Origin of the sequence: Nocardioides sp. NPDC059952 (genome assembly GCF_042730435.1) — a bacterium.
Taxonomy (GTDB): Bacteria; Actinomycetota; Actinomycetes; order Propionibacteriales; family Nocardioidaceae; genus Nocardioides.
This window is the reverse complement of record NZ_JBHWLY010000006.1, coordinates 55,415-102,157: the sequence shown is the minus strand read 5'-3', so window position 1 is coordinate 102,157 and position 46,743 is coordinate 55,415. Positions and strand designations below refer to the sequence as shown.

Genomic DNA, 46,743 nt, shown 5'->3' with positions numbered 1-46,743 from the left:
TACACCACTGCTCTGGGGGGGCGTAGTTAATTCTTCCCGTCCCCCGCCCCTGTTGTTTTCCGTCTGCGTCCGTTTCCTACGGGAAGATGAACTTTGTTCGTATCTGGAACAGATGCCCGGCCAGACATTTACGTAGCCGATCTCCGCCACCTAAGGTTCCTGCCCGTGACGATCCCCTTGAGCCAGCCGCTTCGTGCGGCCTCGATCACCGAGGCGTACGCGCGGTTCTGGAAGAAGTACGCGACATTCTCGGGTCGCGCCAGCCGCACTGAGCTGCTCTGGCCGATGCTCGTGAACCTTCTGATGCTCATTGTCCTCGTGCTGGCGCGAAACGAGGTGGTGAGCCTCGTCGTCGGTATCTACGGGCTGGTGGCCTTCCTGCCGACCATCGCGCTCGGTGCGAGGCGGCTCCACGACATCAACCGCTCCGGGTGGTGGCAGCTGATCCTGGTCGTACCAGTGATCGGTGACATCGTCCTCGCGGTGCTCTGGTTGACCTTCCCGAGCCCTGAGGGTGTCAAGTACGACCTGGCCGCATGAGGCGTAAAATTCCCCTAGTTGTTCTCGGGGTTGTCCCCGAATGGCAGGCTATTGGCATGAAGTCCCTCGCAGGAGCCGCAGCGAAGCGGCTCGCCTACGAGACCGTTGGGTGGCTGCTCGTGGTCGCCGGTATCGCCGCGATGGTGTTGCCGGGGCCTGGGCTGCTGATGCTCTTCGGGGGGCTGGCGGTGCTCTCCCGCCAGTACGCCTGGGCTCGCCGCTATGTCGAGCCGGTCCGCCTCCGCGCCATGCGCGGTGTCGCCGAGGGCGTCGAGACCTGGCCGCGCATCGTGGCCTCGACCCTGGGGGCGCTCTCCATCGGTGCCGTCGGCGTCGTCTTCCTGATCAACCCGCCGGCGCCCCACTGGTGGCCCCTCGAGGCGTCCTTCTGGCTTCTGGGCGGCGACTGGACCGGTGTCACGCTGTTGGGGTCGTGCGTCATCGCCCTCGCCATCCTGGGCTACTCCTACCACCGCTTCCACGGCCACCCCGCTGCTCGTCGCCAGCTTGACGAGGACATCGAGCACACGGGTGAGATGAACAAGGTCGCCTGACGGCCCTCAGTCGGAGGACATCCGGAAGTCGTACGCAGGCGGTACCGGCTCGCCGGGACGGACGGCGAGCCAGAGCGTGTCCAGGGCGGTCTCGCCCTCGCGGAGGTTGTCCACCGTGATGCCCGCGTCGAGGAGCTGACGGACCCGGTCGAGGTCGCCCACGGCGAGCGCTGCTTGCGCGGTGCACAGTCGGATCCGACCGTGGTCACGGTCCGCGTCGGTGAGAGTGGCGATCACCTCGAGCGCCTCGGCGGGTCGATCGGCCGCGATCAGCGCCTGAAGCAGCTCGATAGTGAGCTCGCGCAGGTCGGGACGGAGGCGGTGGGCCTCGAGCAGGAGGTCCGCAGCAGGCGGGTCCGCCGGTTCTGCGAGGTGCGCGAGGGCGCGCAGGGCCCAGGGGTTGGGGTGGTCGGCGACCGACCGCTCCAGGACCTCGCGCGCTCCGCGGCGGTCGTCGTCGGCCAGCAGGAGCAGGCCGAGGTGGTACCACGCATGCCAGTCGTCGGCCGAGGCCTCCAGCAGCTCGCGCCAGTGCGCACCGAGGACCGGAGCCGCGGGCGGGTCGCTGACCGGCAGCCGACCGTGCTGCAGCAGATCGAGCCAGGGCTGCTGATCGTCGCCGCAGGCCCCGAACGGACGCAGCGGGTCCGCCGACACAGCGCCGGCCGCGACCTCGAGCGCGCCCCACCCGGACCCGCGGGCGAGCAGGTCCGCGGGCGGTGCGAAGCGTCCTGCCTCGCCGAGCGCGTCTTCCAGCTCGGCCCTCGGGACGAGTATCTCGACCGCCTCGTTCACCGCCGCCCGAGCCGATTCCCACGAGCCGTGCGCCCGCTCGGGGTCGACCTCGAGCAGGCCGAACGCCTCGGCCCACTCCCAGGTCTCGCCGCCGGGCAGCGCGAGGTGCTCGAGCTGCGTACGTGCCAGGCCGGCCTGGATCTCGATATAGGCAGCGTCCGGCCCGGACAGCCATTCCTGCCACCGCTGCCCGCCCGCACCGGTGCCCCACTGGAAGAGCTTGCGGCCGACGAGTCGGTCGGTGGATGTCTGGACGAGCCCGCGGCCGTCGCCGTCGAGCGCGGCGATCCAGCGGCGCTCGTCGCCCCGGACGTCCATGAAGAAGTCGGCCGCCTGCGGGAACCTCGCCGGATAGCTCTGGTCACCGCCAGCCGTCTGCGGGAAGTCGATCAGCCTCAGCTGCTCCGCGTAGTCGAAATGGAAGGCCCGCTCGGCCGGGGCGACGACACGTACGTCCGGGCCCTGGGGCACCGCGATGTTCGTCCACCAGTAGACGGGCGTCGGGTTCGGTGCCGGGTTGTGGAGCGAGACGTGCACCAGCAGCGCCGGGGATCCGGCGGGCAACCAGGCGTCGATCGTGACCACGACCCGCCGCATCCGCTCCAGCTCGTACATCCGCAGGACCGGGGTGCCGTCCGACGCGGTCAGGCTCACGGCGTGCAGCGGGGAGCAGGTGAGTGGCCAGTGCCCCGTGGCCCCGAGGTTCCACTCGACCCCGCCGGCCAGCCAGGCGTCGCGCAGCGCCAGGTTGGCGGGCTGCAAGATCGGGTTGCGGTGCAGCAGCTCGCGGCCCGACGGCCGGTGCACCAGCGACCACAGCCGCCCACCGTAGCCGGGCAGGAAGGTGGCAGAGAGCAGCTCGTTCTCCAGCACCAGGCTCGGCAGCTCACGCATCTTGCGTCGGCGGGTGTAGGAGTCCTGAGCCGTGTACGGCAGCAGCGTGCTCGGGCGGCCGTACTCGAGGTTGGTCGCCATGTCCGGATAGGGCGCGGCACCGGGTTCGAACCCCGGCCTGGGCACCCCGTGCAGCAACGGCAGCGGCCCATCGATCGGGTCCTCGGCGCCCTCGATCGAGAGCCGATCCGTCCTCAGCGTGGTCATCGCGACCATCCAACCAGGCTGAGGCCACTGCCACCCGGACAATGCGAACCGCCGGCCTCTTCCACGGTTGTGGCCGTGGAAGAGACCGGCGATTCAGCGAGCGCTGTTCCTACGAGGGCTTGCGGCCGTTCTTGTCGGTGTCGTCGCCCTGGGGCTGGTTGGGAGTCCAGCCGCGGGCCGCGTTGGGATCCAGGACGTCGCTCGCCGTCTCGGTCCAGTCGTCGCTGTAGTCGGCCTGCCAGTCCTGGTCCTGGCCGTTCCTCTTCTCGTCCTTCTTGCCGCCGCGGCCGCCGGCCCCGCCGGCTCCACCGCGTCCGCCACGGCTGCCCGCTCCCGTCGGCCCGCCTCGGCCGCCACGCCCACCGGCGCCACGCGCACCCGCTCCTGCGCCGGCGCCACGTGCGCCGGCCCCGCGTGCACCAGCGCCGGCCCCGGCACCCGCGCGGGCACCGGCAGCGCCGCCCCTGGCGGCCGCAGACCTCGACGTGGCGCTGGGTGTCGCTGCCTTCGCAGCCGACCCGGACGCGAACCGGTTGGCAAGCGCCTTCGCCACGCCAGCACTGAGCAGAGCCCCGCCACCAGCGATCGCCAGCGCGGCCATGCCGCCGCTTCCGCCGGCCATCGGCGCGAGGCCGTCAGCAGTCTCGACCATGGCGTACGACGTCGAGGGCGCGGGCGTGCCGTCCGCGTTGATCCACTGCGTGCCGTTCCACTCGGGCTTGTTCTCTGCCTCGTAGCCCGCGATGTTCGCCTTCTCCTGGGCGATCAGCTCGTGACCCCAGCCGTCGGGGTAGAGGGTGCCGGAGTTGTACTTCTCCATCCGGGCCTTGGATGCTGCGATCTGGCTGTAGGAACCGGGAGACGACGGGGCGGTCGGCGCGTCACCGCGCTCCGCGTTGGGGTCGTCGGTGATCTCGCGGACCGGCGGCTCGGCGTCGTAGTTGTCGTTGTCGACCACTCGGATCTGCTGTGCCGCGGCCGCTTCTGCATCCGCGATCGCCTGTTCTCGGGCGGCGTGCGCGGCGCGGTCTGCCTGAAGTGCCTTCTGATTCTGGACTGCCTGGGTGGAGTCAACTCCCGTTCCACTCTGCGCGTACTTCGGGTCCGATGGGTCAGGCGCCGGACCATGGTTGGCGGGGAGCGAAAGCTCGAGTTGGGCGTGCTTCTCCATGGCGGTGCGGGTCGTCTTCTGAGCCGAGCTCAAGGCCTTGACGGCTGCATCCAACTGGTCTGCCTTGTGACTCAGCCTCTTAGCCGAGTCTCTGAACGCCTTCTGCGCAGCCTCAGTGGTAAGCGACGTCTCTTCGAACGCACTCGGTAGGTTGTCGGCTGCAGCGAGGAGATCCTGAGCCGTGCGTCGCAGTGCTCTGCCGGCCTGCGCCCAGTCATCTAGACGGGTTTCAACATCGTCGGGGTTCGCCGTGGTGACATACTGCTTGAGGATCGCCATCATCCCGCCCTTGACTGCGGACATAGGTCAGCCCTCCTTGTTCTGGCCGTACTCGGAGCGAGAGGCGATCTCTTCCAGCGTTTCGCCGGATATTGGGAAGAACGGCAGCGGGAGATCAGGCAGGTTGAGGCGGTCGTCTTTCATCAGGTTCTCGAAGAACGGCTTGCTGATCAGATCGGCTGCGGTGTCCATCTTTCGAAACGCCCGATCCGCGTCTGTGTCTGCGTTCTTGACCGCCCGCACAGCGTCGTCGAGGCCGTCGACGAAGTTGACGAGCGCCTCGTTGGTCTCCGAGAGGGTCGAATTGATCCGATCGGTGGCGAGGTTCATCAACTTCTCCAGCCGGGTGGCGGTGGCGCTGCCCCCCAGGGAGTTGCCTGCTGGCTTGTCCACATGGACCTTGTAGATCTCGTCCTTCGACTCCATGAGGACGTCCTTGATCCTGGTGACCATGGCCTCATTGAGTCCCGTGGACTTTGGTCCTGTCATGTCGGCCTCCCCCGAGTGTCTTCAAGCGGTGGGCAAAGTCTAGACACCTTCCCGCGTATCGTCACGGTTAATGTCAACCGCCATGAGCCACTATCCTCATCGCCATGACTCGATCTCGGACGCATCTGACCCGACGCTTGGCGCTGACGGCAGTGTCGGCTTTGGCTGTATGTGTGCTCTGCTCGTGCGGTGGAACGGACGAGCCCTCCGGGCCTAAGACTGCGTCCGCACCAGCGAGCACGTCGGCTTCTGGGTCTCCGACTGCCCCGACGTCCGAAGGCGAGACGGCCGAGGTCGACGGCGCGCGGCTCACGGCGCCTGCCGGGTGGAACGTGCGGCCGGAGGACGGAAGCATGGTTCTTCGCGCGCCGAAGGACGCCGATGGGTACTCACCGGGCTCCGGGATCTTTGACGCTGACCTGACTCTGTCGGCCAACACGAATGAGCTAGCAACCTCGGCGCTCGAGATCCTCAAAGGCTCCATGCCCAACGCCAAGCGCCTTCCTGACGTCGAGTACGCCGGGGTCACCTTCTACCACCTGCGTAGCGAGGACGACGTCAACTCGTACGACGAGTATGGCGCTGTCATCGGGGAGTCTGAGGCCAGCGTGGCTTGGACGTTCATCAACGAGTTCGCCACCCGAGAGCAGATCGACGAACTGATCAACCAGGTGATGCCGTCGTTCAAGTTTGAGGGCTGAACTCGAGGGCTACTGGATCAGGCTGTAGAGCGTGATCGTCGCGTCGAATGTGTCCGTGTCCCTCGGTGTCGTGAAGAGATAGTTGCCCGAGAGGCCGACGTCGTTCTCGCGGGTTTCGAACGGTAGGGGCTCCCCGACCGGGTTCGAGGCGTCATCGAGAAAGGTCCACGGATCGAAGAAGTCGTAGGTCAAAGGGTGGTCGTTGACCACGACTGGCGACAGAAGGTGAGTCGCCGCATCGTAGTTCTGCCGAACGGGTGCGTCGGCCCCGTCGGCCAGCCAACCGATCTTGTCCTGGCCACGGCCACTGACGTCCCACACCACACCATCTCCGGCTGGGAAGATTCGGTCGACGCCGCGCCCACCTGCTGGAAGAGCCGGGCGCTCGTTCTTGGCAAAGCCGACCTTCTTTGCCCCCGTCCCGAGCGCGTACACGCCTTTGTTCGGATCGTTCTTCCTGGGGTCGTTGTCGTCCCGGTCGAACATCACCCACGCTGTGGAGACGCCGAAGAGATTCGTGCGCCACTTGGTCTGCCACATCGTCTTGCCGGTAGTCGCGTCCACAGCAGCGAACGGCGACCCGTTCTCCGCCGTGGCGTCGTCGGGCAGCGTACGGGCTAGGACGACTCCGTTCGAGACAGATACGGCGAACAGGTTCTTGCGCTCCCATGCGACCTCGCCGGTGGACGCGTCGAATGCCTGAGTCGTGCGGAACCGCGTGCGTTTGGGCTCACCGTCGAGGCTGCCACCGGTGTACTCCTCGATTGTCTGGATGATGAGGCCGTCGTGCGCGCCGACGAACTGCCGCTTGACCGTGATGCCTTCGCGATCTACGACCTGCTTGTATGGCTTCGCCCATCTGACATCCAGGGTGGATGGGTCGATGCTGGCTACCCCAGTGAGCGTGGCCGATGTTGCGTTGGTGTGGCCTCGGAAGCCGACCACCACTTTGCCGTCGGCGGCATACAGAGCGGGATCCGACGTATCGACGATCGCCTGGTACTTGCCGAGTTCAAGCACCGCGAAGAACCTGTCGACAGGCATCTCCCAGATGACCTCGCGGGTCGGTATGTCGACCGCTGCCAACCACTGGCTGTCGGCGTACTCGCCTGGCGGTATGCGGTCGGGCGCGTGCTCCTCAGCTGCTTCCGGAAGCAGGTCGGTACGGATGAGCGCGGTGTCCCCGACGATCTCGAACTGCGTGCTCACATCGATCTTGAAACCGAGATCGTTCAAGGTCCAGAGCGGCTGATAGTACGGAGGTTCGCCCGGCTCGAGAGTGGGTGGTACCGACGACTCGGCAGTGCTCGGACTCCTGCTGGGAGCGGATGATGTCGAAGTCGAAAGGCTGCACGCCGATAGCGTCAACGCGGCCACGATGATCCCGAGACGAATCTTCATGGCGCCAAATATCGTCGATGGCGTCCGTCTTCGGGAGACTGGACACGCTCAAGGCCTCGTGTTGAGCCCTGAGGATTCATGTCGGTGGGGCCCGATAGGTTGCGGTCTGTGGTCGTACATCTGCACCGCGCACCGCGGACCGATCTGCTCGCCGACTCGCTCGGTGAGCAGCTGTCGGTGCCGTTGGGGGACCCGTTCGCGACAGAGGTCGTGGTGGTGCCGGCGCGGGGGGTGGAGCGGTGGTTGTCGCAGCGGCTCTCGCATCGGCTCGGGGCAGCGGATGGGCGGTCCGACGGGATCTGTGCGGGGGTCGACTTCCGCACGCCTTGGTCGCTGTTTGCCGAGATCGAGGGAACGGGGGATGAGGATCCCTGGGCGCCGGAGTCGCTGACCTGGCCCGTGCTGGCGGCGATCGACGCAGCGCTGGACGAGTCCTGGGCCAGGCCGCTCGCGCTGCATCTGGGGCACGGGGATGCGACGGAGGAAGGCGTACGTCGGCGGGGAAGGCGGCTGGCGCTGGCAAGGAGGCTGGCGCGACTGTTCGCTGCGTACGCGGACCAGCGGCCGGCGGTGGTCGCGGACTGGAGTGCGGGGCGGGACACCGACGGGCTGGGCGCAGAGATCGCCGACGACCTCAGCTGGCAGCCGCCGCTGTGGCGGGCCGTCGCCGGGCTGGTCGGCGGGCCGTCGCCGGTGGAGCGGCAGGCCGCAACGGTCGCAAAGCTGAAGGAGGCGCCGGGGGAGTTCGCGCTGCCGGAGCGGGTCTCGTTGTTCGGCCACACCCGGCTGTCGGCGACCGACGTCGAGCTGGTCGCGGCGCTGGGGGAGCACCGGGAGGTGCACCTGTGGCTGCCGCATCCCTCCGAGGAACTGTGGGCGGCGCTCGCCGGGCTGGACGGGACGGTCGCGCGGACGGCGGACCGTTCGCACGATGCGGTCGGGCATCCGTTGCTGGCGACGCTGGGGCGCGATACCCGGGAGCTGCAGCGCTCCTTGACCGAGTTCTCGGGAGAGTCGATCGCCGATGGCGCGTTCGCGACCGACGGCAGGTTGCTCGGGTGGCTGCAGGGGGACATCCGCGGCAACACGGTCGGAGAAGCAGCCGGACGGGTGCTCGAGCCGGAGGATCGTTCGATCCAGGTGCATGCCTGCCACGGCGAGGCGCGGCAGGTGGAGGTGCTGCGCGAGGTGCTGCTGGGGCTGCTCGAGGAGGACCCGACGCTGGAGCCGCGGGACGTCCTGGTGATGTGCCCCGACATCGAGACCTTCGCGCCGCTGATCGAGGCCGGGTTCGGGCTGGGGGAGATGACCGGAGAGAACGGACACCCCGCCCACCGCCTGCGGGTGAAGCTGGCGGACCGGTCGCTGACGCGTACGAACCCGCTCCTGGACGTGGCCACCAGACTGCTCGACCTGGCCGGCGGGCGGGCGGGTGTGAGCGACGTACTCGATCTTGCTCACCTCGATCCGGTGCGGCGCCGGTTCGGGCTCAACGACGATGCCCTCGAGCAGCTCGAGGACTGGGCCAAGGACGCCGGGATCAGGTGGGGCTTCGACGCGGAGCACCGCGAGCCCTTCGGGCTGGAGACGTACGTCGCCAACACCTGGCGCTTCGGGATGGACCGGATCCTCACCGGGGTGGCCATGTCCGAGGACTCGGCGACCTGGCTGGACACGACGCTGCCGTTGGACGACGTGGGGAGCGGCAGCGTCGAGCTGGCGGGGAAGTTCGCCGAGCTCGTCGATCGGCTGGAGCAGGTGACCGACGAGCTGGCTGGCGTGCATCCGCTGAAGCACTGGCTCGAGGTGATCGAGGACGGTGTCGCCGCGCTGACGTCGGTCTCGACCAACGACGAGTGGCAGTCGGGCCAGGTGACCAGGGAGCTGTCCCGGGTGCGGGACGCCGCAGCGGGGCATGAGGTCGACGAGCTGCGACTCCCGGACGTGCGCGCGCTCCTAGGCGCGCGGTTGGCCGGGCGGGCGACGCGTGCCAACTTCCGCACCGGCACGCTGACCGTGTCCACGCTGGTGCCGATGCGCTCGGTGCCCCATCGTGTGGTCTGCCTGCTCGGCATGGACGACGGGGTGTTCCCCAGGGTCGGGATCACCGACGGCGACGACCTGCTGGCCCGCGACCCGCAGACCGGCGAGCGCGACCTGCGCAGCGAGGACCGGCAGCTCTTCCTCGACGCGCTGCTGGCGGCGACCGAGACGCTCGTGGTCACCTACACGGGCGCCAACGAGTACTCGGGCCAGCCGCGGCCGCCCGCGGTGCCGCTCGGCGAGCTGCTGGACGCGTTGGACGCGACCGCTGTCTCCGCCGACGGGAGGCCGGTCAAGGAGGTCGTGACGACCAGACACCCGCTGCAGCCGTTCGACCCGCGCAACCTGACGCCCGGGGCGCTGGTGGCCGGACACTCCTTCTCCTTCGACAGGGCCGCCGAGGCCGGCGCCCTTGCCGCGGTGTCGGACCGTGTCGAACCGCCGGAGTTCCTGCCCGCCCCGCTGGCGCCGGCCGCCGCCGGAGACCTGACGCTCGAGGAGCTGCTGGCCTTTTACCGCGCGCCGGTGCGTGCGTTCTTCCGCGACCGGCTGGACCTGGCGCTGCCGCGTGATGACGACCCGCTCTCCGACGGCCTGCCGGTCGAGCTCGATGGCCTGGGGCAGTGGTCGGTGGGCGACCGGTTGCTCCACGACCTGCTCGCCGGGATGTCGGAGGAGCAGGCGACCCAGCAGGAGTGGCGACGCGGCGTACTGCCTCCGAAGTGGCTCGGCTGGCGCATCCTCACCGACGTGATCACCAAGGCGAAGCCGATCGCGGCGGAGGCGCTGCGGGTGCGGCAGGCGGGCATCTCCACCGGACAGGCGCGGGCCGTCGACGTCGAGGTCGATCTCGGCGACGGTCGGCGCCTGACCGGCACCGTCCCACAGGTCTACGGCGATCGGCTCGCTCCGGTGACGTACTCCCGCCTGGGCGCCAAGCAGCGGATCGAGTCGTGGGTGCAGCTGGTCGCACTGGCCGCCTCCGACGAGGACCGCGCCTGGAGCGCCTGGACGCTGGGCCGTCCGGGCAACTCCCGGTCGCGTACGCCGTTCGGGCTCTCCCAGCTCGGGCCGCTCGACCACACCGCCGTCGATGTGCTCCGTGACCTGGTGCGGTTGCGCGACCGCGGGCTCGCCGCACCGCTGCCGCTGCCGCTGAAGACCTCGCTCGCCTACGCGCGCCAGCGACGGACCCAGGCCGGCGTCGACGACGCGCTCTACAAGGCCGGCTGGGAGTGGAAGGACGGGCGGTTCGAGGGCGAGGAGTCCGATGTGGAGCAGGTGCGGGCTTGGGGCAAGGGGGCCGGGATCCCTGGTCTGGATGACGCGCCTGAGGCCGGCGACGAGTTCGACGGGGAGACGTCCCGCTTCGGGGCGCTCGCGATGCGGGTCTGGTCGCCGTTGCTCACGGCCGAGCAGGGGAGCTGGTGAGCATGGACGGATTCGACCTGACCGGTCCTCTCCCGACCGGGACGACGCTGATCGAGGCCTCGGCAGGCACCGGGAAGACCTTCACGATCGGCGCGCTGGTCACCCGTTACGTCGTCGAGGGTGAGGCGACTCTCGACGAGATCCTGGCGATCACCTTCGGCCGCGCCGCCTCCCAGGAGCTGCGCGACCGGGTGCGCTCCCACTTGGTCGAGGCCGAGCGAGCCTTCGCGGCCGCCGTCGCCGGGCAGCGGCCGACCCCGCTCGACGCCCACCTCGAGCTGCTGCTGGACGTGTCCGACGATGAGATCCGGCTGCGCCACGAGCGCGTGCGTGACGCGCTCGCCTCCTTCGACGGGGCGACGATCGCGACCACCCACCAGTTCTGCCAGCTCGTGCTGCGGTCGCTGGGCGTGGCTGGTGACACCGATGCCGGCGCCGAGCTGGTCGAGTCGCTCGACGAGCTGGTCGTGGAGGTCGTCGACGACCTCTACCTGAAGTGGTTCGGCGAGGCCCGGGAGCGACCGCCGTTCGACCGCGACGACGCGCTGGGGCTGGCGCGCACCGCAGTCGAGGACCCGCAGTCGGTGCTGGCCCCGGCACCGGCCGAGGATCCGGTCGCAGGCGCGCGGGTGCGGTTCGCCGAGGCGGTCCGAGACGAGGTCGACCGGCGCAAGCAGATGCGCGGCGTGCTCTCCTACGACGACCTGCTCTCCCGGCTCGCGGTCGCGCTGGAGGACACGTCGGCGCCCGCACGGGCGCGGATGCGACAGCGCTGGCGGATCGTGCTGGTCGACGAGTTCCAGGACACCGACCCGGTGCAGTGGCAGGTGCTGTCGCGCGCCTTCGAGGGCCACGCCACCCTCGTGCTCATCGGTGACCCGAAGCAGGCGATCTACGCCTTCCGCGGCGGTGACGTCTTCACCTATCTGACGGCCGCCCGGGCGGCCGAGACGCAGGCGACGCTCGACACCAACTGGCGCAGCGACGAGCCGCTGGTCGAGCGGCTCCAGGTGGTCCTGCGAGGCGCGGCCCTGGGCTCCCCGGAGATCGTCGTCCACGACGTGAAGGCGCATCACGACGGCTCCCGGCTGGCGGGTGCCCCGCATCCGTCGCCGTTCCGGATCCGCCGGGTCGGCCGCGGCGGCTTCAAGCTCACCCGCGGCAAGATGATCACCGCCGGCGACGCGCGCACCCACATCGCCCGTGACCTCGCCGGCGACATCGCCGTGCTGCTCGGCTCGGCCGCCACGTGGTGCGATCGACCGGTCCAGGCAGGGGACGTCGCGGTCATCGTCGCGATCCGCTCCCACGGGCTGCTGGTCCAGCGCGTGCTGCAGGAGCACGGCATCCCGGCGGTGATGGCCGGCGGCGGTGACGTCTTCCTGACGCCCGCCGGCGAGGACTGGCTCGCGCTGCTGCAGGCGCTCGATTCGCCCCACCGGACGCCGCTGGTGCGCGCGGCGGGGCTGAGCGTGTTCTTCGGCTACACCGCGACCGAGCTCGACGCGGGCGGCGAGGCGCTGACCTCGCGCATCGCCGACACGCTGCGCGGCTGGGCGCTGCTGCTGCGTGGCCGCGGTGTCGCCGCCCTGATCGAGGCGGCGGAGGAGCGCGGGCTCACCGCGCGCGTCCTGCAGCGCACCGACGGGGACCGGCTGCTCACCGACGTACGTCATCTGGGGCAGCTGCTCCACGACATCTCCGTGCGCGACTCGCTCGGGCTGCCGGCGCTGTTGGCCTGGTTCCGCGACGAGCGGCGGCGTTCTGCCGCAGCCGAGCGGCCGCGGCGGCTCGACTCGGACGCCGCGGCGGTGCAGATCGTGACGGTGCACGGGTCGAAGGGCCTGCAGTACCCGATCGTCTACCTGCCCTTCGCCTACGACTTCTTCGTGCGCGACCCCGAGGTCGCCCGTTTCCATGACGCCGAGGGACAGCGGACGATCGATGTCACCCGGACCGGTGCGCAGTGGGCACAGCATCTGGCGCGCCACCAGGCCGAGGAGCTGGGGGAGGAGCTTCGAGATCTGTACGTCGCGCTGACCCGGGCGCAGTCCCAGGTCGTCGCGTGGTGGGCGCCGACCGCCAACACCGCCACCGGCGGCCTACACCGGCTGCTGTTCGGGCGCGGTCCTGGCCAAGCGGCGGTTCCTGACAATGTCGCTGTGCCGAGCGACGAGGACGCGGCGAGTCTGCTGAGCAACGTCGCGCGCCACGGCGGTCCGACAGCCGAGGAAGCGGTGCCGGTGACTGCAGCGCAGCCGGTGCGAGAAGCGCCGCCCGGCAGGCTCGCCGCGAGGCGGTTCACCCGCGAGGTGGACGCGGAGTGGCGGCGTACGTCCTACTCGGGGCTCATCCGGGTCGACGAGGGCGTCGCGGCGACCTCGGAGCCGGAGGTCGAGGGCACGGACGACGAGCCCATCGCCGAGGACGTCGATCTCGTCGAGACCCCCGTGGAGGAGGCGCAGCTCTCGCCGATGGCCGAGCTGCCCAAGGGCGCCGGCTTCGGATCGTTGGTCCACGCGGTCCTGGAGCACACCGACCCGCAGGCCCCTGACCTGGGCGAAGAGCTGCTGACGAGGACCCGCGAGCAGCTCCGCTGGTGGCCGGTGCCGGCCTCCGCCGAGGATCTCGCGACCGCGATCCTGCCGCTCAACCTGACCTCGCTCGGCCCGCTGGCCGACGGGCTGACGCTGGCCGAGATCCCGCTGCGCGACCGGTTGCGCGAGCTCGACTTCGAGATCCCGCTGGCCGGTGGCGACAACGCCGGCGGGCCCGACGTACGCCTGCGTGATCTCGCCCCGCTGCTGCGGGAGCATCTTCCGTCGGACGACCCGATGGTGACGTACGCCGACCGGCTCGAGGCTCCGCCGCTGGGTGACCAGTCGCTGCGGGGCTACCTGACCGGCTCGGTGGACGTGGTGCTGCGGCTGCCCAGCGGCCGGTTCGTCGTCGTGGACTACAAGACCAACTTCCTGGGCGTCGAGGCCATGGACTACACCCAGCCGAAGCTCGCCGAGGCCATGTTGCACTCCCACTACCCGCTGCAGGCGCTGCTCTACTCCGCGGTGGTGCACCGCTTCCTGCGCTGGCGTCTGCCCGGATACGACCCCGAGACCCATCTCGGCGGCGTGCTCTATCTCTACGTGCGCGGCATGCTCGGGCCGGACACCCCCGTCGTCGACGGCATCCCGACCGGCGTCTTCACCTGGCGGCCACCCGCGTCCCTGGCGGTGGCGCTGTCCGACCTGCTGGACGGAACTCTTCCGGATGGAGTGGCCTCATGATCGAGCGGTGGGAGTCCGAGGACCCCTTCGACGCACGCCTGGCCAGGTCCGCGACCGGCCTGCTCGCGTCGTTCAACCGCGAGGGCGTACTGACCGCGGCCGACGTACATGTCGCGACCCGCGCCGCCGCGCTCGCCGGAGAAGAGCGCGACGAGGTGCGGCTGGCGGTGGCGCTGGCGGTCCGCGCTGTCCGGCACGGGTCGGTCTGCGTCGACCTGGCCGCGCTGCGGGAGACCGAAGAGACACTGCCCTGGCCCAGCGAGGCCGGCTGGCTGGAGGCGGTCGCCGACAGCCCCCTGGCCGCGCAGTCCCTGGTGCAGGTCGCGGACGGCCTGCTCTACCTCGACCGTTATCACCGCGAGGAGGGCCAGGTACGCGACGACCTGCTCGCCCGCCTGGCCTCACCGCGACCTGTGGCCGATGAGGCCCTGCTGGAGGCGAGCGCGGCCCGGCTCTTCCCGGGCGAGGGCTACGCCGAGCAGCGGGCCGCCGCGCTCGCCGCCGCCCGACAGTCGACGACGGTGCTGACCGGCGGACCCGGGACCGGTAAGACGACGACCGTGGCCGGGCTGCTGGCGCTGCTCGCCGAGCAGTCCTCGGTCCCGCTGCGGGTCGCGCTGACCGCGCCGACCGGCAAAGCGGCCGCGCGGCTGCAGGAGGCGGTGGAGGGAGCGCAACGGGCGCCGCAGTTCACCGCCGCCGACCGTTCCCGGCTCGACGGACTGACCGCGTCGACCCTGCACCGGCTGCTCGGCTGGCGGCCCGGCTCCTCGACCCGGTTCAAGCACCACCGCACCAACCGGCTTCCGCATGACGTGATCGTCGTCGACGAGACGAGCATGGTGTCCTTGACGATGATGGCCCGGCTCCTCGAGGCGGTGCGCCCGGAGGCGCGGTTGATCCTCGTCGGTGACCCCGATCAGCTCGCCAGCGTCGAGGCCGGGGCGGTGCTCTCCGACCTCGTCGCAGGGCTCGCCGTGCGCTCGCCCGACGCCGTCGCCGCCCTCCGCACCACCCATCGCTTCGGCGGTGCGATCGGCGCCCTCGCCGAGGCGCTGCGAGTCGGCGACGCCGACGCGGCGCTCGACGTGCTGAAGTCGGGCGACGACGCTGTCGAGCTCATCGACCCCGCCGACGAGCCCGCGATGGCGAGCGTCGAGCGTGGCCTGGTCGCTCACGCCGCCGCTCTTCACGAGGCTGCGCTCGCGGGTGATGCGGAGCGCTGCGTACGGATGCTCGACGAGTCGCGCCTCCTCTGCGCCCACCGCGACGGGCCCTGGGGCGTCGCCCACTGGAACCGGCAGATCGAGCGCGGCCTCGCCGAGACCACCGGCGAGCCGCTCGGCATCGGCTGGGGTCACGAGTGGTACCCGGGCCGCCCGGTCCTCGTCACCGCCAACGACTACGGCCTGGGGCTCTTCAACGGCGATACGGGCGTCACCTATCAGGATGCCGCCGGCGACCTCCGCGTCGCGATCGCGGGTGGTGCGACGTACGCGCCCTCACGCCTCGGCGACATCGAGACCCTGCACGCGATGACCGTCCACAAGTCCCAGGGCAGCCAGGCCAGGTCCGTCACCGTCCTGCTCCCGCCCGACGACTCGCCGCTGCTCACCCGCGAGCTCTTCTACACCGCGGTCACCCGAGCCCAGGAGCGGGTACGCATCGTCGGCACCCCCGACGCCGTCACCGCCGCGATCACCCATCGCGCCCAGCGCGCCTCCGGCCTCCGCCAGCGGCTCGGCCACTGAGCTGCGTCAGGACCGCGCGATCGAGGTGGCGAGGGAGGCGAGATGGCCGAGGCGGGCCAGCTCGGAGTCGAGGAAGTCGGGGCCGCCACGGCGGCCGATGATCACGATCTCGTTGCCGTCGATGCGGGCGCCGGCGAACATGTTCTCGTCCTCGCCGTCGACCTCGATCCGCTCGGGGCGGTCGAGCTCGATGAACGGGACGTTCTCGGGCGAGCCGTCGGTGGCTCGGCTGATGCCCTTGACGCGGTGGACGCGGATGGCCCAGTCGGCACGGAAGGTCAAGGGAAGCACGTCCACGAGCCGGTCGAGCGCCTCGAGGGCGTTCTCGGTGAGGTCCTCGACGGCCTCGAGGTCGAGGAAGAGGTTGCCGCCGGCGGCGTAGCGGGAGATCCAGACGACGTGCACGCCGTCGAGCTCGTTGCACGCCGACACGATGGAGTCCGGCATCGTTCCCGGTTGGGTCTCGAGGAGCACATCGTCGACAGCTCTCCCGTCGACCTTGTTCTTCTCGACGATCTCGATCGCCTCGATGTCGCCACCGGCTTCACCGATGGCAGAGGCGAGGCGACCGAGTGAACCCGGGACATCGGGCAGCTCGACGCGTAGCAGGAACGGCATGGCCATAGACCCTAGCGTCGTGAACCGACAGTCGTGGCACTGTCCCGGTTACACACCGGTCAATTGGTGACCTATTTGTCGGCCGGCTCCAGCAGGAAGAGCGGGAAGATCCGGGACGTGTTGGGCTGGTATTCGCCGTACGTCGGCCAGGTCTTCACGGCGTAGTCCCACCACTCGTCGCGCTCGGACCCGGAGAGCTCGCGGACGACGTACGCCTTCTTGGTGTCGCCGTCCTGGAGGGCGACATCCGGGTACGCCCGGAAGTTGGCCACCCAGGCGGGGTTCTTGTCGCTGCCGCCCAGCGAGGCGACCGCGAGGTAACGGCCGTCGCGCTCGACGCGCATCAGCGGGGTCTTGCGGATCGCGCCGGTCTTCGCGCCGCGGTTGGTGATCAGGATGATCGGCTTGCCGTCGCGCTCGAGGACGTTGCCTTCGGCGCCGTTGGAGGCTTCGAACGCGGCAACCTGCTCGCGCACCCAGCCGGCCGTGCTCGGGACATATTCACCTTGCAGTTCGGTCATGCCCACTACAACACCACGAGGCGACGACTATTCCGAGTATTCCGAGCCGGCCGAATCAGGCGAGGGCCTTGTCGATCTCGCGGTCGAGATGCGATTTCGGCCGCGCGCCGACCATCTGGAGCACAGGCCTCCCACCCCGGAAGAGGAGCATCGTCGGCACCGCCATGACCCGGTAGTCGGCGGAGGTGGCCGGGTTCTCGTCCTGGTTGAGCTTCACCACCCGCAGGGTCCCGGCCCGCTCGGCGGCGATCTTCTCGAGGATCGGTGCGAGCTGCCGGCAGGGCGGGCACCATTCGGCCCAGATCTCCACGAGCACGGGCGTCTCGGACATGAGTACGTTTTCGACGAACTGGGCATCGGTGATGTCCTCGATCACGGCGGTCTGACTCATCGCTTGTCTCCTTCTGGGTTCGGTCGATAGGACTCGGCATCGTGCAGCAGTCCGGCGAGCTCGCCGCGCAGGGCGGTCAGCTCGGTGACTCGCCGGTCGATCTCGGCGATGCGCTGCCGATAGGCGTCGAGCGAGGCGGGGCACACGTCGGCACGGTCGTTGCCGGCGCGCAGGCAGTCGACGAACGGCAGCGTCTCCTCGGCGGTGAGGCCGAGCGACAGCAGGGCGCGGATCTCCCGTACGACCTGCACATCCACCTCGGCGTAGTCGCGATATCCGTTGCCCGCCCGTCGCGGCGCGAGCAGGCCGCGCGACTCGTAGTAGCGCACCGCCTTCACCGTCACGCCGGCTTGATCCGCGAGCTCCTTGATCTGCACGCGTACGACGGTAGACCTTGCCCCGGGGGGCAAGGTCAAGCCTGCGGCCACCGGGGCGGATAACCTCAGGCCCATGAGCGCCATCGAGGGAGTCTCCGACACGTTCGACCCGAGCCGCTGGGACGAGGTGAAGGGCTTCGAGGATCTGACCGACCTGACCTACCACCGGGCCAAGGAGCACGGCACCGTACGCATCGCCTTCGACCGCCCCGACGTCCTCAACGCCTTCCGCCCGCACACCGTCGACGAGCTCCTCCGTGTGCTGGAGCACGCCCGGACCTCAGCCGACGTCGGTTGCGTCCTGCTCACCGGCAACGGCCCCTCGGCCAAGAACGGCAAGCACTCCTTCTGCACCGGCGGTGACCAGCGCATCCGCGGCAAGGCCGGGTACCAGTACGAGGAGACCGAGGCGTACGCCGCCGGCCGGACCGGCGCGGAGGAGCCGACCCCGATCGACAAGGCCAAGCTCGCCCGGTTGCACATCCTGGAGTGCCAGCGACTGATCCGCTTCATGCCGAAGGTCGTCATCTGTGTCGTCCCGGGCTGGACCGCCGGTGGCGGCCACTCCCTCCACGTGGTCTGCGACCTGACGCTCGCGAGCGCCGAGCACGGGCGTTTCAAGCAGACCGACGCCGACGTCGGGAGCTTCGACGGCGGCTACGGCTCCGCCTACCTCGCCCGCCAGGTCGGCCAGAAGTTCGCCCGCGAGATCTTCTTCCTCGCCGAGGAGTACTCGGCCGAGGACGGCGTACGCATGGGCACCGTCAACCGCGCCGTCCCGCACGCCGAGCTCGAGGATGTCGCGCTCGAGTGGGGCCGCAAGATCAACGGCAAGTCGCCCACGGCCCAGCGGATGCTGAAGTACGCCTTCAACCTCCTCGACGACGGCCTCGTCGGCCAGCAGATGTTCGCCGGTGAGACCACCCGCCTGGCCTACATGACCGACGAGGCACAGGAGGGCCGCGACCAGTTCCTGGAGAAGCGCGAGCCCGACTGGTCGCCCTACCCCTGGTACTACTGACCGCGTGAACGGTTGAGACCGACGCCTGGAACCTTGCTGGATCGCCGAAGGCAGGGGCTAGCGGCCGCACTTCCGTCTAAAGTGGTGACAACCCCGCTGCGGGGTGCTGTCCGGAAGAATCTGCCGACGAATGTCATCGATGGGACGAGTGTCGATGGGAAGAATCCAGGATCGGGTGCGAGACATCTTGCGCTGGCCGCACCGGAAACGCACGGCTGCTGAGGACAAGCAGGAGAATCGCTGGGAAGGCGAAGGGGGTGCGCTGCACCCGAGCGATGAGCCCGATGCGGACCCATCGTCGGATCAGCGCTGACCGCACGCCCCCTGGACGGTGTGGCGGTGCAGGGTCCACAACCGAGGTAGCGTGAAAGCCGCGGCTGCGCGCAGGGTCATCGCCGTCTGATCCACCAGCCGCCAGACGCTGATTGCGCTCGCTGACGGCCGGTTGGTCGCGGAGCACGAGTCTCCGGGGGAGGCAACGCTGCACGTGCTGCGTGGGCGGGTCCGGCTGACCGCGGGCGCGGAGTCGTACGCGTCGCTCAATGAGGCAGCGCCGCGACGCGTCACACAGGCTGCGTGATGCCGATGGCGGGCGGGTGAGGTCACATGGAGCGATGAGCTCGATCGAGACCCAGGCACCTCGGCCCCACCACCTCACCCTGGCGGAGCGGGCTTCGGTGGGCCGACGGGCACGAGCGGAGGTCCCGCGTTCGGTGCACGGCGAGTGGCGACCGGCGCCCGACCGGGCCGACCCTGTCGCCCTCCTCGAGGAGCAGGGGAGCAGTCGGGTGCAAGAGCTCGTGCCGCTCCGCTACGGCCGGATGCTGGTGGACCCGTTCACGTTCTTCCGTGGTTCCGCCTACCTGATGGCGGCAGATCTGGCGGGTGCGCCGCGTACGGACCTGACGGTCCAGCTGTGCGGCGACGCGCACCTGTCGAACTTCGGGTCGTTCGCCGCACCGGACCGGCGCCTGGTCTTCGGCCTCAACGACTTCGACGAGACGTTGCCGGGCCCCTTCGAGTGGGACGTGAAGCGCATGGTGGCGAGCTTTGCGGTCGCCGGGCGTGACCGTGAGTTCGACGATGCCGCGCGCAGGGCCGTCACCATGGCTGCCGCATCGTCCTACCGAGAGGCGATGCGGGAGCTGGCGCGGATGCGCAAGCTCGACGTGTGGTACGCCCGCTTGGACATGGACGAGCTGGACGCTCTGGTGAGCTCGCAGGTCGAGAGCAAACAGCTCAAGCGCTTCCGCAAGAACGTGGCCAAGGCCCAGGCGAAGAACAGCTTGAAGGCCTTCTCGAAGCTCGTGGAGATCGTGGACGGACGTCCGCGCCTGATCCACGATCCTCCGATGATCGCAAGGATCCAGGAGCTGATGCCCGACAACGAGTTCCATGAGCTCGAAGACACGCTCCACGCCATCCTGCACATCTACCGCGGGACCCTGCAGGGGGACCATCGGCACCTCCTCGAGGGGTTTCGCTTCACCGACGCCGCACGCAAGGTGGTCGGGGTCGGCAGCGTCGGCACCCGCGCCTGGATCGTGCTGCTGATCGGTAACGATGACCGGGACCCGCTGTTCCTCCAGGCCAAGGAGGCCACGGCATCCGTCCTGGAACCCTTCCTCGGCAAGAGCGCGTACACCAGCCACGGTCAGCGGGTCGTCGAGGGGCAGCGACTGATGCAGTCCGCGAGCGATGTGATGCTCGGCTGGGTGAGGGCGAGCGGGCTCGACGGCGTCGAGCGAGACTTCTTCGTCCGGCAGCTGTGGGACGGCAAGGGTTCGGCGATCGTGGAGGCGATGAATCCCACTGCCATGACCGGGTACGCCCGGATGTGTGGGTGGACGCTGGCCAGGGCCCACGCACGCTCCGGTGACCCGGTCGCCATCGCGAGCTACCTCGGCTCCGGTGATCGGTTCGATCGGGCGGTCTCGACGTTCGCGGAGGCCTACGCCGACCAGAACGAGCGGGACTACGCAGCGCTGCGTCGTGCGGTCGATGAAGGGCGGGTCGTGGCTCAGCGGGGCTGAGGGTGCCCTCGACCAGCCGTGTCGTCAGTCGCCCCGTAAGCGTCGACCGAGCAACCCGGGATCGGTCGTGACCACCTGGCCCACGAGCGCGGTCGTGAGGAAGCAGAAGGCGGCAACGTAGAGCCAGGTCAGGTAGGTGAAGGCGACGCCGATGGATCCGTACCGGTCGGCGCTTGCCTCGAGTGCCCCGGGGAGCCATGCCTGGGTGGCGGGGCGGACCGTGATCATCAGGAGAGCGAACAGCAGCGCACCCGGCATCAGCATCCGGGCGCGAACGGCGCCGGCGAGCAGCGCCCAGGGGATGAACGCCGCGACCGCGACGTCCCAGGCGAACGAGACCACCCGTGGCCACAGCTCCCGAGGCGGGAGGGCGCCGAGGGGCTCACCGGCAGCTCGGACGAGGACCAGGGAGAGCGCGAAGACGAGGACGACGGCCAGCCACCGCCAGGCATAGCTCAGCCTGGTCGGTGGGCGCGGCACTGCCCAGATCGCAGCGAAGGCGCGGGCCAGCGCGCGAGACAGGCTCGTGGCCGAGACGAGCACGAAGACGGCGCCGACGATGCCGAACGCCGCACCGCCGCTGTCGACGGCTCCCTCCAGTACCTGCCGGGTCTGCTCCGGCATCTCGATCTCGTCGGCGAACCTGTCGCCGTTCGAACCCAGGGTGGCGAGCAGGATGAGTACCGGGAGTACGGAGGTGAAGAACTGGGCCGCGATGGTCATCGACCGGTCGAACACCTCGATCCGGCTGAGCCCTGCGACTGCCCGCAGGAGCATCCGTCCCAGCTGCCTGTCGAGCAGCCATCCCAGCCGCCGTTGCAACCCGGCCGGCAGACGTCCTAGGACGGCGTCGACGCGGGCCCGGACAGGATCGGCGGCCGGGCCGGTCTGGCTCTCCGGGGACGGAGTCCCGTCGTTCGAGTCCATGCCGATCTCATTCGGGCGTTCCCTCAGGCTGAAGCTCGGCAGGGGCGGCCCGCTCCGGCCCCGGTTCGGTGTCCGGCTTCCCTGAGATCAGAGGCAGGGCCCACCTGCCGCGCGGGTCGGCCTCGACCAGGAGGGCTTTGGTGAGCAGCGTGCACGGGACGGCGAGCAGCGCGCCGACCGGTCCGATCACCCAGGTCCAGAACACCAGCGAGAGGAACGTCAACGTCGCCGACAGACCGACCGAGTCGCCCACCACCCGAGGCTGGATGATGGATTGGATCACGAAGTTGATGACGCAATAGACGATGATGACGGTCACCATCAGGCCGACGCCGCCGTCGAGCAGGGCGATGAGGGCTGGCGGGATGACGCCGATGACGAAGCCGATGTTCGGGATGAAGTTGGTGACGAAGGCAAGCACCGCCCACACGAAGGCTCCGGGGACGTCCAGCAGGTACAGGGCGACCCCGTCGATGACCGCGACGATCAGCCCGAAGCCCGCCGAGACACCCATGTAGTTGCGGGTGCCGTGGGCGAAGTTGTCCAGCGCGGCGACCGGGTCGGGGAACCGGTCGCCCAACGTCTTCAGGCTGCGGCGCGTCGAGTCCGTGTCGAAGGCCACGAACAGCAGCACCGTGATCAGGAAGAACAGATCGGTGGCCACGCCGAGGGTGCCGGCGAGCACCGACATGGCCACGTCGATGATCTGACCCGGGTCGAACGCGTTCACCACCGCGTTGATCTGCTGCTGCTCGACCCCCGCGTCCCGCAAGGTGTTCCCCACGTTCGCGACACCCTCGGCGATCTGGTCGGCGTACGTGGGCACCAGAGCGGCCAGCTGCCCGACCGAGACCATCAGGGCCACCGCGAAGACCGAGAGCAGCAGGACTGCAGCGGCCAGCATCAGCGTCGAGATCGCCCACCCGGGAAGCCGTCCTCGTTCCAGCCACAGGCGGATCGGGTGCAACGTGATCGTGATGACCACGGCCATGAGGACCGGCCCGACGATGTCCGCGACGGATCTCACGCCGGCCAGCGCGAGCGTCAGCGCGGCGGCACCCAGCAACAATGTCCAGGCGAACGATCGGGGCCGAAGCTCGCTAGGCGCGGTGGTGGAGGCGTGCTTCATGAGGATCTCCTGTCCCGGCCGGGTGTTCCTGCTCGAGCGCGTCGGTGTCGTATCCGAGTGCCATCGCCAGTCGGGGAGCGGCTGCGACCACGCGTGCTGTACCGATGACGGGAAGGACGCCGATCAGCACGTCGACGACCTCAGCAGCGCTCGCGCCGGCGTCGACGGCCGCATCCGCAGCCGAACCGTAGGAGGGGACCTCGCCCCCGACCGCGACCAGCGCGGCCAGCCGGACCAGGGCCAGCGTTCGGGCATCCAACGTCGGTTCGCGCCACGCTTCGTCAGCCGCGTAGGTGGGGTCTTCGGACCACTCCGTCTGGTTGATGGCCAGGCGGTGGAGTCGATCGGCGTAGTGCACTCCGGCCCGTCCTTCCGGCTCGCTCTGAGTTCGACCGCGACCCTTCGATTCGCCGTCCGTACGCCTCATTCACCCCCACCACGGTTCGGTCCGCATCATGTAGATCTGGTGAAGCGCGATCGCCGGGGAGCCCGAGGCTCCGGTCGACGATGTTCACGTCTTCTGTGTGACGAAAGTGGACCCGTCCCCGCGAAGGATGGGTTCCATGAGGCTCATCCCCGCCGTTGTCCTGACGCTGGCGTTGGCCACACCGCTGACCGGGTGCGGCGAAGACCAACCTGCCGTGTGCAGCTCCGTCGACGACCTCCAGACATCGGTCGACGAGGTGCGGGACATCGACGTGACGTCCTCGGGCGCGTTGGCCGACCTGGAGAGCGGACTCGAGGCCATCGGGGCGGACCTGTCCGACGTCGAGTCCGACGCGAAGACAGAGTTCTCCAGCCAGATCGACGCCGTCCAAGCCAGCTACGACGCGCTCGCGGCGAGCCTCGACGCGGCCAAGGAGAGTGCTTCCGCCGCCACTCTGAGTGCCGCGGCGACCGCGCTTTCCACTTTTGGCAGCGACGTACGGACTCTCATCACCGACGTCCAGGAAACCTGCTGAGCCCCCGCCCTGGTTCGGCCGCGGCGTCGGTCTTCACGCATCTTGGGTGAGGACGCGTGGCCGGGCGAGCACCAGACTTCCGACCATGGCCCCATGGATCGTCGCTTCCCTCTACCTGATCGACCTCGCGTTGAAGATCGTCGCGTTGGGCGTGGTGCCCAAGAACCGGCGGCCGTCCAGCGGCATGGCCTGGCTGCTCCTGATCCTGGTCGTGCCGCTCTTCGGGTGGGTGATCTTCCTCGTCCTGGGGCGAACCAAGCTCGGGCGCCGTCGTAACGAACAGCAGGCCGAGGTCAACGCGCTCGTGGCGGAGCGAGCGGCGCACGTGCCCACACTCGAGAGAGACTTCCCCGGACCGGCGTACGTACGTTCGGTGGCGACGCTGAGCCGCAACCTGGGAGCGCAGCCGGTGACGCCCGGCAACAAGATCGACCTCTTCCCGGTCTATGCCGAGTCCATCGCGGCGATGACCGCCGAGGTCGACAAGGCCTCCGCCTGGGTGCACGTCGAGTTCTACATCACCGCGTGGGACAACGTGACCGGCCCCTTCTACGAGGCGCTGGCGCGGGCCGTCGATCGAGGGGTGAAGGTACGTCTGCTCTTCGACCACCTCGGATCCAAGGGCATCCCGGGGTACAAGGAGTTCACTGCCCGGCTGGACGCATCCGGCATCGAGTGGCACCCGATGCTGCCGATCGCACCGTTCAAGCGCCGCCCGGACCTGCGCAACCACCGCAAGATCCTGGTGATCGACGGGATGGTGGCCTTCACCGGCTCGCAGAACCTGATCGAGCCCGGCTACAACAAGCCCGCGAACCACAAGCTGGGCCGTGAGTGGACGGAGCTGGTGGCCCGCGTCGAAGGACCCGCGGTCAGCGCTCTCAACCTGCTCTTCTGCACCGACTGGTACAGCGAGACGGAGGTCAAGCTGACCGACGAGCTCGGCACGGTGCCGACCCCGGCCGGCGACATCGAGGGCCAGGTGATCCCGAGCGGGCCGGGCTTCTCGACGGAGAACAACCTGCGCGCATTCACGCTCCTGCTGTACTCGGCGCAACGCCGGCTCTCGATCACCAGCCCCTACTTCGTGCCGGACGAGTCGCTGCTGTACGCCATCACCACGGCCGCGCAGCGGGGAGTCGAGGTCGAGCTGTTCGTGAGCGAGGCCGGAGATCAGTTCATGGTCTACCACGCCCAGTGCTCCTACTACGAGGCGCTGCTGCGCGCGGGGGTGCGGATCTACCTGTATCCGGCGCCCGCGATCCTGCACTCGAAATTCTTCAGCGTCGATGACGATGTCGCGGTCCTGGGATCGAGCAATATGGACATGCGTTCGTTCGTGCTGAACTACGAGGTCTCGTTGATGCTTCTCGGACCCGAGGTCGTCGCCGAGATGCGCAAGGTCGAGGACAACTATCGGTCGATCTCCAAGGAGCTGCTCCTCGAGGACTGGCTGACACGGTCTCGCGGCGCGGCCTACCTGGACAACGTCATGAGGCTGACCGCGGCGCTGCAGTAGTCCGCGTCGAGCCTCCGGTCACCACTTCAGTTCGATCTCGACCTCGCGCTCGTCGTCCCCGATCTCGACCTCCAGCTTGAAGTCGACCTCGTCGGGGACGCGCACCTTGAAGCGCAGTCCTTCTTTTTCGAACTCGACCTCGTTGTTGCTGGCGAGCGCGTCGGCGAGGGCACGCAGGCGAGCCGCGGCGTCCTCGCGACGCAGCCGTGCCCGTTCAGTGACTTCCATCAGTTCCATTCCGACTCCTTGTCTGACGTTGAGGTGCGCCCGGCAGATGACACGCCTGCAACCTACCCCGCCGACATGGAGACCGTGGTCGTACAGAACGCGTGATTCCCGCTCGCCCCGTGAAAGCCCACGGTCACACCGAGCGGAGCATGGGAGCGGCGCGCAGGTGCCGACCGTCCTGCACGGCGTCCAGCAGCGCTTCGGCCAGATCGCCGGTCGTCACATGGTCTCGTGGACCCATCCTGAGCGTTCCGACCTCGGTCCGACCGGTCCTGGCCCCGGCACGGACGATCGGGGTTCGCACCATCGTCCAGTCGAGGTCGACGCACGCCTGCAGCATGAGTCCCAGGCGCCGCTGGCTCCGAACGTGGCCGGGGCTGCGCAGACGTACGACCGTGTCGATGAGGATCGCGCCGGCGTTGCGTGGGTCTCCGGGGAAGGGGATGTTGAAGCCCTCCATGAAGACGATCCGCGTGATCCCCTCCTCGCGCATGGCAGCAAGCACGTGACGGGCGCCGAGGTCGATCGAATCGTTGTCACCCCACCCGCCGAGGGTCGACACGACGGCTTCGCAGCCTGCCACCGTTCGCGCAGCCGCCTCGGGGTCGAGTACGTCGCCCGTCACGACGTCGACGCCCGCGGGAGTGTCCCGGTTCGAGGACCTCATCAGCGCTCGGACGTCGTGTCCGCGCTCGGCAGCCAAGGCGAGCGCCGGGGCACCGACGAACCCGCTGCCCCCGAACATCGCGAGCTTCATGACGGCACCACCGGGGCAAAGGTCGCGAGGAGCTCCTCGAGAGCCCGCTGGTCGGGCATGGCGAACGACGGTGCCTGGGGCGCCTGGCTGATGGTGTCGAACATGGTGTCCGTCTGCGCCAGCACGGGAGGTAGGTGGGTGCTGAAGATGGCGGACGGTTCGGGCGATCGGAGCGGCTCGATCGTCCGGCGGTAGCGAGCCTCGTCGACGTTGGCCACCCACGGACTGTCCATCGTCGCCCAGAGCAGCTGCCCCTCGCGTACGTCCCCGACCTCGCGTACGTCCGCGCACGTGGCCAGCTCGGCGGTCGGCACCGGTGAGCCGAAGCAGTCGGAGGTGAAGATCGCGCCGGTGCTCTCGTCGACGAATCCGGTCGTGACCGGGCTGTCGAACAGGGGCGGGCGGAAGGCTCGGATGGTCCGGTCGCCCACCTCGAGCGCCTGGCCCGGGTTGAGCAGGTAGACCCGCTCGAGCGGGACCTCCCACTCGCAGCCGAGGATTCCGACGCCGCCGAAGGTGGTGATCAGGCGCGCGTTCGGAACCGCGTCGAGCAACGCCCGGACCCCTCCGGTGTGGTCGCGGTCGGGGTGGGTGATCCAGACCCACCGCACCTCGGCGGGGTCGATGACCGCGGCGAGGTCGTCCAGAAAGTGCTTGTCGGGAGTGCTGAGCCCGGTGTCGACCACGACCGGCTCCTGCGCATGCAGCACGAAGGCGTTCACGGGCAGATATCCCAGCCCGGGAACCAGCGCACAGTCGGCCAGCTGGCTGACGTCGTGCGAGAGCTTGTGAATGTCCATGCTGTCGACGCTAGGCACCGATGTGGCGACGGGATATACCAGCAATCTGGCATTCAGGTGACCCCGTGCGGGGAGTAGTTTCGATCAGGTGGACCAGCGCACCCGTCAGCGGTCGCAGGACAGGATCGAGCGCCTGAGCAGGCAGGGGCTCGATCTGGTCACGCTGTGGCGGGAGTGTCGCGAGCCGATCGCCGACGCGATCCCGCACTACTGGGCGCCGTGCTTCTACACGCTCGATCCCGCGTCGCTGCTGATCACCAGCCACTTCGACGAGCTGCTGCCGGTGCTCCCGGCCGACTTCCTCGACAACGAGTACCGCGCCGACGGGGTGCACAAGCTCAGCGACGTCGCCAAGTCGGACCAAGGCGTCTCGACGCTCTACGAGATCACCGACGGCGACCCGTCGGGGACGCCGCGGTGGAAGGCGAACATGGAGCTCGGCGGCGACCAGGAGATCATCGCCTCGTTGCGGACCCGCGCCGGCGTCGTCTGGGGTTCGCTGGCTCTCTACCGCGAGCCTGACCGGCCGATGTTCGGCGCCGCCGACAAGGCGTTCCTCAAGGCGATCGCGCCCAGCCTGGCGGAGGCGGCGCGCAACGCGCTCCTGCTGGGTGAGGCCTCCGACCCCGACTCCTCCGGGGCTCCTGGCCTGGTCGTACTGAACTCGGCGCTGGGCATCGACTCGGCCACCGAAGGCGTCGAGCGATGGCTCGCGGATCTCCCTCGTCCCGCGTCGGGGGCCGTGCCGGTCGCGGTGGCCGCTGTCGCGGCGCGAGCGCTGCGCTCGGTCGACTCGCCGGGAGAGTCGGGTGAGGTGGCGACCTCGCGCGTCCTCAGCGAGTCGGGCACCTGGATCGTGCTGCACGGCGCCGTTCTCGCGACGCGACCGGACCCACAGGTGGCGGTCATCGTCGAGCCCGCTCATCCCGCGCGGATCGCAACACTCCTGATGTCTGCGTACGGAATGACGGACCGCGAGAAGGAGCTCACCCAGCTCGTGCTGAAGGGACTGTCGACGGTCGAGATCGCCCAGGCACTGGTCATCTCGCCGCACACGGTCCAGCAGCACCTCAAGCACGTGTTCGAGAAGACAGGCGTACGCAGCCGCCGCGACCTGGTCGCCAAGGTGTTCTTCAGCCACTACGAGGGGCGGTTGCGTGACAACGAGCAGCGCGCCGCGACCCAGCTCCCCCTGCGCGGCGGTCCGATGCCGGGACCCGTCGACGATCAGGTGACTCGCAGGGCCGGCCCTGACCACTGACCGCTCGCGGAACCCGGAGGATGTTGAAGTACGCATTCAGCATCCTCGATGAATGTCTCGTCGGCCAGCAGATGTTCGCTGGTGAGAACCCCGCTTGGCCTACGTGGCCGACGATGCCCAGGAGGGCGGCGACCAGTTCCTGGAGAAGCGCGAGCCGGACTGGTCGCACTAGCCCTGGTACTTCTGATCTGACGCGTCTGAGCAGGTCAGAATGGGTGGCGTGCTGAAATCTTGCGTCTGGTCCCCAACAGTCTCTTATGAATCCGGCCGGAATTGCGGGCTATCAGCGGCGGCCGACCCGGATCCGCTGGCTTAGGCGGGCACGAATCAACGAGTAGAGATCAATGTCGGTTCGGGTCTCGTCGGCGATCTCGACCGCGAGCGCGTAACTCTGAGTGTCGTATGCCCTGCGCTGGCTCTCTGACCATGGACTTTGGTCGTGTCGAACAACCAGTACATAGTCGTTGTGGTCCGGGTCCCAGGCGCCATCGACGAAGTCTCGCCGGATCATCGTGTTAGACGAGAGCGCCGATGTGCCAGGCGTTAGAGGAGGCCGGTTGTCGCTGTCGGGAAGCTCCATTCGCGTCAATTTGGGGTCGGCATCCACTTGGGCCCTCGTGGGCTGACGTGAATAGATTTCCTGAACGCGCTCGAACGAAATGCCCCGGACAAGCTCCACGCTCATGCTGCCTGCGATGTACTCGCGTCGCTGACGTCGAACTGGAGGGTCGAAGGCCAGAGCCACCCGGAAGACCTTGCGGCTTCTCCCGTCGGCGAACGCTGGTGGAATCGGGAGGCGGTGAAGGGTGATACGTCCGGTGTTCGTGTCGCCCTCGAACGTCAGAAAAACGCGCTGAGCGGTGCTTTCTAGGACGCGGTCGGCGTCGGGCTGACCGTACGCTGCGACCCTCCTGTCGAGCACGGCACCGCGGCCGTTGGCGACCGTCGTCGCAGATAGAGCAGCGAGGGCGCGCAGAAGGTTCGCACTGGCGTCTGGGTAACGCTCTCCGATGCGAGCAATCTCGCGAGCCACTTTCGGAGCGGCGAAGCTCGTTCCGTTGTTAGGGCCGACGATTCGGCCGGACCTAGGCGGAATCGTGACGACAGAACTCGTGCCGGGGTTTAGCGGGTCGAGCCAGTGGTTCTTCGGATCAATCGCCCAGTTTCCTCCGTGATCTGCGAACTCTGGCTTCATCGACCCTGTGGCTCCACGCCCCCGCACGGGGCCCGTTCGGGTGAATGGTGAGGGGTCGTTGGCGCCGGCGATTCCGATCCGAGGATCACCATAGCGATCGGCCGCCGTTGACCGCTTCGCGATGGACCCAACTGTGACCATGATGGCGCCGTCGCCGGGTGACGCAACCCCGGCGTCAGAGTCGTAGACATAGCTCGGGTACCCGCCGAGCCAGCCCGTCGCGGGCTCGATGGTGCGATTGCCGGCGGCCACGACGATCACGACGTCCAGTTCGCGGGCGAGCTGGTCGACCGTCAGCGTGAGTTCGTTCCGCAGCGCAGTCTTGGCTGGTTCGGGGTGAGCGATCGACATGCAGATGACGCGTACGCCGTGCTCAACGACAAGCCAGCGAATGGCTTCTTCGATTGTCTGGTGGGCGATGCCTACGACCTGTACCCGCATGTCGCCTGAGGGGCCTGGGCGGGGTTCGAGGACCCGGGCACTGACGATGGGGAACGGTTCAGGTAGGTCGCGGGCAATTGCGACATCGAGATCGCCCCAGATTGCACACCCGCCGACATAGGTGCCGTGGTCGTCCGCACCAGTGAAGACGTGGCCCGTCGGGAACGAGCTGGTGGCAATTACGTACGGTTCGATCATCGGATTGGTCGTGACGACGACGCCGTCGACGAGTCCGATCGCGGTGTCGGCGGCTTCGGGTAGTCGTGCGGGTGCCGTGAACCTTGTCAGCTGTTCTTGGCTGATGGCCGCCTGAAGGGGTGCACGAACTCGCTCGACGTCGGCGTGGTCGAGCAACTTTTCCAGAGAGCCTTCGTCTACTGAGACCCTCACCACGGTTCGGTCGGGACGTGGATCTATAGCGAGCACGCCGTCTCCGTTGGCCCCCGTGGGGTGTCCGTCCAGCAATGCCCGAACAGAGGCGATCCGCTGATCGGTTGTTGCTTGGCGGCCGGATGGCCAGAGGAGTACATCGACGACCGTAGTTGGATCAAACGCTAGGTCAGCCAAGCTTACGTCGGCGCGGTCCTCACGGCCGTAGAGTTCAACCCCTTCGAGGTTGTCGAGAAGACCGGCCCAAGACTTCGGGTGGTCCCAGTCGACGTCCGTCTCTGCGCCATCTGGCAAGTTGCCGTACTCAGCGATCAGCGCTTGGAGTGCGAGCCGTGACTCACGTGATGACAGAACGTAGTAGGTCCATTCTTCGTCCTCGCCAAGAGGGACAAACCGTAGTCGCGAGAGCGGACCGGTGCTGATCCTGCTGCCGGCACGAAACTTCAGAACGGCGCGTGCGTCCTCGTCGTCAACCTCGAGATCTGCGGGAAGTTGACTTTCAAGGTTAGAGAGAGCGGTAGTCAGCAACCTTGAGCGGCCGATCCGGTTCACGTTGGGTGCTCCGATCGGGTTTCCGCGCGCTCGGGATGTGCTGAGTTCTACTCCGGTCGTTAAGCGCAGGTGGTCGGCCATGGGCCTACTTCACCAGATCGTGCCGACATGCGGTGTTGATTCGGCGGGTTAACGTGAGCGCGTCAAGAGCCCTAGGCCCAGCGTCGTGACGTTACTGCGGCGACTGCTGCCGTCAGGTCTGCTTGTGAAACGGACATGCGACCTGCGGCCACCGCGGTTCGCAAGGCAGTATGTACCGTGCGCTCTACTGCGGCATGGGGCAGGCCATCGAGTGACGTCACTGCGTCCGCGAGGTCCAGGGCCCGCACTGATCTTCCGCTCAGCGATCTGGCTAGAAGCTCGTAGCGCTGTTCGGTCGTCGGCGGCGCGACCTCAAGGACTTCATCGAAGCGCCGCCACATGGCGTTGTCCAAGACCTCGCCGTGATTGGTGGCGGCTATGATCATGGATGGACCTTGGTAGCGGTCGATGAGTTGCAGGACGGCATTCACGATGCGGCGCAACTCGCCGTGGTCGGATGGGTCATCCCTGTCCTTCGCGAGGCTGTCGAACTCGTCGAATAGGACGACATAGGGTCCCTCGGATGCGAACTCGAAAAGTCGTCTGAGGTTCGATGCGGTCTCGCCGAGGAAGCTCGAGATCACTGACTCAACCCGGATGGTGACGAGTACGCGGCCCAATTCGCTGGCCATCGCCTCGGCGATGCTGGTCTTGCCGCATCCGGGTGGCCCATACAGCAGAACACGATTTCGTCGTGGTATGCCGAGTGTGTCCAGGGTTTCCCAGTTGCTCACTTCGGTCAGCAACTGGGAAAGCTGGAGTTTGAGCTCGGGATCAAGCGTGAGGTCATCCAGTTGGCGATCCGACATATGCATGTCGGCCAGCGGCAGCGCGCTGTCACGGTCCTTCGGGGGTTCGGGGAGGGGGACGTCGATGTCTGAGAAGCTCATCGTTCCTGCCCCGCCGCCAGATGCCATCAGTCGGCGCAGGTCTCGTGCGAGGGCTGTATGCCGCTTCGCCTCTTCCTCTTCGATCAACGCGGTCGCAGCCCGCCTGAACGCGAGGTCGTCACGGTCTCGGTGTGCAAGAAGTAGCGCCTTGAGGTGACGTCCGGCCATGTGGGAACTGTACCGCTTGGAGGGAACGATCGCTACTTTAATAGCGCTACTTATATAGTACTCTTGCGGAGTGCCGAACCGTCCTAAGCGAAGCGAGAGCCGCTATGCAGACGAGGCGGGGAGGTTGGCAGAGATCATTCGGAGGGCGCGCCAAGAACGCCGGATGAGTCAGCAGGAGTTGGCGACGCGCGCCGGAATCTCCGTCGGCACCGTCCGGGCGTTGGAGAGCAAACGGACGGTCGAGCCGGGTTACTTCACCGTTCAGGTCTTGGCTGAGGTCCTGAGGATTTCTGCTGCTGAGCTGCCAGTGGCACGGCCGGCTGACGAGTTGTGAGCGGTTGCCGGAGAAGTCTCGTCGGTGCTGTTCAGGTTTGTGCTCCAGACCTGCTAGCGGCCGATCCATCGATGGGAGTTCCCGGTGGTGAAGCCCGTGCTTCGGCTCGGCGGTGACGGTGCCAGATGAGATCGCTGACGGGCTTGCCCGCGAGCCTGGTTCAAAGCTGGGGTCGAGACATCCGTTCAACGCCGTTGAGACGGGCCTCCCCACTTCAAATCGCTCCACGGGTCCGTTGTGCGCGAGTTGTTATCCTCGTCGACAAGTCAGGTGACTTCGGCCCCTTCGAGAAGGCCAGCGTGCATGGATGGCTGTTTGTCGCCAAATAAGAGACATATGGACAACCTCGGGCACGCGTCTTTGCAGGCTCTAGCCGCTCCCGCGATGCTCAGTGGGGAAGCGCGGCGAGCTCGCTCAGCTCACGCTGGTAGGCGCCGTATGTCTCTCGCAGGTTGGCTGCCGGCCAGTCCGCAGGGCGGAGCTCGACGGGGAGGAGCGGGTCGTCGCTGAGGTGGCGCACGATCGCGGCGGCGGTGGCGAGCCGGAGTGCGGGCTCGGGCGTCGAGGTCAGCCGCTCGAGCAGGTGCTCGGCCTCGCGCGTCCAGCCGGCGAGGTCCCACAGATAGGCGGCGAGCTCGGCCGGGTCCTGTCCCGGGACTGCGTCGAAGTCCTGCAGGACCGGATCCGAGAAGCGCGGACGCTGGAGGTTGGCCGGCCGGGTCCAGACCCCTTCGCGAAGCTCGGCGAGCCGGTGCGCCTTCAGGGCATCGCGCAGTACGGCGCGTTCGGGGCCCGGCCGACCGGTGGTGACCACGATGGCCATCTCCCAGGAGCCGTCCCACGGCTTGTCCGCCGTGTGCACCGCCTCGTCCTGATGAGCCTGGCGCTGGACGAGGCGCTCACCGAGCCGGTAGCCGGCCCCGCTCCGGACCAGATCTCCGTCATTGACCGCGCGAGTGGCCGCCACCCGCACGGTCGCCGGCGCGATGCCGAAGAACTGGCCGGCGCGGGCGAGGTCGGCGGGGGTCAGCGGGTTCGGATGCGCGCCGAGCATCAGGCTCAGGATGGTGGAGCGAGCGGAGAGCGGAGCCAGTTCATCGCGCACGGTAACCACCTGGGCATCCTCTCATGCAACATTCATAGACACGACTGTTTGGAATTATGTAACATCGTGATCATGACCAGCACGCACGAGACCCACCCCACCCACGTGGTCACCAACCAGGTCCCGCCGTTGGTGGGTCACAACACGGCCGGTGACCCGGTCCTGCGGGAAGGCCTCGAGCGGGAGGGCGCCGCATGGGCGCTTCCGGAGATCGATGAGCTGGGCCGTCTCGCCGGCACGGCGGAGGCGCAGGAGTGGGGCCGCCTCGCCGAGCGGGTGCCCCCGCGTCTACACACCCATGATCGCTACGGTCATCGGGTCGACGAGGTCGAGTACGTCCCGGCGTACCACCAGCTGATGGGCGTCGCGGTGGAGCACGGTCTCCATGCTGCTCCCTGGGCCGACGACCGTCCCGGCGCCCACGTCGCGCGCGCCGCGAAGTTCTACGCCTGGAACGTCGACGCGGGCCACGGCTGCCCGATCTCGATGACCTACGCGGTCGTCCCCGCGCTGCGGACCAACCCGGAGCTCGCCGCCCGGTTCGAGCCGCTGCTGACCAACCGGGAGTACGACTTCGGACTGCGCGACCCCGAGACCAAGCGTGGTCTGATCGCGGGGATGTCGATGACCGAGAAGCAGGGCGGCTCCGACGTACGCGCCAACACGACCACGGCGACCGAGCAGCCCGACGGCAGCTACGTCCTGCGCGGCCACAAGTGGTTCACCAGCGCCCCGATGAGCGACCTGTTCCTCACCCTGGCCCAGACCCCAGAAGGCGTCTCCTGCTTCCTCGTGCCGCGCGTCCTGCCCGGTGGCGAGCGCAACGCGATGCGCTTCATGCGGCTCAAGGACAAACTCGGCAACAGGTCGAACGCCTCCTCCGAGATCGAGTACGACGCGGCGACCGGCTGGCTCGTCGGCGAGGAGGGCCGCGGGGTCCGCACCATCGTCGAGATGGTCAACATGACCCGCCTCGACTGCGTGATCGGCTCCTCGGCCGGAATGCGCACCGCGCTGACCATGGCGGCACACCACGCCCGGCATCGCTCGGCCTTCGGCAAGCCGCTGATCGAGCAGCCGGCGATGCGCAACGTGCTCGCCGACCTGCAGGTCGAGTCCGAGGCGGCGACGACGGCGATGCTGCGCCTGGCAGGCGCCAACGATCGGGCGATCCGCGGGGACGAGTCCGAGGCCGCGCTGCGCCGGATCGCGCTCGCGGTCACCAAGTACTACGTCTGCAAGCGGGCGCCGTTCATGGTCAACGAGGCCCTGGAGTGCCTGGGTGGCAACGGCTACATCGAGGACTTCGACGTCGCCCGCATCTATCGCGAGATGCCGCTCCTCTCGATCTGGGAGGGATCGGGCAACGTGGCGGCGCTCGACGCGCTGCGAGCGCTGGCGAAGGAGCCGCACACCTTGGACGCGTTCCTGGCGGAGGCGGAGCTCGCCACCGGCGCCGACGCCAGGTACGACGCCGCGCTGGACCGACTGAAGAAGGAGTTCACCTCCTTCGACGACCTCGAGTTCCGGGCCCGGCGGATCGTGGAGCAGTTGGCGCTGGTCTTCCAGGGCTCGCAGGTCCTCCGGCACGCGCCGGCTCCGGTCGCCGATGCGTTCTGCTCCTCGCGCCTCGGCCGGGACTGGGGAGGCGCGTTCGGCACGCTGTCGCCACGCGGCGACGTCACCGCGATCCTCGAGCGGGCGCTTCCGGCATGACCGTCGACGTCACCAAGGACGGCCCGGTCACGACGATCGGGATCAACCGGCCGGACGTACGCAACGCCGTCGATCGGGCGACGGCGGAGGCCCTGGTGGCCGCGTTCGAGGAGTTCGACGCCGATCCCGACGCCGCCGTGGCGGTGCTGCACGGTGAGGGCGGCACCTTCTGCGCCGGGGCCGACCTGAAGGCGGTCGCAGGTGGGGACCCCAACCGGTTCGAGCCCGACGGCGACGGTCCGATGGGTCCGACCCGGATGCGGTTGGGCAAGCCCGTCATCGCCGCGGTCGCCGGTCACGCCGTCGCCGGCGGCCTGGAGCTGGCGATCTGGGCCGACCTGCGCGTGATGGAGGAGGACGCGGTCTTCGGTGTGTTCTGTCGACGCTGGGGCGTACCGCTCATCGACGGCGGCACCGTCCGCCTGCCTCGGCTGATCGGCACGAGCAACGCGATGGACCTGATCCTCACCGGTCGTCCCGTCGGCGCCGAGGAGGCCCTGCGGATGGGACTGGCCAACCGGGTCGTCCCAGCCGGTCAGGCCCTCGCGGCGGCGCAGGAACTGGCGCGACAGCTCGCGGCGTTCCCGCAGACCTGCATGCGGCACGACCGGCTCTCCGTGCTGGAGCAGGAGGGTCTCGGCGAGGTGGATGCCTTGGTCGCGGAGTATCGCCACGGGGTCGTCTCGGTCACCACCGACACCGTCGCCGGCGCGACCCGGTTCGCCGACGGAGCCGGACGCCACGGATCCTTCGACGCCACTGACTGAGCTTCTTCGCAGGTCAGGCGGATCCCGACGTACGGAAGAGGTCGACGCTGCCGTCGTCACGGGTCTCGAGGCTCTCGAGGAGCACGTCGCGGCCCTGGAGGATGTGCTCGGTCATCAGGTTCGCGGCGCGGTCGGCGTCGCGCCGCGCGATCGCGTCGCGGATCATCCGGTGGAACAGGTCCGAGCGCGCCGCCTGATCGTGGTCGAACCGGCGGAACGACTGGAAGATCAGGGGTACGTCGACCGTGCGGGCCAGGAGGGTTCCGAGCCGCCGGTGCCGGGCGCTCGCCACGACCGCCGCGTGGATCTGCTCGTTGGCGTCGTGGACCTCGCGGACCGAGGCGAGCTCGTCGGTGTGCATGACCGCGATGGCCGACCCGAACCGCTCGATCCCGGCGTCGATCTTCTCCAGATCGGAGTCCTGCGCGCGCTGGGCGGCGAGCCCGGCGCCGTACGACTCGAGCTGGGCGCGCAGGCCGTAGATGTCGTGGATCTCGTCGACGGTGACCGAGCGAACCATCGCGCCGCGGTTGGGCTCGCTGCGGACCAGGCCCTCGGCCTCGAGCCGGCGCATGGCCTCGCGGACGGGCGTACGCGACAGCCCCAGCTCGACGGCGATGCGCTGCTCGATCAGCCGCTGAGCGGGCTGGTACTCGCCCTCCATGATCTTGCGGCGGATGCCCTCGTAGGCGAGCAGCGCGTTGACCTTGCCGGGGGCCTCTCCTGCCACGCTCATCGGGCGAGTGTATGCCGTCCGCACATCTCCACGCCTTTCACTCCCATGCCACGTTGCCGGACGACAGGCGTCGTGGATCGCTGACCCGCAGCTTGTCGGCGACCAGCTCGACGACCAGCTCCAGCGCCCGGTCGTAGCCCAGCTCGCCCGTGCGGATGGCGCGCGCGAGGGTGGCGTCGTCGGCGCTGCCCGCGGCGGCGAGGCGGTCGCGGTGACGGGCGGCGAGCAGCGCGCCGAGCCGGAGCTCGCGCTCGGTGATGGCCAGGGCGCGCAGCGACACCCGGGTGAGGTAGCCGGTGCGGCCGGTGAGCTCGGGAAGGACTGCCTCGGCCAGGTGCTCGCGGACGGCCTCGAGCAGGCCGGCGGCGTCGGGCGCGTCGTGGGGTCCGGCGGTGCCCTCCGGGATCTCCTCGTCGAAGGGCAACGGATCGGGGGCGCAGATCAGGTCGAGAAGGTCGCGTTCGACCGAGGCGGTCCGGCGGCCGAGCACCGCCAGCTCGACGGAGCGCTCTGATCCGTTGCGGTGGGCGGCCGCCTGCATGATGCAGATGACGGCCCACTTGAAGGTGCCGAAGACCTCCCACCAGCGGACCCTCTCCGCGGTCACCTCGGATCGGCCGCCGGCCGCGCGATAGGACCCGAGCACCTCGGCCACCGACGCGACCCCGCCCGCGCGGCCCGGCCCGCCGAAGCGCCAGGACGGTACGCACAGCCAGCCGAGGTCCTCCGCCGGGTCGCCGACGTGCGTGATCTCCCAGTCGAGTACGCCGCAGAGCCCGGTCTCGTCGTACATCAGGTTGCCGACCCGGAAGTCGCCGTGCACGAGCGCCGGCGTCGCCACCGGTGCGGGTCGGTGCGCGACCAGCCACGCGAGCGCCACCTCCAGCGCGGGATGCGGCTCGCCGAGCTCGTCCAGCAGGTCGCGGTAGAACTCGAGCGGATCGGTCGCGGGAACTCCTGACAGGTGCTCGGTCCCGATGGTGTGCAACCTGGCCAGCAGCTCGCCGACCTGCGCCGCGAACCGCTCGCGCGCGCCGGCGAAGCGCTCCTCGGTGAGCAGCGGTGCCGGGTCCGAACCGCCGGGGAGCCCCTCGACCAGGACGAACTCGCCGAGGCCCGCCGGTGCGCCCTCGTCGATGCTGCTGGCGACCACGACGGGGGCCGCGACCCCCGCCGCCCGGGCCGCGCGGATGGCGGCGATCTCCGCCACCTGCCCGGACTGGCCCGGGACACCGCCGGGGCGCTCCTGCTGGAGGAACAGCGTCGGTCGGGAACCCGCGCCCGGCAGCAGCCACGTCGTACGCGACGCTCCGCTGCTCAGCCGAACGGGCACCAGGTCGTCAAGCGCGCCGTAGCGCGTCTCGAGGACCGCCTGCAGGCCCGGGAGCAGGTCCTCGGCGGGAGATGTCGTGGTGGTCATGGCTACCTCGCTTTCGGCTCAATAGTATGCAATCAGAGCAAAAACTTCGATAGATCTGGCTTTTGCGACGGTGATTGTGCACAATCGTCGTCATGACAAGTGACGCACGCCACGGTGCCGGCCCTCTCGCCGGGATTCGTGTCCTCGAGCTCGGCAGCTTCATCGCCGGCCCTTTCGCCGGACAGCTCCTCGGTGACTACGGCGCCGAGGTGGTGAAGGTCGAGGCGCCCGTCGGCGGCGACCCGATGCGCACCTGGGGGGTCGTCCACGAGGGCGAGAGCCTGTGGTGGCCGAGCCTGGCGCGGAACAAGGCATCCGTGGCGATCGACCTGCGCACCGACGAGGGTCGCGCCCTGGTCCGCCGGATCGCTGCCGAGGTCGACGTCGTGCTGGAGAACTTCCGACCGGGCACGCTGGCGCGCTGGGGCCTCGACTACGAGAGCCTGGCCGAGGTCAACCCCAAGCTGGTCGTCGTCCACGTCTCCGGCTTCGGCCAGACCGGCCCCCGTGCGGCCGACGCCGGCTTCGGCAGCATCGGCGAGGCGATGGGCGGCATCCGCCACACCACCGGCGAGCCGGACCGTGCACCGTCGCGGGCCGGGATCAGCCTCGGTGACTCGCTGGCCGCGATGTTCGCCGTGATCGGCACCATGGGCGCCCTGGTCGAGCGGGCCCGCAGCGGCCGCGGCCAGGAGGTCGACGTCGCCATCTACGAGGCGGTGGCCGCGCTGATGGAGTCGACCATGGCCGACCACGAGCTCGGTGGCCGCACTCGAGGGCGTACCGGCTCGGTCCTTCCTGGGGTCGCGCCGTCCAACGCCTATCCGACCCGCGACGGCAGCGAGGTGCTGATCGCCGCGAACGCCGACACCGTGTTCGGTCGGCTGTGCAAGGCGATGGACAAGGTGGAGCTCGCGACCGACGAGCGCTACGCCAGCCATGCCGCGCGCGGCGCGAACATGGTCGAGCTCGACGATCTGATCGGCGCCTGGACCACCGGACTCGACGCCGAGGCGCTGCTCGCGCTCCTCGAGGAGCACGGTGTTCCCGCCGGCCGGGTCTACACGGCCCCCGACATGCTGGCCGACCCCCATTACCGAGCTCGCGACATGGTCCTCCGGCTGGCGACGGCGGCCGGGGGAGAGGTGCCCGCGGCCGGCGTGGTCCCCAAGTTCTCCCGCACCCCGGGCGGCGTACGTGCCTCCGGACCGCGCATCGGCGAGCACAGCCGACAGCTGCTGGCCGAGCTTGCGGGCGTCGACGACGCCGAGTGGTCGCAGCTGGCGGACGCGGGAGTGGTGCGCTGATGAGCTTCGAGGTCCCCGACCACGTACGACCGGTCCGCGACCGGGTGCGCCGGTTCATCACCGAGCGGGTCGAGCCGGTGGAGCAGCAGCTCTACGCAGGTGGCCCCGATGCCGCGGCGCTGATGGCCGGGCTCCAGGCCGAGGCGAAGAGCCAGGGGCTGTGGGCGCTCGGTCACCCCACCTCGATCGGGGGCGGCGGGATGCCGTTCCTCGACTACGTGTTCGTCAACGAGGTGCAGGGCCGCAGCGAGTTCGGCCAGGTCGCTCTCGGCACCCTGACCCTGCAGGACTCGATCATGCTGGACCGGCATGCGGACCCAGCGCTGCGCGAGACCTACCTGCTTCCCCTGGTCAGGGGCGAGATCAACCCCAGCTTCGGGATGACCGAGCCCGAGGTCGCGAGCTCGGACCCGACCCAGCTGCAGACCACCGCGGTGCTCGACGGCGACGAGTGGGTCGTCTCCGGACGCAAGTGGTTCACCACCGGCGCCGCCCAGGCCGCCTACACGACCGTCATGTGCCGCACCGAGCCGGAGGCCGCCCCCCATCAGGCCTTCAGCATGATCATCGTCCCGACCGACACCCCCGGCTACCGCCTCGTGCGGGAGACCCCGGTGCTGGGGATGGAGGCGGGGCACTACGAGGTCGCGTACGACGAGGTGAGGGTCCCCGCCGGGAACCTCCTGGGCGAGCGGGGCAAGGGATTCGTGATCGCCCAGGAGCGGCTCGGCCCCGGGCGGATCTTCCACGTGATGCGTTGGCTCGGCCAGGCGCAGCGGGCCTTCGACCTGATGTGCGAGCGCCTCAACGGCCGGGTCGCGTTCGGCGAGCCGCTGGCCCGCAAGCAGCTGATGCAGGAGCACGTCTTCGAGTCCTTCGCCGAGATCCAGGCGACCCGGCTGCTGACACTGCGCGCCGCCGAGAAGATCGACCGCGGCGAGCAGGCCCGCGAGGAGATCGGCGTCATCAAGGTCGTCGGTGCCCGGATGCTGCACAACGTGGTCGACCGGGCCCTGCAGGTGCACGGCGCGCTCGGCCTGACCGACGACACCCCGATCAGCCGGATGTACCGCAACGCCCGCCTCGGCCGGATCTACGACGGCCCCGACGAGGTCCACATCCACACCGTCTCCCGACGGATCCTCGGTCGCTACGACCGCGGCGAGAGCTGGGAGTTCGGACTCTCATGACCGGCGCAGAGATCGAGATCGTCGAGGTCAGCCCGCGGGACGGCCTGCAGAACGAGGCCGTCACCCTCGACACCCGCCACAAGATCGCCCTCGTCGAGCAGACGGTCGCCGCCGGCGCCCGGCGCGTCGAGGTCACCAGCTTCGTACGCCCCGATCGCGTGCCCCAGATGGCCGACGCCGAGGCGGTGCTCGCGGGCATCACCCGGGTTCCCGGCGTCAGCTATGCCGGGCTGGTGCTGAACCGACGGGGTACGGAGCGCGCGGTCGACGCCGGCGTGGACGAGCTGAACTACGTCGTCCCGGCCACCGACGTCTTCGGCCGCCGCAACCAGGGGGTGACCGTCGCCGAGGCGGTCCGCGCGCTCGAGGGCGTCGCGGCGGTCGCCGACACCGCCCGGTTGCCCCTCACCGTCACCGTCGCGGTCGCGTTCGGCTGCCCCTACCAGGGCGAGGTGAGCACCGAGGAGGTGGCCGCGGTGGTCCGCGACGTGCTGCGGGTCGGCCCGCTGGCCGAGGTCGCGCTCGCGGACACGATCGGCGCCGGCGTACCCGCCGAGGTGCACGACCGCTTCGCCGCCGTCCGGGTCCTCACCGACCTCCCCCTGCGCGCCCATTTCCACGACACCCGCAAGACCGGGCTCGCCAACGCGCTCGCCGCCGTCGCCGAGGGCGTACGCACCCTCGACTCCAGCGCGGCCGGCCTCGGCGGCTGCCCGTTCGCCCCCGGCGCCGCCGGGAACGTCGCCACCGAAGACCTGGCCTGGCTGCTCGAGCGGAGCGGCCTCACGACCGGCCTGGACATCGCTGCCATCGCCGCCGCCGGCGCCGAGGTCTGCGGTCATCTCGGGACCCGAGTCCGCTCCGGAGTCGGCTCTGCCGGCCCGTTCCCCGTCCCATCTGACCAACCCTGATCCGAGGAGGCAACGATGCTCATCCACGACCTGCTGAGACGCACGGCCCGTGATCATCCAGATCGCACCGCCCTGCTGCTGACCACCGGTGGCGACTCCCGCACCTATGCGGAGCTGCTCGAGCGGACCCACCGGCTGGCCAACGCGATCGCCGACCTCGCCGAGCCCGGCGACCGGGTCGCGATCCTCTCCGACAACAGCATCCCGTACGTCGAGGCCTACTACGGCGTCCCGGCCGCGGGCGTCGCGCTGACGACGCTCAACACCCGGCTGCACCCGAAGGAGTGGGCGTGGATCCTGGAGAACGCCGAGGCGAGCGTGCTGCTGGTCCAGGAGCAGTACCTGCCGGCGATCCGGGAGCACCTGGCCGGGCTGAAGGCGCTGCGCCACGTGGTCGTGATCGGTGAGCCCGTCGATGACCTGCCGGCGTACGAGGACCTGCTGGCCGCGGCCTCACCGGAGCCGTCGACGCGGGTGGTGTCGGCGGACGACGTCGCCTGGGTGATGTACACCAGCGGCACCACGGGCTTCCCGAAGGGCGCCCAGCTCAGCCACCGCAACCTGGTGACATCGATCCTGCAGTCCGTGCTGGAGTACGAGCCGAGCCGGGAGACCCGGTTCCTCAACGCGATGCCGCTGTGCCATGTCGCAGGCTACCTGACCCCCGTCAACCTGTTCCGCGGCGGCACCGTGCTGATGATGCCCGGCTGGGAGCCCGAGGCGTGGATGCAGGTCGTCCAGGAGCACCGGATCACCAGCGGCGGCTTCGCGCCGACGATGATGGCGATCCTGCTGGCCCACCCGCGCATCGACGACTACGACCTGTCCAGCCTGGAGTGGATGGGCTACGGCGCCTCGAAGATCCCCGCCGAGCTGCTCCGTCGCACCCTCGACCGCTTCGGGCCGATCGTGTACGCCGGCATGGGGATGACCGAGCTGGCCGGCAACATCCTCACCCTGGACCGGGAGGCCCACCGGCGCGCGGCCGCGGGCGAGGAGCACCTGCTCGACGCCGTCGGCCGGCCGATGCAGCTGGTCGACCTGCGCATCGTGGACGCGGACGGCAACGACTGCGCCGTCGGCGAGATCGGCGAGATCTGGGTCCGTGGGGACCAGGTGACGGTCGGCTACCTCGGCAACCCGAAGGCGACCGCCGCCTCCTTCACGGGCGACTGGTTCCACACCGGTGACCTCGCCCGCCGCGACGAGGAGGGCTTCCTCTCGATCGTCGACCGCGCCAAGGACATGATCATCTCGGGCGGCGAGAACGTCTACTCCGCCGAGGTCGAGAACGTCCTCCACGAGCTCCCCAACGTCGCCGAGGCCGCCGTGATCGGTCTCCCGCACGAGGTCTGGGGCGAGCAGGTCGTCGCCGTCCTCGTCCGCCGCCCGGGGGCCGAGGTCACCGACGACGAGGTCATCGCCCGGGTCGGGGACCGGTTGGCCGCGTACAAGCGCCCCAAGCAGGTCGTCTTCCTCGACGAGCTCCCACGCACGGCGACCGGAAAGGTCCGCAAGCACGACCTGCGTACCGCCCTCGGTGCGGAGGTGACGGCGCGATGACGAACCGCCCGACCCCGCGCGAGACCTCCCGATTCACCGCCCGCCGCCGATCGCTCCTCGGCGCCGCCGGCGCTGCGGTCCTCGGCGCTCTCGGCACCACCGCCGTCGCCCGCCCGGCCGACGCCCACCCCGTCTCACGAAAGCGCAGGAAGAAGATGAAGTTCTCCGTCGTCGCGACCGGACTGCAGTTCCCCGAGGGCCCGGTCGCCCTCCCCAACGGCGACGTCCTCGTCGTCGAGGTCATCGCAGGCAACCTCACCCGGATCAGCCCGGACGGGACCAAGACCGTCGTGGCCGAGGTCGGCGGCGGCCCCAACGGCGCCGCGATCGGCCCCGACGGGCGCGTCTACATCGCCAACAACGGTGGCCTGAACGCGTTCCCCGTCGGCGGCTACGTCTTCGCCGGCGGCATCCCCGCCGACTACACCGGCGGCAGCATTCAGGCCGTCGACCTCGAGACGGGTGCGGTCGAGACGATCTACACCGAGTGCGACGGCCAGCAGCTGCGCGGGCCCAACGACCTGGTCTTCGACGAGCACGGCGGCCTCTACTTCACCGACTACGGCAAGAGCGACGGCGTCACCGCCGACCGTGGCCGGCTCTACTACGCCCTGCCCGACGGCTCCGCGATCACCCAGATCGCCGGCGGCATGGAGGGACCGAACGGGATCGGCCTCTCGCCCGACGGCAGCCGCCTCTACGTCTCGGAGACCTACACCGCCCGCGTGTGGTGGTGGGGCGTGACCGGCCCCGGCCAGATCAAGGGCGGCCAGTCGCTCGGCGGGTCCGGCAACGGCAACTTCCTCTACACCGCCTCCGACTACACCAACTTCGACTCCCTCGGCATCGACGCGGCCGGCAACGTGTGCGTGGCCTCGCTCCTCACCCACGGCATCTCGGTGGTGAGCCCCGAGGGTGACCTGGTCGAGTTCCTCGACATCGACACCGACGGCGACCCCGGCATCACCAACATCTGCTGGGGCGGCCCCGGCCAGCGCACCGCGTACGTGACGGCCTCCAGCACCGGCAAGCTGCTCAAGCTGGACTGGCCGCGCCGAGGCCTCCGGCTGCCGTTCGCTGACCGGGTGAGCGGCAGGTGAGCGTCGAGGCCGTCGTCGACCGCTTCTTCGCCGCCGTCGAGGCGGGCGACACCACGTCGCTCACCGAGATCTACAGCCCCGACGCGGGGGTGTGGCACAACTACGACGACGTGACGCAGACCCGCGAGGAGAGCCTGCGGACGCTCGGCTACCTCCATCACGTCGCCGGCCCGATGCGCTACACCGACGTCCGCCGTGAGCTGCTGCCGGACGGTGTCGTGCAGCAGCACGTCGTCGAGCTCTCCGGCCGCGCGGCCGGGCTGCGCATGCCCGCCATGCTCCGCATCGTCGTCGACGGCGACCACGTCGTGCGCATCGAGGAGTACGTCGACCCCACGCCGCTCAACGCGCGGCTCACCCAGACCGGAACCGACAAGAACGGGAGCAACTGAACCGATGGAGTCCTTCATCCAGCTCCGCAAGGGGACCACGCCCCGGCGCATGCACGCCGACCTCGAGGGCCTCAAGGACGACGAGCTCGGCAGGGCCGGGTTCGTCGGGCGTACCGCTCATCTCTACCACCGCCACGACCCGACCGACTTCCGCGCGGAGGGCAGGCTCGGCGGCGTCGACCTGATGACGACCGGCCTCGAGCCGACCGATCTCACCGACCCCGCCGGCACCCCGGTGCTGATGTTCAGCAACCAGGACTGCCGGATCTCGCTGAGCCGCCGGGCCGAGGCGCACCCGTTCTACGTACGCAACATCGACTCGGACGAGCTGCACTTCGTCCACGAGGGCACCGGCCGATTCGTGACCGAGTTCGGTCCGCTGACCTACCGGCCGGGCGACTACGTCTACCTCCCCAAGGCCACGACCTACCGGATCGAGCCCGACGGCGAGCCGGGATGTCGCCTGGTCATCGAGGCCACCGAGGAGCTCCGGGTTCCCGAGGCCGGTGCGCTCGGCCGGCACTTCCCCTTCGACCCGGCCCTGATCACGGTCCCCGAACCGGAGCCGGTCGAGGACGACGGCCGCGAGGAATACGAGGTCCGCCTCTACCACTCGGGCGAGACCACCTCGCTGTTCTACCCGCACGACCCGTGCGACGTGGAGGGCTGGCGGGGCGACAACTTCCCCTTCACCTTCAACATCGAGGACCACGACGTGCTCAGCTCGGAGAGCATGCACCTGCCGCCGACGGTCCACCTGTTCCTGCAGGCCACCGGCGTCTACGTGATGCACTTCCTTCCCCGCCGGGCGGAGTCGCGGCCCGGCACGGAGCGGTTCCCCTGGTATCACCGCAACGTCGACTTCGACGAGATCGCCTTCTACCACGGCGGCAACGTCTTCGGTCAGAAGATGCCGCCGGGCCTGATCTCGCACGCGCCGCAGGGCGTTCACCACGGTGCCCCCGAGAAGGCCCGCGAACGCGCCCGGCGCCGGTTCGACGAGTTCGACCGCGTCGAGTGGAAGATCATCGCCGTCGACACCCGGCGCCGGCTCACGCCGAGCCCCGAGGTGCTGGCGGCCGCCATCCAGCCCGACCCGGAGGTAGCCCTGTGAGCACCACGAGCAGCACCGACTTCGCGACCCACACCTACGACCGGGTGCCCTACCTGGTCGTCTTCGAGGACACCTCGGCCTACCGCGACACCTACGGTGGCGAGGGCGACATCGTGGCGCTGGAGAGCTACAACCTGCGTCCTCACGGTGTCGAGGCCGACACCGTCATCATGTTCATGCACCCGATCGGCGGCGGCGCGTACCTGCCGATGATGAACGCGCTGGCCAAGGCCGGACACCACGTCATCTACTGCGGCAGCCGCTACCGGGGCGTCGACTCCGCGCTGCTCATGGAGAAGGTCGTCCAGGACCTCGGCGCCGCGATCCGCGACGCCAAGGAGCGCCTCGGCTACACCAAGGTCGTCCTGGCCGGGTGGAGCGGCGGCGGCTCGCTGTCGCTCTACTACCAGCAGCAGGCGCAGAAGCCGACGGTCACCTCGAGCCCGTCGGGCGACGGGCCGGACCTCACCCGGCTCGACCTGATCCCCGCGGACGCGCTGATGCTGCTCGCCGCCCACGTCAGCCGCCACGGCACCATGACCGAGTGGATGGACGCCTCCATCCTCGACGAGACCAACCCCGAGATCCGCGATCCCGAGCTGGATCTCTACAACCCCGACAACCCCAACCAGCCGCCCTACACGGAGGAGTTCCTCGCCCGCTACCGCGAGGCGCAGATCGCCCGGAACCGGCGGATCACCGCATGGGTCAAGGCCCAGCTGGCGCACCTGCGGGCGACCGGCCGGGAGCGTGAGGAGCGGGCCTTCGTCGTCCACGGCACCATGGCCGACCCGCGCTGGCTCGACCCGGCGGTCGACCCCAACGACCGCAAGCCCGGCGTCTGCTACCTCGGCGACCCCGAGATCGTGAACAACAGCCCCGTCGGTCTCGCCCGGTTCACCACGCTGCGCAGCTGGCTGTCGCAGTGGAGCTACGACGACGCCCACGGCGACGGGGTCGAGTGCGCCGCCGACCTGGAGATCCCCACGCTCGTGATCGGCAACGGCGCCGACGACGCCTGCACGCCCAGCCACACCCAGCGGCTCTACGACGCGGTCGGGCACCCCGACAAGGCACTGCACGTGGTGAAGGGCGCCACCCACTACTACGGCGGCAAGGACCAGCGCGGACCGCTGGGCGAGGCGGTCACGACCATCACCGCCTGGCTGGCCGAGCGCGGCTTCGCGACCCGCTGACCGACGTACCCGAAGACACAAGGAGAAACCCCATGACCGAGGCCGTCATCGTCGAGGCCGTACGCACCCCCATCGGCAAGCGGTTCGGCTC

At 69.2% G+C, this 46,743-nt stretch carries 42 protein-coding genes and 1 pseudogene (1 of these 43 running past the window's edge); 24 read left to right on the top strand and 19 right to left on the bottom strand.

Features of this window, described 5'->3' with window-relative positions:
* Positions 1-165: 165 nt before the first annotated feature.
* Both ACFV9G_RS04650 and ACFV9G_RS04645 read left to right on the top strand, forming a co-directional pair.
* Complete coding sequence (locus tag ACFV9G_RS04650; protein WP_378725308.1) at positions 166-540, top strand: DUF805 domain-containing protein; 375 nt, start codon at positions 166-168, stop codon at positions 538-540.
* A gap of 56 nt (positions 541-596) precedes the next feature.
* Positions 597-1,094, top strand: coding sequence for a PGPGW domain-containing protein (locus ACFV9G_RS04645; protein ID WP_378725306.1), 498 nt, complete (start codon positions 597-599; stop codon positions 1,092-1,094).
* A gap of 6 nt (positions 1,095-1,100) precedes the next feature.
* Here the strand turns inward: ACFV9G_RS04645 and ACFV9G_RS04640 are convergent, their stop codons facing one another.
* The 3 genes from ACFV9G_RS04640 to ACFV9G_RS04630 form a co-directional block, all read right to left on the bottom strand.
* Positions 1,101-2,990, bottom strand: coding sequence for a DUF5107 domain-containing protein (locus ACFV9G_RS04640; protein WP_378725304.1), 1,890 nt, complete (start codon positions 2,988-2,990; stop codon positions 1,101-1,103).
* A gap of 109 nt (positions 2,991-3,099) precedes the next feature.
* The gene (locus tag ACFV9G_RS04635; protein WP_378725302.1) at positions 3,100-3,948 is read right to left on the bottom strand and encodes a hypothetical protein; all 849 of its coding nucleotides are present in this window, start codon (positions 3,946-3,948) and stop codon (positions 3,100-3,102) included.
* A 519-nt stretch (positions 3,949-4,467) separates the two neighbouring features.
* Positions 4,468-4,866 carry a hypothetical protein gene (locus tag ACFV9G_RS04630; protein WP_378725301.1) on the bottom strand — a complete coding sequence of 133 codons (399 nt, stop codon included), beginning with the start codon at positions 4,864-4,866 and terminating at the stop codon, positions 4,468-4,470.
* Between the two features lie 416 nt (positions 4,867-5,282).
* Here ACFV9G_RS04630 and ACFV9G_RS04625 point away from each other — a divergent pair, with 416 nt between their 5' ends.
* Positions 5,283-5,630, top strand: coding sequence for a hypothetical protein (locus ACFV9G_RS04625; protein ID WP_378725299.1), 348 nt, complete (start codon positions 5,283-5,285; stop codon positions 5,628-5,630).
* 9 nt (positions 5,631-5,639) lie between these two features.
* Here ACFV9G_RS04625 and ACFV9G_RS04620 read toward each other — a convergent pair whose 3' ends face one another.
* On the bottom strand, positions 5,640-7,031 hold the full coding sequence (locus ACFV9G_RS04620) for a hypothetical protein (protein ID WP_378725297.1): 1,392 nt from the start codon (positions 7,029-7,031) through the stop codon (positions 5,640-5,642).
* 108 nt (positions 7,032-7,139) lie between these two features.
* Here ACFV9G_RS04620 and recC point away from each other — a divergent pair, with 108 nt between their 5' ends.
* Genes recC through recD form a run of 3 tightly spaced genes read left to right on the top strand, consistent with a single transcriptional unit; the run spans position 7,140 to position 15,540 of the window.
* A complete protein-coding gene (gene recC, locus ACFV9G_RS04615) occupies positions 7,140-10,505 on the top strand; it encodes an exodeoxyribonuclease V subunit gamma (protein WP_378725296.1) in 3,366 nt (1,121 codons plus the stop codon).
* A gap of 2 nt (positions 10,506-10,507) precedes the next feature.
* Positions 10,508-13,789 (top strand): UvrD-helicase domain-containing protein, encoded by a 3,282-nt coding sequence (locus tag ACFV9G_RS04610; protein WP_378725371.1) that lies wholly within the window; start codon positions 10,508-10,510, stop codon positions 13,787-13,789.
* Positions 13,786-15,540 carry an exodeoxyribonuclease V subunit alpha gene (gene recD / locus ACFV9G_RS04605; protein ID WP_378725294.1) on the top strand — a complete coding sequence of 585 codons (1,755 nt, stop codon included), beginning with the start codon at positions 13,786-13,788 and terminating at the stop codon, positions 15,538-15,540. The genes ACFV9G_RS04610 and recD overlap by 4 nt, the downstream gene beginning before the upstream one ends.
* Positions 15,541-15,546: 6 nt before the next feature.
* Here recD and ACFV9G_RS04600 read toward each other — a convergent pair whose 3' ends face one another.
* From ACFV9G_RS04600 to ACFV9G_RS04585, 4 genes are all read right to left on the bottom strand, one after another.
* Complete coding sequence (locus tag ACFV9G_RS04600) at positions 15,547-16,149, bottom strand: ACT domain-containing protein (protein ID WP_378725369.1); 603 nt, start codon at positions 16,147-16,149, stop codon at positions 15,547-15,549.
* A gap of 80 nt (positions 16,150-16,229) precedes the next feature.
* Entirely contained in the window at positions 16,230-16,679 is a 450-nt protein-coding gene (locus ACFV9G_RS04595; protein WP_378725292.1) for a nitroreductase family deazaflavin-dependent oxidoreductase, read from the bottom strand.
* A gap of 55 nt (positions 16,680-16,734) precedes the next feature.
* Entirely contained in the window at positions 16,735-17,070 is a 336-nt protein-coding gene (trxA, locus tag ACFV9G_RS04590) for a thioredoxin (RefSeq protein ID WP_378725290.1), read from the bottom strand.
* On the bottom strand, positions 17,067-17,447 hold the full coding sequence (locus ACFV9G_RS04585) for a MerR family transcriptional regulator (RefSeq protein ID WP_378725288.1): 381 nt from the start codon (positions 17,445-17,447) through the stop codon (positions 17,067-17,069). Before ACFV9G_RS04585 ends, trxA begins: the two co-directional genes overlap by 4 nt.
* A gap of 73 nt (positions 17,448-17,520) precedes the next feature.
* Between ACFV9G_RS04585 and ACFV9G_RS04580 the strand changes: the two genes are divergently transcribed.
* Positions 17,521-18,468: a 1,4-dihydroxy-2-naphthoyl-CoA synthase gene (locus ACFV9G_RS04580; RefSeq protein ID WP_091045109.1), complete on the top strand. Its 948-nt coding sequence runs from the start codon at positions 17,521-17,523 to the stop codon at positions 18,466-18,468.
* A 614-nt stretch (positions 18,469-19,082) separates the two neighbouring features.
* A complete protein-coding gene (locus ACFV9G_RS04575) occupies positions 19,083-20,501 on the top strand; it encodes a DUF2252 domain-containing protein (protein WP_378725286.1) in 1,419 nt (472 codons plus the stop codon).
* Positions 20,502-20,525: 24 nt separating this feature from the next.
* Here ACFV9G_RS04575 and ACFV9G_RS04570 read toward each other — a convergent pair whose 3' ends face one another.
* The 3 genes from ACFV9G_RS04570 to ACFV9G_RS04560 are packed head-to-tail and all read right to left on the bottom strand — an operon-like array spanning position 20,526 to position 22,915.
* A complete protein-coding gene (locus tag ACFV9G_RS04570; protein WP_378725284.1) occupies positions 20,526-21,428 on the bottom strand; it encodes a YhjD/YihY/BrkB family envelope integrity protein in 903 nt (300 codons plus the stop codon).
* 7 nt (positions 21,429-21,435) lie between these two features.
* On the bottom strand, positions 21,436-22,557 hold the full coding sequence (locus tag ACFV9G_RS04565) for an AI-2E family transporter (RefSeq protein ID WP_378725282.1): 1,122 nt from the start codon (positions 22,555-22,557) through the stop codon (positions 21,436-21,438).
* Positions 22,529-22,915, bottom strand: a complete 387-nt coding sequence (locus ACFV9G_RS04560) for a carboxymuconolactone decarboxylase family protein (RefSeq protein ID WP_378725280.1) — start codon at positions 22,913-22,915, stop codon at positions 22,529-22,531. Before ACFV9G_RS04560 ends, ACFV9G_RS04565 begins: the two co-directional genes overlap by 29 nt.
* A 205-nt stretch (positions 22,916-23,120) precedes the next feature.
* Here ACFV9G_RS04560 and ACFV9G_RS04555 point away from each other — a divergent pair, with 205 nt between their 5' ends.
* Positions 23,121-23,519, top strand: coding sequence for a hypothetical protein (locus tag ACFV9G_RS04555; protein WP_378725278.1), 399 nt, complete (start codon positions 23,121-23,123; stop codon positions 23,517-23,519).
* 85 nt (positions 23,520-23,604) lie between these two features.
* Positions 23,605-25,038: a cardiolipin synthase gene (gene cls, locus ACFV9G_RS04550; protein ID WP_378725276.1), complete on the top strand. Its 1,434-nt coding sequence runs from the start codon at positions 23,605-23,607 to the stop codon at positions 25,036-25,038.
* An 18-nt stretch (positions 25,039-25,056) separates the two neighbouring features.
* On the opposite strand, the gene ACFV9G_RS04545 is transcribed toward cls, so the two are convergent.
* The 3 genes from ACFV9G_RS04545 to ACFV9G_RS04535 all read right to left on the bottom strand — a co-directional run bounded on the left by ACFV9G_RS04545 (position 25,057) and on the right by ACFV9G_RS04535 (position 26,823).
* Complete coding sequence (locus ACFV9G_RS04545; RefSeq protein ID WP_378725274.1) at positions 25,057-25,266, bottom strand: amphi-Trp domain-containing protein; 210 nt, start codon at positions 25,264-25,266, stop codon at positions 25,057-25,059.
* Between the two features lie 133 nt (positions 25,267-25,399).
* The gene (locus ACFV9G_RS04540; RefSeq protein ID WP_378725272.1) at positions 25,400-26,023 is read right to left on the bottom strand and encodes an NAD(P)H-binding protein; all 624 of its coding nucleotides are present in this window, start codon (positions 26,021-26,023) and stop codon (positions 25,400-25,402) included.
* Positions 26,020-26,823: an MBL fold metallo-hydrolase gene (locus tag ACFV9G_RS04535; RefSeq protein ID WP_378725270.1), complete on the bottom strand. Its 804-nt coding sequence runs from the start codon at positions 26,821-26,823 to the stop codon at positions 26,020-26,022. The genes ACFV9G_RS04540 and ACFV9G_RS04535 overlap by 4 nt, the downstream gene beginning before the upstream one ends.
* An 88-nt stretch (positions 26,824-26,911) precedes the next feature.
* Here ACFV9G_RS04535 and ACFV9G_RS04530 point away from each other — a divergent pair, with 88 nt between their 5' ends.
* A complete protein-coding gene (locus ACFV9G_RS04530) occupies positions 26,912-28,084 on the top strand; it encodes a LuxR C-terminal-related transcriptional regulator (RefSeq protein WP_378725269.1) in 1,173 nt (390 codons plus the stop codon).
* A 14-nt stretch (positions 28,085-28,098) separates the two neighbouring features.
* Positions 28,099-28,256 (top strand): annotated as a pseudogene (locus ACFV9G_RS04525) (1,4-dihydroxy-2-naphthoyl-CoA synthase); the annotation flags it as partial.
* 111 nt (positions 28,257-28,367) lie between these two features.
* Here the strand turns inward: ACFV9G_RS04525 and ACFV9G_RS04520 are convergent.
* Positions 28,368-30,662, bottom strand: coding sequence for a S8 family serine peptidase (locus ACFV9G_RS04520; protein WP_378725267.1), 2,295 nt, complete (start codon positions 30,660-30,662; stop codon positions 28,368-28,370).
* A 152-nt stretch (positions 30,663-30,814) separates the two neighbouring features.
* Complete coding sequence (locus tag ACFV9G_RS04515) at positions 30,815-31,801, bottom strand: AAA family ATPase (RefSeq protein ID WP_378725266.1); 987 nt, start codon at positions 31,799-31,801, stop codon at positions 30,815-30,817.
* 70 nt (positions 31,802-31,871) lie between these two features.
* Here ACFV9G_RS04515 and ACFV9G_RS04510 point away from each other — a divergent pair, with 70 nt between their 5' ends.
* On the top strand, positions 31,872-32,135 hold the full coding sequence (locus ACFV9G_RS04510) for a multiprotein-bridging factor 1 family protein (protein WP_378725265.1): 264 nt from the start codon (positions 31,872-31,874) through the stop codon (positions 32,133-32,135).
* Positions 32,136-32,523: 388 nt separating this feature from the next.
* Here ACFV9G_RS04510 and ACFV9G_RS04505 read toward each other — a convergent pair whose 3' ends face one another.
* Entirely contained in the window at positions 32,524-33,240 is a 717-nt protein-coding gene (locus ACFV9G_RS04505; protein ID WP_378725263.1) for a PaaX domain-containing protein, C- domain protein, read from the bottom strand.
* A 72-nt stretch (positions 33,241-33,312) separates the two neighbouring features.
* On the opposite strand from ACFV9G_RS04505, the gene ACFV9G_RS04500 reads away from it, so the two are divergent.
* Both ACFV9G_RS04500 and ACFV9G_RS04495 read left to right on the top strand, forming a co-directional pair.
* Positions 33,313-34,956 carry an acyl-CoA dehydrogenase family protein gene (locus tag ACFV9G_RS04500; RefSeq protein WP_378725261.1) on the top strand — a complete coding sequence of 548 codons (1,644 nt, stop codon included), beginning with the start codon at positions 33,313-33,315 and terminating at the stop codon, positions 34,954-34,956.
* The gene (locus ACFV9G_RS04495; RefSeq protein WP_378725259.1) at positions 34,953-35,723 is read left to right on the top strand and encodes a crotonase/enoyl-CoA hydratase family protein; all 771 of its coding nucleotides are present in this window, start codon (positions 34,953-34,955) and stop codon (positions 35,721-35,723) included. The genes ACFV9G_RS04500 and ACFV9G_RS04495 overlap by 4 nt, the downstream gene beginning before the upstream one ends.
* Before the next feature lie 13 nt (positions 35,724-35,736).
* Here ACFV9G_RS04495 and ACFV9G_RS04490 read toward each other — a convergent pair whose 3' ends face one another.
* Both ACFV9G_RS04490 and ACFV9G_RS04485 read right to left on the bottom strand, forming a co-directional pair.
* Positions 35,737-36,459 (bottom strand): GntR family transcriptional regulator, encoded by a 723-nt coding sequence (locus ACFV9G_RS04490; protein WP_378725256.1) that lies wholly within the window; start codon positions 36,457-36,459, stop codon positions 35,737-35,739.
* 37 nt (positions 36,460-36,496) lie between these two features.
* Positions 36,497-37,879, bottom strand: coding sequence for a phosphotransferase family protein (locus ACFV9G_RS04485; protein ID WP_378725254.1), 1,383 nt, complete (start codon positions 37,877-37,879; stop codon positions 36,497-36,499).
* A 92-nt stretch (positions 37,880-37,971) separates the two neighbouring features.
* Between ACFV9G_RS04485 and ACFV9G_RS04480 the strand changes: the two genes are divergently transcribed.
* The 9 genes in view from ACFV9G_RS04480 to ACFV9G_RS04440 are tightly spaced (at most 32 nt apart) and all read left to right on the top strand, a layout consistent with a single transcriptional unit that may run on beyond the window.
* Complete coding sequence (locus ACFV9G_RS04480) at positions 37,972-39,186, top strand: CaiB/BaiF CoA transferase family protein (protein ID WP_378725253.1); 1,215 nt, start codon at positions 37,972-37,974, stop codon at positions 39,184-39,186.
* A complete protein-coding gene (locus tag ACFV9G_RS04475; protein WP_378725251.1) occupies positions 39,186-40,376 on the top strand; it encodes an acyl-CoA dehydrogenase family protein in 1,191 nt (396 codons plus the stop codon). Before ACFV9G_RS04480 ends, ACFV9G_RS04475 begins: the two co-directional genes overlap by 1 nt.
* Complete coding sequence (locus ACFV9G_RS04470; protein ID WP_378725249.1) at positions 40,373-41,287, top strand: hydroxymethylglutaryl-CoA lyase; 915 nt, start codon at positions 40,373-40,375, stop codon at positions 41,285-41,287. Before ACFV9G_RS04475 ends, ACFV9G_RS04470 begins: the two co-directional genes overlap by 4 nt.
* Before the next feature lie 15 nt (positions 41,288-41,302).
* Positions 41,303-42,850 (top strand): long-chain fatty acid--CoA ligase, encoded by a 1,548-nt coding sequence (locus ACFV9G_RS04465; protein WP_378725247.1) that lies wholly within the window; start codon positions 41,303-41,305, stop codon positions 42,848-42,850.
* A complete protein-coding gene (locus ACFV9G_RS04460; protein ID WP_378725245.1) occupies positions 42,847-43,950 on the top strand; it encodes an SMP-30/gluconolactonase/LRE family protein in 1,104 nt (367 codons plus the stop codon). Before ACFV9G_RS04465 ends, ACFV9G_RS04460 begins: the two co-directional genes overlap by 4 nt.
* Positions 43,947-44,342 (top strand): nuclear transport factor 2 family protein, encoded by a 396-nt coding sequence (locus tag ACFV9G_RS04455; protein ID WP_378725244.1) that lies wholly within the window; start codon positions 43,947-43,949, stop codon positions 44,340-44,342. The genes ACFV9G_RS04460 and ACFV9G_RS04455 overlap by 4 nt, the downstream gene beginning before the upstream one ends.
* A 4-nt stretch (positions 44,343-44,346) precedes the next feature.
* A complete protein-coding gene (locus tag ACFV9G_RS04450; protein WP_378725243.1) occupies positions 44,347-45,456 on the top strand; it encodes a homogentisate 1,2-dioxygenase in 1,110 nt (369 codons plus the stop codon).
* Positions 45,453-46,652, top strand: coding sequence for a hypothetical protein (locus tag ACFV9G_RS04445; protein WP_378725242.1), 1,200 nt, complete (start codon positions 45,453-45,455; stop codon positions 46,650-46,652). Before ACFV9G_RS04450 ends, ACFV9G_RS04445 begins: the two co-directional genes overlap by 4 nt.
* A gap of 32 nt (positions 46,653-46,684) precedes the next feature.
* Positions 46,685-46,743: the 5' end (the start) of a thiolase family protein gene (locus tag ACFV9G_RS04440; protein WP_378725241.1), read on the top strand. 1,153 nt of this gene lie beyond the right edge of the window; the window shows 59 of its 1,212 coding nt (coding positions 1-59); its start codon is at positions 46,685-46,687; its stop codon lies off the right edge, out of view.

Coding starts and splice junctions, on each gene's coding strand:
- ACFV9G_RS04645 (WP_378725306.1), top strand. CDS start 597: ATGAAGTCCCTCGCAGGAGCCGCAGCGAAGCGGCTCGCCTACGAGACC.
- ACFV9G_RS04640 (WP_378725304.1), bottom strand. CDS start 2,990: ATGACCACGCTGAGGACGGATCGGCTCTCGATCGAGGGCGCCGAGGAC.
- ACFV9G_RS04630 (WP_378725301.1), bottom strand. CDS start 4,866: ATGGAGTCGAAGGACGAGATCTACAAGGTCCATGTGGACAAGCCAGCA.
- ACFV9G_RS04625 (WP_378725299.1), top strand. CDS start 5,283: ATGGTTCTTCGCGCGCCGAAGGACGCCGATGGGTACTCACCGGGCTCC.
- ACFV9G_RS04620 (WP_378725297.1), bottom strand. CDS start 7,031: ATGAAGATTCGTCTCGGGATCATCGTGGCCGCGTTGACGCTATCGGCG.
- ACFV9G_RS04610 (WP_378725371.1), top strand. CDS start 10,508: ATGGACGGATTCGACCTGACCGGTCCTCTCCCGACCGGGACGACGCTG.
- recD (WP_378725294.1), top strand. CDS start 13,786: ATGATCGAGCGGTGGGAGTCCGAGGACCCCTTCGACGCACGCCTGGCC.
- ACFV9G_RS04595 (WP_378725292.1), bottom strand. CDS start 16,679: ATGACCGAACTGCAAGGTGAATATGTCCCGAGCACGGCCGGCTGGGTG.
- trxA (WP_378725290.1), bottom strand. CDS start 17,070: ATGAGTCAGACCGCCGTGATCGAGGACATCACCGATGCCCAGTTCGTC.
- ACFV9G_RS04580 (WP_091045109.1), top strand. CDS start 17,521: ATGAGCGCCATCGAGGGAGTCTCCGACACGTTCGACCCGAGCCGCTGG.
- ACFV9G_RS04575 (WP_378725286.1), top strand. CDS start 19,083: ATGAGCTCGATCGAGACCCAGGCACCTCGGCCCCACCACCTCACCCTG.
- ACFV9G_RS04570 (WP_378725284.1), bottom strand. CDS start 21,428: ATGGACTCGAACGACGGGACTCCGTCCCCGGAGAGCCAGACCGGCCCG.
- ACFV9G_RS04565 (WP_378725282.1), bottom strand. CDS start 22,557: ATGAAGCACGCCTCCACCACCGCGCCTAGCGAGCTTCGGCCCCGATCG.
- ACFV9G_RS04555 (WP_378725278.1), top strand. CDS start 23,121: ATGAGGCTCATCCCCGCCGTTGTCCTGACGCTGGCGTTGGCCACACCG.
- cls (WP_378725276.1), top strand. CDS start 23,605: ATGGCCCCATGGATCGTCGCTTCCCTCTACCTGATCGACCTCGCGTTG.
- ACFV9G_RS04545 (WP_378725274.1), bottom strand. CDS start 25,266: ATGGAAGTCACTGAACGGGCACGGCTGCGTCGCGAGGACGCCGCGGCT.
- ACFV9G_RS04540 (WP_378725272.1), bottom strand. CDS start 26,023: ATGAAGCTCGCGATGTTCGGGGGCAGCGGGTTCGTCGGTGCCCCGGCG.
- ACFV9G_RS04535 (WP_378725270.1), bottom strand. CDS start 26,823: ATGGACATTCACAAGCTCTCGCACGACGTCAGCCAGCTGGCCGACTGT.
- ACFV9G_RS04515 (WP_378725266.1), bottom strand. CDS start 31,801: ATGGCCGGACGTCACCTCAAGGCGCTACTTCTTGCACACCGAGACCGT.
- ACFV9G_RS04500 (WP_378725261.1), top strand. CDS start 33,313: ATGACCAGCACGCACGAGACCCACCCCACCCACGTGGTCACCAACCAG.
- ACFV9G_RS04495 (WP_378725259.1), top strand. CDS start 34,953: ATGACCGTCGACGTCACCAAGGACGGCCCGGTCACGACGATCGGGATC.
- ACFV9G_RS04490 (WP_378725256.1), bottom strand. CDS start 36,459: ATGAGCGTGGCAGGAGAGGCCCCCGGCAAGGTCAACGCGCTGCTCGCC.
- ACFV9G_RS04485 (WP_378725254.1), bottom strand. CDS start 37,879: ATGACCACCACGACATCTCCCGCCGAGGACCTGCTCCCGGGCCTGCAG.
- ACFV9G_RS04480 (WP_378725253.1), top strand. CDS start 37,972: ATGACAAGTGACGCACGCCACGGTGCCGGCCCTCTCGCCGGGATTCGT.
- ACFV9G_RS04475 (WP_378725251.1), top strand. CDS start 39,186: ATGAGCTTCGAGGTCCCCGACCACGTACGACCGGTCCGCGACCGGGTG.
- ACFV9G_RS04470 (WP_378725249.1), top strand. CDS start 40,373: ATGACCGGCGCAGAGATCGAGATCGTCGAGGTCAGCCCGCGGGACGGC.
- ACFV9G_RS04465 (WP_378725247.1), top strand. CDS start 41,303: ATGCTCATCCACGACCTGCTGAGACGCACGGCCCGTGATCATCCAGAT.
- ACFV9G_RS04460 (WP_378725245.1), top strand. CDS start 42,847: ATGACGAACCGCCCGACCCCGCGCGAGACCTCCCGATTCACCGCCCGC.
- ACFV9G_RS04450 (WP_378725243.1), top strand. CDS start 44,347: ATGGAGTCCTTCATCCAGCTCCGCAAGGGGACCACGCCCCGGCGCATG.